Below are 56,394 nucleotides of genomic sequence, written 5' to 3' on the forward strand. Positions count from 1 at the left end.
GCGCGGCCTCGCCGACGACGGGCGGACCGTCATCGTGGTCACCCACAGTGTCCTCAGCCTCGACGTCTGCGACCGGCTGCTCGTCCTCGCTCCCGGCGGCAAGGTCGCCTACTACGGGCCGCCCGACGAGACCCTCGCCTTCTTCGGCTACGAACAGTGGCCCGAGGCGTTCGAGGCCTTCGAGCGGGATCGCGAACGTGACTGGGCCGGCGACTACCTGGCGTCGCTCCAGCACCGGCAGTACATCGTCAACTCCACCGCCCAGCCGCACATGGGCCAGGCCGCTCCGACACCGGGCACGGTCGCCCGCCCGCCCAAGGCGCAGAGCTGGGGCTCCCAGCTGGGCACGCTCGTGCGCCGGTACGCGGCGGCGCTCAGCGCCGACCGGACGTTCCTCGCCATCATGATCGCCCTGCCGTTCGTCATGGGCGCCATGGCCAGGGCCCTGGCCGGCAGCAAGCTGACGCAGGAGACGGCGATGAACGCGCTGCTCATCCTCTGCGTCGGCGGAGTCCTCACCGGCGCGGCCAACGCCGTACGCGAACTGGTCAAGGAACGGGTGATCTACCAGCGAGAACGGGCCGTCGGCCTGTCCAGATCGGCGTACCTGATGTCCAAGGTCGTCGTCCTCGGCACGATCACCGTCCTCCAGGCCGTCGTCCTGACCCTGGTGGCACTGCTCGGCGTCGACCTGAACGCGCCCGGCGGCGAGGGCGTGCTCATGTCCCCCCTCGTCGAGATCACGGTCGCCGTCGCCCTGCTCTCCTTCACCGCGATGATGCTCGGCCTCCTCGTCTCCGCGATGGTGCGCAAGGAGGAGGTCACGATGCCCCTGCTCGTGCTCCTCGCCATCGTCCAGGTCGTGTTCTGCGGCGCGCTGCTGAAGCTCGACGGCGTCCCGGGCATCGAGCAGCTGTCCTGGCTGGTGCCGTCCCGGTGGGCGCTCGGTGCCATGGCGGGCACCATCGGCCTGGCCCGCCTCGTCCCGGGCGACCTGACCGCCGACCCGCTGTTCAAGCACTCGGTGGGCGTGTGGCTGCTCAACATGGGCATGCTCGTCGTCCTCTCGGCCCTCTTCGGCTATCTGGTCGCCCGGCTGCTGAGGCGGCACGAACCCGAAGTCATGCGGAAGTAGCCCGCAGGAAGCAGGCGCGATGACGACGACCGAGGACTTCCGCCCCACCCACGTGGTCCCGCAGGACGGCCTGCCGGCCTGGGAGGCCCCGGACCCGACCAGGCCCACCGTGCCGCTCGACGCCCTCCTGCCGGTCCGTCTCGTCGAGCGGCGCGGTGACTGGGGGCACGTCCTGTGCGCCAACGGCTGGTCGGCGTGGGTCGACGGCCGCCTGCTGCTCGCCGTACCGCAGGAACCGCCCGCCGCCGGACAGCCCCTGGCCCGTACCGCAGACCCGCGCCCCCTGCTCGCCCGCGTCGAGGAGACGGTCGGCCGCTACCGGCAGACGGTCGAGGAACTGGCGGCCGGACGCCTCGACGGGGAGGAGTTCCACGGCCGTACGCTGGGCATGAAGGTCGGGATCGTCGTCGACGGCGAGGCCGTGTGGCTGTACGAGGCCGAGCACGAGCGGTGGGTGTACTGCGACGGCAACCGGCTGAGCACGTACGCGACTCCGAAGCCGGTCGAGGACGGACCGGCGCCCCATGGCGAGGCCGCACCCGAGCCGCCCGCCGCGGCCCGCCCCGAGCCGCCCGCGTCGGTTGACCCCGAGCCCACTCAGGTCGTGCCGGGCATCGGGCCGGAACCGACGAAGGCCGTGGGCGACACGGGTCCGGAACCGACACGGGTCGTGGGCAACACGGATCCGGAACCGACGCAGGTCGTGGGGGATGCAGGTCCGGAGCCGCCCGAGCCCGGGGAAGACCGCGGCCACGCGCCCACCCGGTTCGTCACGGGCGACGGTGACGGCTGATGCCGCACGACACGAGCCTGTACTCGGGGCGGCCCTCCGACCTGATCGGCAAGCAGATCGCCGGCTACCGGATCGAGCGCGAGGTCGGCCGCGGCGGCATGGCCGTCGTCTACCGCGCCAAGGACCTGCGCCTGGACCGCACGGTCGCCCTGAAACTGCTCGCCCCGGAACTGGCCCGCAACGACACCTTCCGCAAACGCTTCACGCACGAGTCACGGGTGGCCGCCGCGATCGACCACCCGCACATCGTGCCGGTCTTCGAGGCGGGCGAGACCGACGGCGTCCTCTACATCGCCATGCGGTACGTCGCCGGTCGCGACCTGCGCCATCTCCTGGACCGCGAGGGCCCGTTGGCGATCGCGGACGCCACCCGTATCGCCATCCAGGTGGCGTCCGCGCTCGACGCCGCCCACGACCACGGCCTGGTCCACCGGGACGTCAAACCGGGCAACATCCTGGTCGCGGCGGGCACGGACAGCGACCATCCCGAGCACGTCTACCTCACCGACTTCGGCCTCACCAAGAAGTCGCTGTCCCTGACCGGGTTCACGAGCGTCGGCCAGTTCGTCGGCACGCTCGACTATGTGGCACCCGAGCAGATCTCCGGACGTCCTGTCGACGGCCGCTGTGACGTCTACAGCCTCGCCTGCGTGGTCCACGAGACCCTGACGGGCCGTCCGCCCTTCCAACGGGACGACGACATGGCGCTGTTGTGGGCCCACCAGTACGACCAGCCGCCCACGCTGACCTCGCAGCGGCCCGAACTCGCCGAGGCGGTCGACGAGGTCCTGGCGAAGGCCCTCGCCAAGAGTCCCGACGACCGGTACGAGTCGTGCCTTGCCTTTGTCACCGCGTTGCGTGCGGCTGCGACGGGCGTGGTGGCCGCCGGACATGCGCCCACGCAGGTGGATATGCGTGCCCAGGACGGGCCTCGGCGTCCGGGGCCGCCGCCTGAGCCGCCGGGGTGGGCTCGGCCCGTGTTTCCCGGGTCGGCGGGGTGAGGGCCTGCCTGGACCGGGGGGCGTGCGGGTTGTGGTGGGCTGGTCGCGCAGTTCGCCGCGCCCCTGACGGGGCACCGATGTCAGACCTTGCTGAACAGCAAGTGAGCCTGCGGGAACTGGCGTTCCGCCTCCGGCGGGGCTGTCTGCCGTAGGCGGGCCGTCTCGGTGAAGCCCGTCTTGCTCAGCAGGTCGGCGACGCGGTCGGGGGACCAGTGGTAGGCGAGCGCCACCTTGTGGTCGAAGGACTCCGCGAGCTCCGAGGGGTCGTCGTGGGCCTGGAAGGCGAGCAGCAGGTGACCGCCGGGCGCGAGGACCCGGTGGAACTCGGCGAACACCCGCGGCAGTTGCTCCGGTGGGGTGTGGATGATCGAGTAGCGGGCCAGAACACCACCGAGGCTGTCGTCCGCCAGGTCCAGGGCGGTCATCGAACCCACCTCGAACCGCAGCTCCGGATGAGCCGCCCGGGCGATCGCGATCATCTCCGGCGAGAGGTCGACGCCGGACGCGTCCAGGCCGAACGAGTGGAGCAACCCGGTCACATGGCCCGGCCCGCAGCCGAGATCGGCGACCGGACCACCCTCGTTCGCCCGTACGAGGTCGGCGAACGCGATGAGCATGGCCCGGTCCAGCGGATGGTCCTCCAGACCGTTGGCGAAGTGTTCGGCATAGAGGGCGGCCATGGAGTCGTAGGCCGTTCGGGTGGTGCGCAGGAAGTCTGGTTCGATCATGGGTGCGTACCGTAGTACGCCCCACTGACATCAGGCCTTCGGGTTCTCCACCTCGCCGCGGTGGCGTACGCGCGAGGCGAGCAGTGCGCCCGCGAAGCCCGTGACCAGGCCCCAGAGGAGGGCGAAGCCGATCGCTCCCCACAGCTGGGGCCGCAGGAAGAGTTCACCGGACAGGCCGCCGCCGACGTCGCCGATGCCGAGCAGCGACAAGCCGTAGTGCGCGTCGATCCGGCCGACGAGGCAGACCGTGAGCACCGTGAGGGCGAGCGCCACCGCCATGTGCACGGCGTGCTGCCAGGCCCGTGTCCGGGCCGGTGAGCGTTTGGCCATCAGGAACGCGACGGCCAGCAGCAGCACGGCGTCGACGACCACGAGCCACCACACCCTGCCGTCCTGTTCGGAGAGCGTGCGCAGGTTGAGGGTCGAGATGTCGGGCGTCCGCAGCACGCTGTCCAGCACCTGCGGCATCGGCAGCCCGAACGGCCCCTCCACACGCCCCTCCCAGGAGGCGCCGAGACCGATCGTGAAGACCAGCCAGACGAGGTTCGGCAGCCCGAGAAGGACCACGGCGAGCGTCTCCGGCGCACGACCGCGCGTCACCGCCACCACCAGCGCGACCACCACGCCCAGGGCGACGAAGGCGAGGAGCAGCACCACCATGGCGTACGCGGCCGGCCGTACCGACTCCTGAAATCGCAGCAGCCGGGGAGGGAGCGGGGCCCTGGGCGAGACGAGCAGCGCGATCACGAGGACGCCCGCCAGCCACAGCAGGCCGAAGGCCAGCGTCACGGGCACGTCGGCCTTGAAGCCGACCCGGGGCGACGAGGCCCCGAAGATGTCACCGATGTCGGAGAGCGTGCCCTCGCCGAGCGAGATCGCGAAGGTCTGACGGGCCGACAGCGCCAGACCTGTCAGCGCGAGGAGCCACAGGACGGCGATCCTGGCGGCCCAGCCGGCCAGTTCGGGGGCGCCCGCGACGGCCCGGTGCCGCAGTGGCCGGAGGAACCCGGCGGCGACGACCAGTACGCCGGCGAGGGTGACCGACAGGGGAGTGACCGACATCCCCGCCTTGGTCTCGGCGATCGCTCCGGCGTCTCCGGTGAGTTCGATCGAGCCGCCGACCGCCACCACCACGGTGGCAGCGACGACCCGGGGGAACGCGCCGTCCGGCAGGTCGGCGGCGCCGGCCGCCCACAGGCCGAGCGCGGCGACCACGATCATGGCGATCAGCCCGGCCAGGACCGTCACCAGGGCGTGGATCCAGCCGTGGCGGGCCACTGCCTGGTCGGGCGCTGTCTGGAGGCTCACCCTGCCCACGCTAAGCAGGCCTTCGGCAGTGCGCCCGCCGAGAGGGCCGACCGCGTCGGCTTGCGGGGGGTACGGGACAGGAGCACACAATGGGCTTGTTGTGGAAGAAAGTGAAAGAAAGCGACGCAAAACGTAAGAAGCGTCGCGGGATCCCTACGCCGGGAAGAAGAGCTCGTGAGCGTCGAACCGCCGTCGTCCGGCCGCCCCACAGGACCGCCCTCCGGCCCCTTGTCGGGGCCGACCCAGCCGAGCCCCACGCCGCCACCTCCGGGAGACCAGGGCCCCTCGGGGCCGTCGGGTCCTTCGGGCGGCGGATCGGGTGGCGGATCGGGTGGTGGTCCTTCCGGGCCGTCGGGTCCCTCAGGTCCGTCGGGTCCGCCCGGTGACGGTCCAGGCGGTCCAGGTGATTCGGGAGGCCCGTCCGGTCCGGGCGGGCCGGGTCAGGGCCCCGGAAAGGGGTCCGACCGGGCCTGGTGGCAGTCGGCCCCGCGCGTCGCCGTCATCGCCGCCACGATCGTCGTAGCCGTCACGCTGGTCGTCGTCTTCACCCGTTCGGACGGTGGCACCTCGGGTGCGGGCGGCGGCGAGGTCTTCCTCCAGGCCGCGGGCAAGTCGGGCCCCGACCCGTTCACCGAGTCGACCGCGGAGAAGAGCTCCGCCCCGCCCGTGACACCGTCGCCGACGGAGACTGCCGAGTCCGGCAACGTCACGCGCGGCGTGGAGGGTTCGGCGCCCGGCCTCTACGGCGGTACGCAAAAGGTGGCCAGCTGCGACGTCGAGAAGCAGATCTCCGCACTCCAGAAGACCCCGGCCAAGAACAAGGCGTTCGCCTCGGTCCTGGGCCTCCAGCCGTCCGGCGTGCCCGCGTATCTGCGCTCGCTCACGCCCGTACAGCTGCGGATGGACACCCGCGTCACCAACCACGGCTACCGCGACGGCAAGGCCACCAGCTACCAGGCGGTCCTGCAGACCGGCACCGCCGTCCTCGTCGACGACCGCGGTGTGCCCAGGGTGCGGTGCGCCTGCGGCAACCCGCTGACGCCGCCGGTCGCGCTGAAGTCCACGCCGAAGCAGACCGGCGACTCCTGGCCGTCGTACCGGGCGTCGAACGTCGTGGTCGTCGCGCCCGCGACCCAGGTCATCAACATCTTCGTGATCTACGACCCGGACAGCGGCGACTGGTTCAAGCGGCACAAGGGCGACACCGGGGACAAGGACCAGAAGACGGATCCGCCGACGGACCGGCCCTCTCCGTCCGACAGTTCGCTGTCGCCGAGTTCCGCCTCGCCGTGCGTGTCCGTGCCTCCCGGTGAGACCGCGCCTCCGGGCGGCTCGGCGAGCCCCTGCCCGGAGACGTCCTCGGCGACACCCTCGTCACCGTCCCCGGAGACCGAGTCGCCCTCGTCCGAGCCCCCGTCGGCGGAGACCTCCGACTCGGAGTCGGCCGACACCACGACGGAGTCGGCCGCCAGCAACAGCGCCCCGGAGTCGGCCGCGACCGCCCCGGGGCTCTGAGCGCCGGTCCGCTCCGGCGGCCTACTCGTCGATCGCCGCGCCGAAGGCCGCGCCCAGGTAGGGGGCGCCGAGGGTTTCGGCGCCGTACGTCCACGAGCCCGTGGCCGTGATACCGCCCGCGCCGGCCGAGAGCACCCAGACGAACCCGTCGCCGGCGTTCTCGCCGGGCGCCGAGGCCAGCAGTCCGAAGCGGCCGTCCCTGTTGGGGTCGGTGAGACGGACCTGGCCGCCCCACTTGTCGCCCTTCTCGGGGACGCCGGGCACGTCTGCGGAGTCCTGGTCCCAGGACTTGGCGCCCGTCGCGGTCAGTCCGGCGGACGCGCCGCGCAGCACCCACACCGCGCCCGCGTCGGCGACCGTGCCGATGTCCTCGCCGGAGGCGCCGATCGCCACGTCCGCGTACCCGTCGCCGTCCGTGTCCGCGACCGAGAGGTCCGTGCCCCAGCCGTCGCCGCGCTCGGCGGTGCCGGGGACGCCGGGGGAGTCCTGCGTCCACCACTGGACCTCGTCCGCGGGGCCGTTCTCGCCGCCGTAGCGCACGCCGACCAGCCCGCCGGTGAGGGTCTCGCCGCCGTCGTCGGGGGAGTTCGGCTCGCCGGTCACCAGGTCGTCGTAGCCGTCGTTGTTGATGTCCCCGGACGCAGTGACCGGGCCGCCGCGCAGATCCCGCTCGTACTTCAGCCCGTCGGCGTTTCCGGACAGGTACGTGGACCAGCCGTGACCGGGCTCCTCTCCGCCGATCGTCACCCCCGAGACCACCAGGTCGGCGTAGCCGTTGTTGTCGTAGTCGCCCGTGGTCAGCGACTTGGGCAGGATGTGGCGCTGCTCGGCCCGTGCGGAGAGCCGGGTCGACGACTGCTCCTTGAGCGAGCTGGGTGCCGCGGAGTCGTAGGCGAACAGCTCCAGGTCGTCGTGGTCGAGTACGGCGAGCAGGTCGCCCGGCGTCTCGTCCGTGAAGTGCGCCGCGGCGAGCCCGACGCCGAACTGCTCGCCCGCGGTGGGCTCCTGAGTCTCCAGCCAGTCGCTGGCGGCGCCGGTGAGCCCCGCCTTCGAGCCCCACAGGATCGCCACGCCACCCGCGTCGGCGACGGTCCCGAGGTCCTCGCCGGGGATGCCGACGACGGCGTCGTCGTACCCGTCACCGTCCAGGTCACCGGTCGCGACCGCCTTGCCGAACGCGTCCCCCGCCTCGGCGGCGCCCGCGACACCGCCCGTGGACTGGCTGAACCGCGCCACATCGCTCGTCCCGATGCCCCTCGACGAGCCGTACTGCACGGTCACGAGACCGGCACCCTTCTTGCCACTGACGGTCGCCCCGGGCGCACCCACCAGCACGTCCTCGTACCCGTCACCGTTGAAGTCGCTGTTCCGGTCATCGGCGCGCGTACCACCCGGCGTTCCGGCGTACGCGGACGGGGCGGCGGCGATCCCCAGACCGGCCACGAGAAGAAATGACGCCGCGGCCAGAGCGGCGGAACGGTTCTTGCGCATGATTCGGCTCCTGACGAAAAGGACGACCGGGCAGCGCGGGGGTGTCCGGAAAGGGCCCGTTCCTTGTCCGGCGCACTGTTTGACACCGGATGGGGCGCAAGGGTTGTACGGGAGTTTCCACGGGCGACGGCAAGGCGGCCCCTGGTGTTCAACATCCGCGGGGCGAGCGGAAATGAAGGGGCGGTGATGGTGTACGTGATGGCGTCTGTCAGGAGCCCCCACCCCGCCGCACCAGGATCAGCTCGTGCAGGTACCGCTTCGTGACGCTGCCTCCGTGGCGGGTGTCGATCAGCTCACGGATGCCGTCCAACAGGCCCTTGCGGGCGGCCGGTTCGAGCGCGCGGTGGTTCGAGTACGTGAGCAGGAGGTCGATGTACGTCTGGGCGGTGTACGTGATCTCCTGCGGGAACCGGAGTGACTCGACCTGGCCGAACGCCTCCAAGTCCGTTGTGTCCGTGGCTGTTTCGGCGTCGGTCGACTGCCGCAGGCCGGGCGGTGTGGCCGGATCCCAGCGCTCGTAGCAGTCCTGGACCTCGACGAAGAAGTCGCGGCTGCCGCCCGCCGTGTGGTGCGTGGTGACGAGAGCGAGGGTTCCGTCCGGGCGAAGTGCGTCCGCCACCTTGGTGAGGCGCGTCGCGGGGTCGAGCCAGTGGAACGACGTCGCGGCCACCATCAGGTCGAACGGCTCCCGGGGCAGCGGCCATTGCTCGAACTCTGCCACCTCGACGCGCGCCCGCGGGAAGGCCCGCAGGTTGCGCCGCGCCACCGCCGCCATCGACGGGCCCAGTTCCACGGCGGTGATGCGACAGCCCAACTCGGCGATCGGGACCGTCAATTGGCCGGTACCGGGGCCGAATTCCAGGACCCGGCTGTTCGCGTCGAGGCCCACGCGGGCGTCAAACGCCCTGACCAGGGCTGGTGGATAGGAGGGCCGCGCCCGGTCGTACAGCTCGGCGTCCTCGTCGAAGATGCCACGCAGTGAACGGGTCATGCGGCGCCGCCGCCGACCCGAACGCTCCGGTCGCCGCCGTCACTTCGGTTCTGCCGCAGCTCACGGAAGAACGCCCGGACATCCCCGACGAGCAGATCCGGCTCCTCCATCGCCGCGAAGTGCCCGCCCCGGTCGAACTCCGTCCACCGCACGATGTTCTCCGTACGGTCCGCGACGTGCCGCAGCGGGATGAAGTTGTCCCATGGGAAGACGGCGAGCGCGGTGGGTGCCGTCGACGGCTGCACGGGCTCGCCCCAGCCGGCCGCGTGCGCCCGCTCGTAGTAGATCCGCGCGGACGAACCCGCCGTCCCCGTCAGCCAGTACAGCATCACGTTCGTGAGCAGCTGGTCCCGGTCCACGGCGTCCTCGGGACGGTCGTGCGAGTCCGTCCACTCCTCGAACTTCTCGACGATCCAGGCGAGTTGGCCGACGGGCGAGTCGGTGAGCCCGTAGGAGAGGGTCTGCGGGCGGGTCATCTGAACGGTGGCGTACCCCAGTCGCTCGCGGGTCCACTCCTCGTTGCGCCGCCACGAGGCGAGCGTCCTCTCACGCTCCGGCGGGCTCAGCGCGGCCAGTTCCTCGGGGATCGGCTCGGCGCTCGCGTGGGCGCCCGGCAGGAGGTTCAGATGGACGCCGATCATCCGGTCGGGGAAGGCGCGGCCGAGCTCACGGGAGATCCCCGCTCCCCAGTCGCCGCCCTGCGCCCCGAAGCGCGGGTAGCCGAGCCGGTCCATCAGCTCGGCGAACGCGGCGCCGACCCGCCTGAGCTCCCAGCCCGTGTCCCGCGTGGGCCCCGACAGACCGAACCCGGGAATGCTCGGCAGCACCACGTGGAACGCGTCGGCCGGGTCACCGCCGTGGGCACGCGGATCGGTCAGCGGCCCGACCACATCGAGGAACTCCACGATCGAGCCCGGCCAGCCGTGGGTGATGATCAGCGGCGTCGCGTCCGGTTCGGGTGAGCGGATGTGCGCGAAGTGGACATTCGCGCCGTCGATCGTCGTCGTGAACTGGGGCCACTCGTTCAGCCGGGCCTCGGCCGCCCGCCAGTCGTACGTGTGCCGCCAGTACCGCACGAGCTCCTTCAGATAGTCGCGCGGGACGCCGTACTCCCAGCCCACGCCCGGCAGTTCGTCCGGCCAGCGGGTGAGGTCGAGGCGTGCGTTCAGATCGTCGAGGTCGGACTGGGGGATGCCGAGGACGAAAGGGCGGATCGTGTCGTCGTGCGGGGAGGTCATGGCGGGCCATGCTAGTTCGGCACCGGCATCCGGTCGCGCGAATAAAAGCCGTGGTCACCGGGTGGTCGGGCGGTCATGAGGGGAGACCGTCGGGTTCGCCGAGCGGGCCGGCCTCCAGGTCCTACCCGTGCCGCCGCCACCCCGGATTTCACCTGCCAGAGCCGCCTGCGCCTTCGGGTGGCCCCGGCGGCGGCCTCGAACGCCCCGTGTCTTCCGAGGGACCCGTTGATCATGCCTTCCCGGACGGCCACCCTCGCCACGGCAGAGGCCGACCGTCCGGCCGGTGCCGCCGCCCCGGCCGCCACTCCGGCCGACCAGCCGACCAGCCAGTCTGGCCAGCCGGCCAGCCAGTCTGGCCAGCCGGCCGCCGCCCCGGCCGCCCCAGCCCTCGTCGTGACGCCCGGGCTTCAAGCCCCCGCCGTCACCCGCCCAGCCCGCTTTCCGGGCCACCGATGAGTTTTCGCACGAGGATCCGTCTACAGAAGAGACAGCGTTCACCGCTCCAGGAGGTACCCATGACCACCGACGGATTCACCACGTGCCTTTGGTTCGACGGCCAGGCCGAGGAGGCCGCGAACTTCTACGTCTCGGTCTTCAAGAACTCCCGCATCGGCACGATCCTCCGCTACAGCGAGGTGGGGCACGGCGAGCCCGGAACCGTACTGACCGTCGAGTTCGAGGCCAACGGCCAGAAGTTCTATGCCCTCAACGGCGGCCCGCAGTTCAAGTTCACCGAGGCCATCTCCTTCGAGGTCCGCTGTGACGACCAGGCGGAGGTGGACTTCTACTGGAACGCGCTCACCGAGGGCGGCGGCGAGGAGGGCCCCTGCGGCTGGCTGAAGGACAGGTTCGGCGTGTCCTGGCAGGTCACCCCCACCAGGCTGGTCGAGATGATCAGCGACCCGGACCAGCAGAAGGCGGATCGGGCCATGCAGGCCATGCTCAAGATGCACAAGATCGACGTCGCCGAGCTGGAGAAGGCCTACGCGGGCGAGTGAGGCGGCCGGCCACTTCCTGCCCCACCGGCCCAGGTGCGGAGACCCACTCCACCGGCCCAGGTGAGGCCATACGACCCACCGGCCCGGTGGGGTCCCGCGTCCCACCGGGCCCGGGTGAGTCTTCGTGACCCACCGGCTCAGGCGAGCTGGCCGCTGTGCAGCGCGGTGTACGCACCTCCGCGCTCCAGCAACTCCTCGTGCGACCCGATCTCCCGTACGGCACCGTCCCCCATCACCACGATCCGGTCCGCACCCCGGATCGTGGACAGCCGGTGCGCCACCACGAAGGTGGTGCGCCCACGCATGAGCCGGGCCAGGGCCTGCTGGACGAGCGCCTCCGACCGTGTGTCCAGCGCGGACGTCGCCTCGTCCAGGATGAGTACCCGCGGATTGCGGATGAGGGCCCGCGCGATGGCCAGCCGCTGGCGCTGTCCGCCCGAGAGCCGCGCCCCGTGCTCGCCCACCACGGTGTCGAGCCCGCGTGGCAGCCGGTCGACGAACTCCAGCGCGTTGGCGTCCCGCAGTGCCGCACGCACGGTCGCCTCGTCGGCGTCCGCGTCGTCCATGCCGTACGCGACGTTCTCCCGCACGGTCCCGTCGAACAGGATCGACTCCTGCGGCACGACGGACACGAAGCGCCGGTACGTCCGCAGGTCCAGCGTGTTCATGTCGGCCCCGTCCAGCAGCACCCGGCCCGAGGTCGGCCGGATGAACCCGATGACGAGACTGAGCACCGTGGACTTCCCGGCCCCCGAGGCACCGACGAGCGCGATGGTCTCGCCCGGCGCGACGGAGAGGCCGAAGTCCCGTACGGCAGGGCGGCCGGCGTCCTCGTACGCATAGCCCACGCCCTCGAACTCCACGGCACCGCGCAGCGAGTCGAGTCGCTCCTTGCCCTCGTTGTCCTCCAGCTCGGGTGCCTGGAGCACCTCGCCGACGGACCGTACGGACTCCAGGCCCTTGGTGATGACCGGAGCGAGGCCCGCCAGGGTGGTCGTGGAGTTGGTCAGCGTGGTGAGGAACGCGCTGAGCATGACGACGTCACCGGCCGAGACACCCCAGACGCCGTAGTACGAGACCAGCGCCGCCGCGGTCAGGAAGAGCACCCCGATCACGTTCAGGAACACCCAGGCCAGCGAGGCGAAGCGCCCGTTGAGCAGGTCCAGGCGCAACCCGGAGTTGAGCACCTTCCGCAGCGTGCCGTCCATGCGCCGCAGGGCCTTGCCCTCCAGACCGTGGGCGCGCGTGACAGGGATCAGCCGGGTCATCTCGGTCACCCGGGAGGACAGATGCTCGACCTCGTGGCGGAAGTCCTCGTTGTGCGTGCGCAGCCGGGTCCGCAGCCGCGCGACGAGCAGCGCGGCCACGGGGACCACGAGGAGGAAGACGGGCACGAACTCGGGGGTGCGGATCGCGATGATGACGAGCCCGCCCGCGAGCACGGTGACGGCACCGAGCCCGGTCTCGGCGGTCTGCTGCACCATCTGCTCGACCGTCTCCACGTCCCGCACGACCTTGACCTGCAGGACGCCCGCGCTGACGCGTGAGTGGTAGCCGATGGAGAGCTGCTGCATGCGCGTGCACAGGGAGGACCTGAGGGCCGTGCCCATGCGGCGCACGCTGCCGTACAGCAGGCGCACGTACAGCAGATGCAGGGGCATGTTGATCAGCAGGATGAAGAGGATGAATCCGGCGCTCAGCCACAGCCGGCCGACCGGTCCGTGCTGGACGACCGTGTCGATGATGGACGCGGTGACCAGCGGCAGCAGCCAGATCGGGCTGTGTTTGACCGTGAAGACGGCGAACGCGGCGGCGACCTTCCAGCGGTCGGCGCGGAACAGGTAGACGAGGGTGCGGACGGGGTGCTCGCCGCGGTAGCGGTGGTCGAGCGGTTTCTCCCACGAGGCCATGGTGGCCTTCCCTCCCCAGGGAGTGGCGGATGTGGCAAGCGCTTTCTTCCCTTGCCCCGATCGCCTACACCCGGCGGGTCCGATCTTCCCCGGGCCGCGTAACGGCTCGGTTTCCCCGGTTAATTTCCGGGTTCCGAGGGTTGGCGCGGAGCCGTTGGCTGGTTATCGTTCACGCACTTCACTCAATCGTTCCACTGAACGAATAGCGAGAAGGACGGTCGGTCCATGCCCGACATCCACCACCCAGGACGGCGCTCCGTCCTCGCCGCGGCCACGGCGGGCGCCGCGTCGCTCGGTGCGTCCTGGCTGCTCACGGGCTGTACGGGGGCCTCGGCGGCTCCCGCGCTGCCCACGGACGCGAAGGGGGGCACCCCCGACCGCGGCGGCACCCTCCGCATCGCCCGGCCGCCCGCCTCCGACGCCGAGACCCTCGACCCGGCGAGCGCCCTGTCCGCGTACGAGTACCTGGGCGCCCTCTACAACCGCCTGGTCCGTGTCGGCGCCAACGGCGACCTGGTCCCCGACCTCGCCGAGTCCTGGGAACCGGACGCCAAGGCCCGCACCTGGACCTTCCGCCTCCGCGCGGGCGTCACCTTCCACGACGGCCGGAAACTCACCTCCGCCGACGCCGCGTACACACTGCGCCACATCCTCGCCAAGGAGACCGCGTCCCCGCAGGCGGCCGTCCTCGCCCCGCTCATCGACCCCGGGAAGCTGCGCACGCCCGACGCCCGCACACTCGTCGTGCCGCTCAAGACCCCCAACGCGGAGTTCCCGAGCCTCCTCACGCACTACAACTGCTACGTCATCCCCGACGGCAGTGCCCGCGGCATCGGCCGCACGGGCGTCGGCACCGGCCCCTTCAAACTGGAGTCGTTCACCCCCGCCGGCCCGGGGCGGATCACCGCGTACGAGGACCACTGGGCGGGCCGCCCGGTCCTGGACGCCATCGACTTCTACTCCGTCGCCGACATGTCGGCCCGCTCGAACGCCCTGCTCGCCGGGCAGGTCGACCTCCTCTCGCAGACCAACCTGGACTTCGCCACCGCCCGTGTCGTCGCCGCCTCCGACCGCGCCACGATCGCCCGCGTCGAGAACGCCCAGTGGTACGTGCTGCCGATGCTGACGACGGAGAAGCCCTTCACCGACGTGCGTGTCCGGCAGGCGATGAAGCTCGCCTACGACCCCGAGCACGTCGTGAAGGTCGCGCTGCAGGGCGCGGGCACGGCCGGCTGGGACAACCCCGTGCCGCCGAGCGACCCCGCCCACATCACCGCGCACCCCAAGCACGACCCGGAACAGGCCCGGCACCTGCTGAAGAAGGCAGGCCACGAGGGCCTCACCGTCGACCTCTACACGTCCTCGTACGACCCGGTCTTCACGCCCATGGCCCTCGCCTACCAGGACTCGGCCAAGCGGGCCGGGATCCGGATCCGGGTGAAGACGGCCTCGGCGGACTCGTACTACACGCAGATCTGGATGAAGAAGCCGCTCATGGCCACCTACTGGTACACCGGCAGACCCGTCGACCAGCTCTTCACCCAGGTCTTCCGCGGCGGTTCCTCGTACAACGAGACCGCATGGTCGGACAAGAACTTCGACGCGCTGCTCGACCGGGCCCGGCAGGAGACCGACGACGAGAGGCGGCGCGAACTGTACGGCGAGGCGCAGACCTTCGTCATGGAGAAGGGCGGGGCGATGACCCCGATGTTCGCCGACCGGCTCGTCGGCATCTCGCGCAAGGTACGCGGATACGCCGAGCACGGCTTCGAGTTCGACTACCTCGGCATCGGTCTGAAGGGGGCCTGAGCATGTTCTCCTTCATAGCCCGCAGAGCGGGCGCCGCGATCGGCACGCTGTTCCTCTCCTCCGTCCTCGTCTTCCTCGCCGTACAGGCCCTGCCCGGCGATGTCGCCACCCAGGTCCTCGGCAAGGACGCGACCCCGGACGCAGTCTCCGCCCTCCGCGAGAAACTGAAACTCGACCAGCCCGCCTGGGAGCGGTACGTCGACTGGATCGGCGGCGCGCTGCACGGGGACTTCGGCCTCTCCCTCGTGTCCGGCAAGGCGGTCGGCGGCGAAGTCGGCATGTACCTCGGCAACTCCGCGCTCATCGCCCTGGTGACCGTCCTCTTCGCCGTCACCGGCTCGATCGTCCTCGGCATCCTCGCCGGCCTCTACCGCGACCGCTGGCCCGACCATCTGATCTCCACGGTCAGCCTGATCGGGATGAGCGTCCCCGAATTCGTCGTCGCCACCGTCCTGGTGCTCTGCTTCTCGGTCGCCCTGCCGTGGTTCCCGGCGGTCGTCCTGTACGGCCCCGAGGCGAGCGTCGGCCAACTCATGCCCGCCGTATGGCTTCCCGCCCTCGCGCTCGCCGTCGTCATGGCCGCGTACATCGTCCGGATGGCCCGCACGTCCGTCATCGACGTCATGGCCGGCGAGTTCGTCACCACGGCCCGCCTCAAGGGCCTGTCGACCTGGCGGGTCGTCACCCGGCACGCGCTGCCCAGCGCCCTGCTCCCGACGCTGCACGTCATCGCCCTGAACGTCGCCTGGCTGGCGGGTGGGGTCGCGGTCGTCGAGAACGTCTTCAACTACCCGGGCATCGGAAAGCTGATGCTCGCCTCCGTGCAGAACCGCGACCTGCCCGTCATCCAGGCCATCGCACTGATCAGCGCGGTCGTGTACGTGGTCTGCAACCTCGCCGCCGACCTCGGCGCCATGGCCCTCAACCCCAAGCTCCGTACGCGCGGGAGGACCCGATGACCACCCTCGACACCCCGGCGGCAGTGCCCGCCGTCCCCGTCGCACCAGCGTCCGCGGCGGCCCGGGCCTGGCGCACGGTGCGCTCCTCGCGGGCGGCCACCATCGGCCTCGCGATCGTCGCCGTCCACGTCCTGATCGCGCTCCTCGCACCGCTCCTCACGTCCTACGATCCCATCGCCAACAACGCCGACCAGGCGCTGCTCGGGCCGAGTTGGGAGCACTGGGCGGGCACCGACCAGTACGGCCGTGACGTCCTGGCACGCGTCCTGTACGGCGGCCGGTACGCCATCGGAGTCTCCGTCGCCGCGACGCTCGTGACGCTGCTGATCGGCACGGTCGTGGGATGCGCCGCGGCCCTGCGCGGCGGCTGGTTCGACGACGTGCTGGGCCGGGTCCTCGACGCGGTACTGTCCGTGCCGTCGGTCCTGGCACTGCTGGTCATCGTCACCGCACTCGGCACCGGCCCCTCGGTCATCGTCCTCGCGATCGCCGTCGTGTACGTCCCCCAGGTCGTACGCGTCGTGCGGGGCGCGGCGCTGGCGGTCGTGCCCGCCGACTACGTGACCGCGGCGCGGGCCAGGGGCGAGTCCACCTGGGCGATCCTCCGGCGCGAGATCCTGCCGAACATCACCGACGTGGTCTGTGTCGAGTTCGCCATGCGGGCCTCGTGGGTCGTGCTGCTGATCTCCTCGCTGTCCTTCCTCGGCTTCGGCGCCGATCCGCCCACTCCGGACTGGGGCCTGATGGTCGCCGAGAACCGCACGGCCATCACCGTCGTCCCGATGGCGAGCCTCGCACCGATCATCGCCCTGGCCACACTCGTGGTGGGGCTCAACCTCGCGGCCGACGGCCTCTCCAAGGCGTGGGGCGTCGACCGGATCAGGGAGGGGTCCTGATGACCGCGATCGTCTCTGTCACCGAATTGTCGGTGGCCTATCGCTCGGGTGGCTCCGGCGGACGCGATGTGCCCGTCGTGCGCGAAGTGTCCCTGGACGTGCTGCCCGGGCAGACCCACGCGTTGGTCGGCGAGTCGGGCAGCGGCAAGTCGACGGTCGCGGCGACGCTCCTTGGACACCTGCGGCACGGTTCGCGTGTGACGGGCGGTTCGGTGAGGGTCGGTGGAGCCGACGTATTCGCCCTGCCCGCACGGGAGTTGAGGCGCCTGCGGGGCGGGACCGTCGCCATGGTCGCGCAGAACGCGGGCCACGCCCTCACCCCCTCCATGCGGATCGGACGGCAGATCGCGGAGGCGGGCGGGGACGTCCCCGTCGTGGACCTCCTCGAACAGGTCCGGCTGCCCCGCCCCGCCGAACTCGCCCGCCGCTACCCGCACGAACTCTCCGGCGGCCAGCAGCAGCGCGTCGCCATCGCCATGGCCATCGCCGCCCGCCCGAAGGTCCTCGTCCTCGACGAGCCGACGACCGGGCTCGACGTCATCACCCAGCGCGGGGTCCTCGACCTCATCGGAGCGCTCCGCGACGAACTCGGCCTCGCCGCTGTGCTGGTGAGCCACGACCTCGGCGTCGTGGCGCACATGGCCGACGAGGTGACCGTGCTGCGGTCCGGCCGGGTCGTGGAGGCCGCGGCTACCGGCCGGCTGTTCGCGGCGCCCCAGGACCCGTACACCAGACGCCTGTTGGCGAGTGTGCCGCGGCTCGACGACGAGGGGCTCGCGCTGGTGGGGGCGGCGGGGGAGCGGGAGGTGCGGCCGAGGGCCGTCGTGTCCGGCGACGCTCCCGTCGCCGTCTCCGCTCGGGACGTCACGATCGACTACGGGTCCGCGCGTGCCGTGGACGGTGTCTCCTTCGATGTCCGGCGTGGCGAAGTCCTCGCCCTGGTGGGGGAGTCGGGCAGCGGGAAGTCCACGCTCGCCTGGGCTCTCGCCGGATTGCGGACTCCGTCCGGCGGCACGATGACTCATGCGGGCGGCGACCGTCCGTCGGGCGACACCAAGTCCGGTGACCTCAGGTCCGGTGACCGTGAGTCGGGCGATCTCGCCAGGCCCGCCGGGAAGCGGCCGTTGTCGCTGCGGCGGCGGGTTCAACTCGTGTTCCAGAACGCCGACACATCGCTCAATCCGCGTCGTTCGGTGGGCGATGCCGTGCGGCGGCCGTTGCGGTTCTTCGGCACGGTGGGTTCGCGGGCCGAGGCCGTCGATCGGGCTCGGCAGCTCATCTCCGACGTGCGTCTCGAACCTGCTCTCGCCGAGCGGCTGCCCGCGCAGCTCTCCGGCGGGCAGCGGCAGCGGATCGGGATCGCGCGGGCGCTTGCGGGCGAGCCTGATGTGCTGATCGCGGACGAGATCACGACGGCGTTGGACGTGTCGGTTCAGGCCGATGTGCTGCGGCTGCTCGATGATCTGCGGCGGGAGCGGGAGTTGGCCTGTCTGTTCATCAGCCATGACCTGGCGGTCGTGCGGGGGCTCGCCGATCGGGTTGTCGTGTTGCGGCATGGGGTTGTGGTGGAGGAGGGGCCTACGGATGCGGTGTTCTCCGCGCCCGGGCATCCCTATACGCGGCAGTTGATGGCTGCCGTGCTTGAGCCTTTGCCGGGAGTGGGGCCTGTCGTCGACGGGGGCGAAAACACACCACCCACCAACCGCCGCAAGCCATACACCCAAGGAGCCCCGTGAAATACCGCGAGCACTTCGACCGGCAGGTCGCGTGTGAGGACGTCTGGATCCCCACCCGGGACGGGCGAACGCACCTGCACGCCCGCATCTGGCGCCCGACCGACGCCGAGACAGACCCCGTGCCCGCCCTCCTCGAATACCTCCCGTACCGCAAGACCGACTGGACGGCCCCCCGAGACGCCCAACGCCACCCCTGGTACGCCGGCCACGGCTACGCGTCCGTACGCGTGGACATCCGAGGCCACGGCGACAGCGAGGGAACCCCCGGCGACGAGTACGACGCACAGGAACTCGCGGACGGCGTGGACGTCGTCAACTGGCTTGCGGAGCAGCCCTGGTGCACGGGCAAGGTCGGCATGTTCGGGATCTCGTGGGGCGGTTTCAACTCGCTCCAGATCGCCGCCCTCGCCCCCGAACCGCTGAAGGCGATCGTCACGGTCTGCTCGACGGACGACCGGTACGACAACGACGTGCACTACACGGGCGGCGCCGTCCTCGGTATCGACATGCTGGCCTGGGCGGGCACGATGCTGGCGTTCGCGGCCCGCCCGCCGGACCCGACGAGCGTCGGCGAGGACCGCTGGCTGCCGATGTGGCGCGAGCGCCTCGAAGCGCTCGACCCGTTCCTGCACACCTGGCTGGCGCACCAGCAACGTGACGACTACTGGCGGCACGGCAGCGTCTGCGAGGACTACACGGCGATCGACGCGGCGGTCCTGGCCGTCGGCGGCTGGAACGACCCCTACCGCGACACCGTGCTGCGGCTCGTGGAGCACCTGCCGGACGACCGCGTACGGGGGATCGTCGGGCCCTGGTCGCATCAGTACCCGGACCGCGGCCTGCCGCCCGGCCCGGCCATCGGGTTCCTCCAGGAGACCCTGCGCTGGTGGGACCAGCACCTCAAGGGCGAGGACACCGGCGTCATGCGCGAGCCCAAACTCCGTGCCTGGCTGAACGACCCGGTCCCGCCCGCCACTTCGTACGACGTGATGCCCGGACGCTGGGTGGGTGACGACAACTGGCCCTCCCAGTCGGTCAGTTGGGACGAGCGGCCCCTCGGGAGGACCGCCGCCGCTCCCGTCCTCGTACGCTCGCCGCAGCACACCGGTCTCGACGCAGGCCGCTTCTTCCCCTTCGGCAACGCGAGCGATCTGCCGCCCGATCAGCGGGAGGAGGACGGCCGTTCGGTCTGCTTCGACTCCGCGCCGCTGGACGGGAGGGTGGAGATCCTGGGGCGTCCGCGCGTCCGGCTCCGGCTCGACAGTGCGGTACCGCGCGCCCATGTCGTCGCCCGCGTCTGCGATGTCGCACCCGACGGGTCGTCCACCCTCGTCACCCGAGGAGTCCTCAACCTGCTGAGCAGGCACGGGCGCGATCGGGCCGTGGAGTGGACCCCGGGCACGTACGAGACCGTGGAGTTCGAGCTCAACGGCATCGGGTACGCCTTCCCGCCCGGCCACCGCATCCGGGTCGCCGTATCGGACACGTACTGGCCCTGGGTGTGGCCGCACGGCGAGCGCGGCCGATTGACCGTGCTGCCCGCCGACAGCGCCCTGCTCCTGCCCGTACGGGACCCCGCGTCGGACGAGCACGAGGATGAGCACGAGGGCCGGGGGCCCATCCGGTTCGAAGAGCCCGAGCAGGCCCCGCCGCTGCCCGTCACCTACGAGCGGCCCGCCGAGGCGACACCGGAGCGGCTGGTCACGTACGACGTCGCGAAGGGGGAGTGGACGCTGGAGGTCGACCCCAACTACGGCGGATCGCGGGTCTACCCGGACGGGCTGCGCTACGAGGAGAGCGCACGTGAGACGTACCGGATACGGGCCGACGATCCGCTGTCGGCGGTGGCCGTCTCCGAGTGGACGATCCGGCTGCGGCGCGGCGACGACTGGGACGCTGAGATCATGACGCGTACGGAGCTGCGGGCCACGGCCACGGAGTTCATCATGGACAGTCGCATGGAAACACGGGCGGACGGAGAGACAGTGGTCAAGCGCGCATGGCACCGCACCACCCCGAGGACGTCGGCGTGAAGGCCGCGAAGACGCCCCGCCGTGCCGTCGCCGCCGCCGACCGCACCCGCCAGCCCACCGAGGTCCGCCGCAGGCTCATCGTGGAGGCGGCCGTCCCGCTCATCGCGGAGCGCGGGTACGCCTCGGTGGGAGTGCGGGACGTCGCCGCCGCGGCCGGAGTGTCGGTGGGGACGGTCACGTACCACTTCGGCAGTGTGCAGGAGATCCTCTCCGAGGCGATGGTGCTGCACATCGAGCGCTACTACGCGGCGCTGAACGAGGCCGCCGAGGAGGCGGCCGGCAGCGGTGAGGCGCTGCGGCTGCTGATCGACGCGCTGTTCACGGAGGACACCGACCGGCACTGGCGCATGTGGTTCGACTACTGGAGCGCGGGCGACCGCGACCAGGACCCCGAGCAGGCCTTCGCGAGCGGCCAGGCCAAGCGCTACGAGGACTGGCACAGCCAGATCCGCGCCCTGGTCGAACGGGGCGTCGCCGACGGGGAGTTCACCTGCGAGGACCCGACCGGCTTCACCGTCCGCTTCGCCGCCCTCTCCGACGGACTCGCCCTCCAGCGGCTGCGGCAGTCGCCCGCGCTGAGTACGGAGGACGCGCGTCGGCATCTGTACCGGCTGGTCGAGTCCGAGCTGCGGACGGACGGCCCGTAGGAGCTTCGTGGGTCTCCGACTCTGGTTCGCGGCAGGAGGGGCGGCCGCAGGTCAGGCGGTGTCCCTGCGGCCGGGCGGGAACTCGTTCCCGTCGCGGTCGGACACCGTCGCGAACCAGGACGTGGCCCAGACAGCCAGACAGTCGGCCTCGTGGACGGTCGTGAACGGCTGGTCGTTCCATGTCCCGTACGAGGTGACGCACACGGTCTCCCCGGGCATCAGCCAGTAGTCCTGCCCGAACGGCTCCAGCCACAGCTGAAGTTGTTCCGTGCCGCTGTTCTGCACCAGCATCGGCACCGGGGCGGCCGGGAACAGCCCGGTCGCGGCGTCGTCCTCGTCACAGCGGGGCGCGGTACGCCTCGAAGACGCTGAGCCTGGAAGTGATCGTGTGCGATGCCGTGGTGAGGGCCACCAGCATCCGGGCGATGTTGCTGCCCGCCGTGGGAGCGATCACCGACAGGGCACCCACAAACGGATGGTCGGTGCCCCGCACGGGTACCGCGACGGCGAGATAGCCCTGGCGGTGCTCCTCGATCTCCGTCGCGTAGCCCTGCTCCCTGATGCGGGCCAGTTCGTCGGGGAGTTGTGCCGCGGTCAGGGTGCGGGGTGTGCGGCGGAGCATCAGCGGCACGACCGCGGGCAGCGGGTACTGGTCCGGGAGCATGGCGAGGGTCAGCTTTCCGGCGGCCGTGCTGTGCAGGTGCATGTGCCGCCCGGTCAGGCTGGACCTGGCCCGGTTGCGGTGCCCGCCGACGTTCTCGATGCACAGCAGTTCCGACGCGTTCGGCACGGACAGCGTGATGGCGTTGTCGAGGTTCTGCGCGAGGTTCTCGATGACGGGCCGGGCCGCCTCACGCAGGGTCCGCTGACGGGGCGCGCGCAGGCCGATCTCGTACAGCTGAAGGCCGAGCCGGTAGTGGGAGCCGTCGCGTTCAAGGAGTTCGCCGGCGACCAGTTCCTGGCAGAGGCGGTGGACGGTGGCCTTCGCGACCCCGGTGCGGGCGGTCAGTTCGGTGAGGCTGAGCGAGAAGTCGTCCTCCCGGAAGGCACCCAGGATGAGCCCGACCTTGCCGAGGACCGTTTTGGGAGGCTCTCCGTCCCCTCCGGCCACGTCCTCGCGTTCACGGTGGGAGCTTGCGGTTGTCATGGTTTGTCCTCCTCACCTCGGTGGCGCGTTCCCCGGAGGGGGTGTCCACCAGAACGAGGAAATGAAATATAGGTGTTTCTCAATTTCGTGGCGATGTACTCGCTGTGACGTTTTCGACGGTGGGGTGAGGCGCCTGGGGGTGCCGGAGCGGGACGACGCCCACGCAGCGGCCGTCCCGGTCCAGGAGTCGCCCCATGTGCTTGACCGTGCGCAGCACCACCGAGCGGTCGCTGATCGTGAGACGGGGCAACCGCCGCGAGAGGTGCGCCTCGAAGGCGTGCACGTCGTGGAGGTCGCGCAGCCACACGTCGATCACCAGGTTGTGCGGGCCGGTCGTGATGGCGCACGAGCGGACCTCGCGTACCCCGGACAGCACCTGGCTGGTCTCCTCCACGTACTGGCCGGGGACCGAGGCGAAGTACACGGCGGACAGCGGCCATCCCGACAAGGGCCGGGCCAGATCGCAGCGCAGGCTCAGCCGGGCGGCGAGCAGCGACTGCAGCCTGCGGCGCACCGTGGTGAGGCTCGTGTCCGTCGCCGCCGACAGGTCGGCCAGCGACATGCGCCCGTCCGTGCCCAGCAGCTCCAGCAGACGTGTGTCCAGGTCGTCCCACCGGCTCTCGGCCGCGGGCGCGGGCAGAGCGGATGGTGGCACGGCCGCCTCGACCCGTGCGGTCTGGGCCTCGTCCAGGCTGCGCAGCCGCCAGCGGCTCCCCTCGGTGGGGACCCCCGTCGACACGTGCGTACGCGTCGCCCGTACCCCCGGTGTCCGCTGGAACAGCTGCGTGGACAGGCGCCCCAACTCGTCCAGACTGCGGGCCTGCACGGCGGTCACCAGATCCCGGCCGCCCGCCGTGAGCTTGATGTTCGCCACGGCCGGGTCCTGGGCGAAGGCCATCGCCACGTCCTCGGCGAGGCCCGGCTCGGTGTCCACCTCCACCACGCCGGTCACCACGATCCGTGTGTTGGACAGCCGCGGATAGGCGGTCACCCAGGCCAGGCCCGCCTCCTCCAGCCGGTGCCAGCGCCGCGCGGCCGTGACCGGGTTGACCCCCAGCACCTCGCCGACGAGCGTCCACGGGGCCCTCGGGTGGATCTGCAGGACGTGCACGACGCCCCGGTCCAGTTCGTCGAGCTCCATGGAGGCCCCCGCCGTGGCCCTCGCCGAAGCATCCGCCGAGGCTTCCGGCGCGGCCGAATCCTGCACGCCCTTGGGCGGCGCATCTCTGCGCACGCCGAGGGAATCCGGCGAGAAATCTGCACCGTCACTCCAGGTTTTTCTTTGCATTCCACACTCCCTTCGCCTGCATCACCTACGGAGGAGTGACCCCGCTCTATGACCCCCGCCACGCCCCCGGAGACCACGCGGACCGCCCTGCGGATCCACAACGCCCGGCTCATCGACGGCACCGGCTCGTCCCCGGTGGACGACGCCGTCGTCACCATCGATGCCCAGGGCACCATCACCTACGCCGGACCGGCCGCGACCGAACCCCCGGCCGCCACCGACTCGTCGGTGCGTGTCGTGGACGCCGGTGGACGCACCGTACTGCCCGGCTTCTTCGACTGCCACGTCCACCTCGCCTACGCGCAGGGCTCGCCGCCCAGCCGCCGCGCGGAGCTCGACCCGGTCCTGGTCACCCTGGACACGGCCGCGCGGCTGCGCCAGACCCTCGACGCCGGAATCACCACCGCCCGCGATCTGGGCGGTCTGTCGGCGGGCTACCGCACGGCCGTCGAGACCGGACGGACGGTGGGCCCGCGCCTGCACACGGCCGTCCGCATCATCAGTCACACCGGCGGTCACGCCGACGTGCGCATGCCCGACGGCACCGATCTGAGCGCCGGGATGTCCGAGATCGCCGACAGCACCGACGCGGCCAGGCTCGCGGTGCGCCGGGTCCTGCGCGACGGCGCCGACCTGGTGAAGGTCTGCGCCACGGGCGGCATGGGCAGCCCCTACGACGACCCCGACGACGAAGGCCTGCTGGAGGAGGAGATCCGCGCGGTCGTGGACGAGGCCGGGCGGCACGGCGGCAAGCCGGTCGCGGCCCACGCCCAGGGCAACGCGGGCATCCTCACCGCGATCCGCGGCGGGGTCACCAGCATCGAGCACGGCTACGGTCTGGACGACCGGGCGCTGGACATGGCGGGCGAACGCGGCGTCTTCGTCGTACCGACGCTGTCCACCGTGTACGCGGGCATCAACAAGGACACGATGCCGGACTACCACTACCAGAAGAAGGTCCGCTGGTCCGGCACCACGAAGGAGAACATCGCGCGGGCCATCGAGTACGGTGCCCGCATCGCGCTGGGCACCGACGCGGCGGTCGGCCCGCACGGCGTGAACCTGATGGAACTCAGCTATCTGGTGGACCTCGGTATGGACCCCATGGCCGCCATCGTCGCCGGCACCCGCACCTCCGCCGAGCTCCTCGGCCTTGCCGACTGGCTCGGCACTCTCACCGCCGGCCACACCGCGGACCTGGTCCTCTGCGACGGCGATCCGCTCCAGGACATCGGCGTCCTCGGCGACCCGGCGAACATCGTGTGCGTCGTCCAGGACGGCGTCGTCCGCAAGGACCTCCTGAACCTCCCGGCCGCGGCCCCGGCCACCGACACCCTCACCACCGGAAGGCGGCCCTGATGTCCTCACAGACCGACCTCCCCGCACCACCGACCAAATCCCCGGACACCGGGAGAGCCACCCCTCTCGACCGGGTGCTCTCGCTCATCGAGCGGGCCGGGAACGCCCTGCCCAACCCGGTCGTGCTGTTCTCCGTGCTGTTCCTGCTCCTCGCCGGCGCCTCCACCGCGCTCGACCTGGGCGGCGTGTCCGTCAAGGTCCCCGGCAGCGACGAGACCAAGCACATCACCGGCCTCCTCACCGGCGACGGCGTGAAATGGCTGGTCGAGAACCTCGTCGTCAACTTCGCCACCTTCCCCCCGATCGGCGCCGTCCTGGTGCTGATCATGGTGGTGGGGCTCTGCGAGAAGACCGGCCTGCTGGAAACCCTGATGCGGGCGACCCTCGCCAGGGTGCCCCGCGCGGTGCTGCCGTACGCGGTGGCGCTCATCGCGAGCCAGGCGCACATGATGAGCGACGTCGCCTGCATCGTGCTGCCCCCGCTGGCCGCGCTGGTCTTCAAGAGCGCCGGACGCCACCCCGTCGCAGGCCTCATCGGCGGCTTCGCCTGTGTGACCGCCGGCTACGCGGCCGGGTTCACCGTCGGCTCCCTCGACGCCCTGTACGTCGGCATCACCCAGCAGGCCGCCGCGGTGCTGCCGGCCGGTGACGGCCTCGACATCCATCTGCTCATCAACTACTTCTTCACGGCCGCGAGCAGCCTCGTACTGGCCGCGGTGGGCGGATTCCTCATCAGCCGCGTCCTCGAACCCCGGCTCGGCGCCTACGAGCCCGCCGGCGAGGAGTCCGAGGACCGCGACCTCACGCTCACGCCGGTCCAGCGCCGGGCGCTGTTGCGCACCGCGCTGGTCGTCATCGTCTACCTGGCCGGCGTGCTCTCCCTGTGGCTGCCGGAAGGCGCGCCGCTGCGCGGCGAGGGCGGGGCCTTCGTGCCCTCGCCGCTGCTCTCCGGCATCGTCCCCGTCCTGTTCGGCGCCTTCCTGCTGGCCGGACTGACGTACGGCTTCAGCGTGAAGCAGCTGACCAAGGCCGAGGACGTGACCAACGCCGTCACCGAGTCGGTGAAGACCATGTCCGGCTACCTCGTGATGATGTTCGTCGCCGCCCAGGTCATCGCCCTCTTCACCTGGTCGAACGTCGGTGTGCTGCTGGCGGTGAAGGGCGCCGCGCTCTTCGACTCGATGGGCGTGACCGGCTTCTGGGCGATCCTGGTGTTCGTTCTGCTGGTCTCCTGTCTCAACCTGTTCATCCTCTCCGGCTCGGCCCTGTGGTCCCTGGTCGGCCCGGTCTTCGTCCCCGCGTTCATGCTGATGGGGATGAGCCCGGCGCTCACCCAGGCCGCCTTCCGGATCGGTGACTCGGCGACCGGCGTGATCACCCCGATGAACCCCTACGTGTTCCTGATCCTGGCGATGCTCCGCCAGTACGAGCCCGACGCCAAGCTCGGCACGCTCATCTCCCGGCTCGCCATCTTCGTGGTGCCGTTCATGCTGGTGTGGCTGGCGATCCTGGGCGTCTTCTACGGCTTCGACCTGCCGCTCGGACCCGGCGCCGACATCGGTCTGAAGTGACCCCCGAACACAACAGGCCGACTCCACCGGTGAGATCCGGTGGAGTCGGCCATGTGCCGTCGGCTCGCGCGGCGCGGCGCAGAAGGACGATGACGGCACAGAAGGTTCTCGTACGCCGTCCCGCCCCGCGCCGCCTTGCCTCAGCCGCGAGCCGTCCATTCCAGCACGACCTTCGCGAACTCCTCGGGCAACTGCTCGGGTACGGGGACATGGCCGCCGGAGAGAACCCGGGTCTCGCACCCGAGGGCCGCGGCGAACTTCGCCAGGCCGGGCAGCGAATAGTGGTCCCCCGGGGCGCAGACGGCGAGCGTACGGGCCGTGATGTCCGGCAGCCGCCGGTCCATGCCGTACCGCCGGACCGCTTCGTGTCCCTCCTCCACCCGGTCGAGCACGGTCAGAGCGTCGACCATGAACCGGTTCAGGGCGGCCTCCTGGCCTTCCTCGTAGAAGCCGCGGCGCCGGTTCCACAGCTCCAGCAGGTGTGAGCCGTCCGGCTTGGGGACGACGTGGTCGACGGGCTTGCGCTCGGCCGCCGTACGACGCTTCTCGTCGTCGATGAAGGGCGTGGCCGAGAGCAGCACACTGGCGACCCGGTCCTGGTAGCGGGCCGCGAGCTCCACCGCGACGACTCCGCCCGTGTGGTGCCCGACCAGATGGAAGCGCTCCAGACCCAGGGCTTCGACGAGTGCTCCGGCGGCGTCGGCGAAAAGCTCGATGGAGTGCGGTCCCGCCGGTTTCGCGGAGGCGCCGAAGCCCAGGGTGTCCATGGCGATGGCCCGGTGCGCCGTGCCGACCAGGGGCAGCACATCGAGGTACTCGGTCCAGGAGCGCGGGGTCTGGTGGAGCAGCAGGACGGGCTCGCCGGTGCCGCACTCCACATAGTGCAACTGCCCGAAGGGGCTCGGTACGTAGCCTCGTCGCAGGGGGTCCGTCATCTGGGGTGCGCCTTTCCGTGATTGGAGGGGGAGAGGGCCGGCAGTACGGACTCGCCGATGGCCTCGATGAGTTCGGTGGGCGGGTGGTAAGAGCCGACGTGCTGGAGCAGGACGCCGGTGACCCCGTCGGCGTGCAGGGCCTGGAGGCGTTCCGCGATCCGGGCCGGGGTGCCGAAGAGGCAGAACTCCTCGGCGAAGCGGAGCGCGTTCTCGTCGCTGATCCAGGCCGAGCAGATCTCGACGGCCCTGGGCCAGTCCTCGGCGTGCACCAGGTCCGGGTAGATCCCCTCGACGTGTGCCGGCACGTCGACGTCGATCCCCGCCAGGGCGAGGAACGACGCGCCGCCGTTCTGGGCGATCGACGCGCAGATCGGCTTGAGGAGTTGTGCCTCGGCTGCGATGTCGTCCGTGACCGCGCAGAACGCCGACACGGTCAGCGGTATCCCGTCGGCCGCGCGGCCCGCAGTCTCGGCGCCTTCCCGGACCCGGGCGGTGGCGGTCGCGAGAGTGGTCGGCGAGATGCCGCTGAGGAGGATCACACCGTCGGCGATCTCACCGGCGAGCCGCAGGTTCCTGGGTCCGCTCGCGGCGAGGTGGAGCGGTACGCCGGGCCCGGGGTCGCGCAGCCGCGAGCGGACCTTGCCCTCGAACTCCCACTCCTCGCCGTCCAGCAGGGCGCGCAGCAGGCCGAGGCCCTCGCGCATCTCCGCCGAGGTGGTCTGCCGAAGGCCGACTGGACCGACCGAGCTGTTGCCCACGCCGAGACCGAGCTTGAACCTGCCGGGCGCGAGTTCGGCCACGCTGCGGGCGGCCGACGCGACGACGGCCGGGTGCCTCGTCGCCAGGTTGGTGACCGCGGTGCCGAGGCCGATGCGCTCGGTGCCCAGGGCTGCGGCGGTCAGGGTGGTGAACACGTCGCGCCACAGCAGCTGGGAGTCGGGGAACCAGGCGTCGTCGAAGCGGAGGGATTCCGCGCGGCGGACTGTTTCGACCACGTGGTCGGCTCGGTCGCACGGGGGGATGCGGATGCCTATGCGCAGCGGGGGTCGGTTGGCGCTCGTTGCGTTCTGCGGTGGCGTCGGCTGCGCCGAGGGCTCCGCCGGAAGGGTTGTTCGATGACTGCGGGTCGGCTGTTGCTGGGCGCGCGGTTCCCCGCGCCCCTTACGGGGCGCACCTCCAGCGGTCATTTCTGCAGCCCCCTTGCCGTCAGGTCCAGAGCCACGTCCGTGATCATGTCCTCCTGGCCGCCTACCATTCGGCGGCGGCCGACCTCCACGAGGATGGCTCGGGTGTCCAGGCCGTGGCGGGTGGCCGCGGTCTCGGCGTGGCGCAGGAAGCTGGAGTAGACGCCCGCGTAGCCGAGGCTGAGGGTCTCGCGGTCGACGCGTACCGGCCTGTCCTGGAGCGGGCGGACGAGATCGTCGGCCGCGTCCATGAGCGGGAAGAGGTCGCAGCCGTGCTCCCAGCCCATCAGGTCGGCCACCGCGACGAACGCCTCCAGGGGGCAGTTGCCGGCCCCGGCACCCTGTCCGGCGAGCGAGGCGTCGACGCGCGTGACGCCGTTCTCCACGGCCACCACGCTGTTGGCGACGCCGAGGCCGAGGTTGTGGTGGGCGTGGATGCCCAGCTCGGTGTCGGGCGAGAGGACGTCGCGGTAGGCGCGGAAGCGGTCGCGGACGCCGTCCATGGTGAGACGGCCGCCGGAGTCGGTGACGTACACGCAGTGCGCGCCGTACGACTCCATCAGCTTGGCCTGGCCGGCCAGTTCGGCCGGTTCGGCCATGTGGGACATCATCAGGAACCCGGCGACGTCCATGCCCAGCTCGCGCGCGGCGGCGATGTGCTGGGCGGAGATGTCGGCCTCGGTGCAGTGGGTGGCGACCCGAACCGAGCGGATGCCCAGGGAATGGGCCTGTTTGAGGTCGTGGACGGTGCCGATGCCGGGCAGCAGGAGGGTGGTCGGGATCGCCCGGTGTACGGCGCCGACGACCGCCTCGATCCACTCCCAGTCGGTGTGCGCGCCCACTCCGTAGGTGATGCTGGAGCCCGCGAGTCCGTCGCCGTGGGAGACCTCGATGGCCGTGACTCCGGCCGCGTCGAGGGCTGCGGCGATGGTGCGGGCCTGGTCGACGGTGTAGCGGTGGCGGATGGCGTGCATGCCGTCCCGCAGGGTCACGTCCTGCACATACAGGGCGGTCACTTGGTTGCCTCCGCACTCTGGTGGGCGGCCAGGCGTTCCGCGGTGCGCAGCGCGGCCGAGGTCATGATGTCGAGATTGCCCGCGTAGGCGGGCAGGTAGTGGGCGGCGCCCTCGACCTCCAGGAACACCGACACCTTCAGAGGTGTGGCGCCGGCGGGCACGAGCGTGCGCAGCGGGTCGTCGGTGCCGACCTGCTCGAACTGGACCTTCTGCTTCAGGCGATAGCCCGGCACGTATGCCTGTACGCGGCCGACCATCTCCTCGACCGACGCGGTCACCGCCTGCTCGTCGCATGCGGAGACCAGGCAGTGCACGGTGTCCCGCATGATCAGCGGCGGTTCGGCCGGGTTGAGGACGATGATCGCCTTGCCGCGGGCCGCGCCGCCGACCTTCTCGATCGCGGAGGCGGTGGTCTCGGTGAACTCGTCGATGTTGGCTCGGGTGCCCGGACCGGCCGACCTGGCGGCTATGGAGGAGACGATCTCCGCGTAGTGGACGGGGGTCACGGCCGAGACGGCGGCGACGATCGGGATCGTGGCCTGTCCGCCGCAGGTGACCATGTTGACGTTCGTGCTGTCGAGATGGGCGTCGGCGTTGACCGGCGGCACCACGTACGGGCCGAGCGCGGCCGGCGTGAGGTCGACGACCGTGCGGCCGAGACCCCGCAGCACCTGGTCGTGGCGGCGGTGGGCGCCCGCCGAGGTGGCGTCGAAGACGATACGGACGTCGGCGAACTCGTCGAGAGCGACCAGGCCGTCGACACCCTCGTGCGTGGTGGCGACCTTCAGCCGGCGGGCGCGGGCAAGGCCGTCCGACTCCGGGTCGATGCCCGCCATCGCCGCGATCTCCAACTCCTCGGACAACCGCAGCACCTTGATCATGAGGTCGGTGCCGATGTTCCCGGAGCCGATGACGGCCACCTTCGTACGGGTGCTCATGACCTGTCTCCCTCCGTCGTGAACTCCGCCGCGAACTCCACTGTCACCCGGCCGAGTCGGCTGATGCGTGCCTCGAACCGGTCACCCGGGGCGGCGACCGCCATCGGACCGAGGGCTCCGGTGAGCACGACGTCCCCGGCCCGCAGCGGATCGCCCATGGCGGCCAGGGTGGAGGCGAGCCAGGCCGCCGCGTTGAGCGGGCTGCCCAGACAGTCGGCGCCGGTGCCTTCGGAGACCATCTCGCCGCCCCGGGTCATCGTCATCCGCACGCCCCGCAGATCAAGTCCGTTGAGCGGTACGGGAGTTCCCCCGAGGACGAACAGGCCGCTGGAGGCGTTGTCCGCGACCGTGTCCACGAGGCTGATGTCCCAGCCGGTGATCCGGCTGTCCACGATCTCCAGCGCGGGAAGTGCGAAGTCCGTCGCCCGCAGCACGTCGACCACCGTGCAGTCCCGGTGTGGGAGATCGGCCTTGAGGACGAGGGCCACCTCCGCCTCGACCTTCGGCTGGATGAGCCGCCCGGCCGGGACCGAGTCATGCTCCGCCACGGCCATGTCGGCGAACAGCGTCCCGAAGTCCGGTTGATCCACGCCGAGTTGGGCCTGCACGGCGGGCGAGGTCAGGCCGATCTTGCGGCCGACGATCCGGCGTCCGGCCGCCACACCGCGCTCGACGTTCACACGCTGCACGGCATAGGCGGCCTCCACGCCGGTGACGTACGTGCGTACCGGAGAGCAGGCCGTGTTCGTGCGTGCGGCCTCCCGCAGCTCGTCGGCCGCCTTGACCACCTCCGCGGCGCTCATCGTGCGCCGCCCGCGGTGGAGGCGACGAACAGCGTGTCGACGCCCACGGGACCGAGGCCGGTCGCCCCGCCGGGCGTACCCAGCGGAGCCGCACGCCCCGGCAGCGGCTCCTCGAAGAAGCGGCGGTTGTCGGCGCGGAAATCGGGGTCGGCGAGGCGGTCGACCGCGATGGCCTGTTCCGGGCAGGCCGTCTCGCAGGCGCCGCAGTCGATGCACTCCACCGGGTTGATGTAGAGCTTGCGCTCGCCCTCGTAGATGCAGTCGACCGGGCACTCCTCCATGCAGGACCGGTCCATGATGTCGACACAGGCCGACCCGATGACGTACGCCATGTCAGTTCTCCTTGTCCGTGGAGTGCCCGGGGAACAGGGCCGCCTCCGGATCGATGACGGTGGCCGCGTTGTTGACCGCGGTGGCGACCTCGCCGAAGCCCACGGCGATCAGGCGCACCTTGCCCGGGTAGTCGGTGATGTCACCGGCGGCGAACACGCGGGGCAGGTTGGTGGCCATCCGGGTGTCCACGGCGATCCGCCGCGCCCGGAGTTCCAGCCCCCAGTCCTTGAGCGGGCCGAGGTCGGCGATGAAGCCGAGAGCGGCGACGACGGTGTGTGCCGGCAGGAGCCGGGTGGCCTTCGTGGTGCGGTGCCGGACCTCGATCCGCTCGACCCGGGACGCCCCGTGCAGGACGCTCACCTCGGAGTCGGTGATGATCTCGATACCCAGGGCCTTCACCTTCTCCACCGTCGCCCGATGGGCCCGGAAGCGCTCCGTGCGGTGGACGAGCCGGACCGACCGGGCGATCGGGGCCAGCGTCGCCGCCCAGTCGAAGGCGCTGTCGCCGCCGCCGACGACCACGACGTCCTGGTCGGTGTGCTCGACCGGGTCCGGCACGAAGTAGACCTGGCCGCGGCCGAGATAGCCCTCGCCGGCGGGGAGCTGCCTGGGGGTGAAGGTCCCGACTCCGCCGGTGATCACAACTGCCCCGGCCCGCACGGCAGTTCCCTGGTCGCTGTGCACGACCGGCCGGCCGTCGGGCGCGTGGGTGATGTGGAGTGCCCGGTGTCCCAGAAGGTAGCGGGGACCGTACGGCTCTGCCTGGGCGACCAGGCTGTCGACCAGGTCGCGACCGCGCACCGCAGGGAAGCCCGCGATGTCGAAGATGGGTTTCTCGGGGTACATCGCGCTGATCTGGCCGCCGCGCTGGGGCAGGACGTCCATGACCGCGACACTGAGGCCGCGGAAGCCCGCGCAGTAGGCGCCGTACAGGCCCGACGGGCCGGCGCCGATGATCAGGATGTCGGTCTCGATCACCGACGACTCGTCCGGGGCGACCGGCTCATCAGTAGGAACGCTCATGGTCCAGGAGCGTATGGACGGGCCGACCACTGCCCAATGGAACCGGTCCGCCTGACGGGACGCACCGCTAAGCCTGACGGCCCGGCGGTGGGAGCGTGGCGCGAACACGACGCTTCCACTGTTCCAGGAGGACGAATCTCATGGATGCACTCAACGTCAGAAGGGGGCGCCTGCCGGCCGTCCTCATGACCCTTGTCCTGTCCTCCGCGTGCACGGCGGGCGCGGTGGACTCGGCGGGCGGGAAGGCGGCGGGCAAGCCCACGGTGCGTGTCGCCCTGGGAGTCGACGCCTCGTACGCCCCGTTCTATCTGGCCGAGGAACAAGGTCTGTTCGAGAAGGCGGGCCTCAACGTCGAGCTCGTGAAGACCGAAGGCGGTCCGGCGGCGACCGAGGCCGTGACGGCCGGCACCGCCCAGATCGCGGCCAACGCCGACTCCACCGCCCTCTCGCTCATGGTCGGCAGCCCCGGCCTGCGGGCGCTGGGCGTCTTCCAGTCCTCCGACCGCTATCTCAAGGTCGTCCTGCGGGACGGCATCAAATCGCCGAAACAGATAAAAACCATGGCGTCGATCGCGGGGCTCGGCCTCTACGCGACCCACTCGTACCTGCGCCACAACGGCATCGACCCGAAGTCCGTGAAGATCCTGCAGAGTTCACCGCCGGAGATCCCCGGACTGCTGGAGCAGGGCTCGATCGACGCGTACGTCCTGTTCGAGCCGTGGGCGGCGCGCGGCGACGCGGCGGGCGGACACATCGCCGGGCGCATCGGCGACTTCGGGGTGAAGTACGTGCAGTGGCTGATCGCCGACCAGAAGTGGCTCAAGGGCAACGAGGAGGTCGCCGGCAAGATCTTCAAGGTGGTGGCCGACGCGGACAAGCTCGTCACCGACGACCCCGACGCCGCGGCCAAGGCCTCCAACCAGCAGGTCAAACTGCCCGTGGCGGACACGAAGAAGGTGCTGCCCGAGATCACCTTCGCCGCTCGCGGCATCGACGACGCCGATGTCACCGAGGCCCGCAAGATCGTCGACTTCCTGCTGGCTCAGAAGCTGATCAAGAAGTCGCCGGACCTCGACACGGCTCTGCTCAAGGGCTGGTACGAGCAGCACGGCAAGTGAGGTCGACGTGCCCTGTGACGCAGGGAGCGCCGTCGTCCCGGAGCACGGAGACGTCGAGCGTCACCCGCACCCCTGAGTCGCAGGGCGCGACCGTACGCACGGTGGCGCTCCAGATGAGTGGTTCGCCGGCCACGGCGGTCGCGACGTTGCGCCAGCTCACCGACTCCAGACACGCGTCGGACCCGGCCCACTCCAGCGCGTACCGGGTCAGCGTCTGGCCGTGCAGCGTCGACTGTACGACCACGTCGGAGAAGCCCTCCGTCGCGGCGAACTCGGCGTCGTAGTGGATGAGGTGGGAGTTCCACGACACGGCACTGAACCGGAACAGCTGCACCCTGCTGTGCGTGTACCGGCGCGGTGGGCAGACATCTCCGACGGCGGCAGGGGTGTTCACGCGGAGGTTCCCTTCGGGAGGGCGTCCAGGACGACGATCGTCTCGTCCACGGCGGTCAGTTCGGTCCCGTCCGGCGAGATGAAGCGGGTGGAGAGGCCGAGGAGCACGAAGTCGCCTGACCGGCCGTGCTTCCGCTCGGCCGAGGTGACCGCACGCGACGCAGTGACCCGGGTGCCCGCGAGCGGGGCCCGGGTCAGGCGCACCGCCTGTCCGCCGTGCACCTGGCGGACCGGGAGGCCCTGAGTGCAGGGTGATTCCCTGAAGGCCAGGCCGTCCGGCTGCAGTTCCTCCTCGGCGGGCCCGTCCTCCCAGCTCATGGTCGCCGCGAGGAACAGCGGCGGAGCCTCGACCGGTTCCCCGGCCGCCTCCCGGGCCCGCGCCCGCCGCAGGTAGTCGACGTCGTCGACCACCGCCGCGTACCGGCAGAACTCCTTGACGGCCATCGTGCCGCAGTCCTCGTCCTCCCACCGGCCGATGAGGCCACGGGCCCGGGACAGCACGTCGTCCAGCGCGCTCACAGGGCGGCCCGCAGCGACCGCCCGATGCCCAGGCCCGCGGCGCGCAGCGCGCTCGCGTGTGCGGCGGCGTCCACCCGGTAGGTGGGAGCGGTGATGGACAGTGCGCCCGCCGGCGTCTCCTGCAGACCGAAGACCGGCACGGCCATGCTCATGTAGCCGAGCCGGATCTCCTCCGCCTCGGTGGCGATGCCCTGCTCCCGGATCCGCTCCAGCTGACCCCGCAGCAGGCCGGGTGAGGTGATCGTGCGGCGCGTGAACGGCTTCAGCCCGTTCCTGACCACCTCACCGAACAGGCTCGCGCGGGAGAAGGCGAGGATCGCCTTGCCGGTGGCGGTGCAGTACAGCGGGAGCCGGCCCGCCACCCGGGACTCCTCGCTCAGCCCCCGGTGCGGCAGGATCTTCTCCAGATAGACCACGTCGAGCCCGTCGTGGATCGCGAAGTGGATGGTCTCCTGCGTGGCCAGCAGAAGATCCTCCATGTACGGCTGGGCGACCTCGCGCAGGATCCGCTGCCGGTGCACCCGCTGCCCGATCTCGAACAGCCGCAGCCCGAGCCGGTAGTTGCAGCCCGCCCTCTCCAACAGCCCCCAGACGACCAGCTCCTGGCAGAGCCGGTGCACGGTTGCCTTCGCCACGCCCGTACGGCGCACCAGATCGGCGAGGGAGAGGGAACTGTCGTCGACGGTGAACGCCTCAAGGATGGGCCGGACCTTGCCGAGGACGGAGTTCATCGGGTCGGGAAAGGGAGAGGCAGGTGCGTCCGTGGACGCGGCGGGCGATACGGCGTGATCGATGGGGACGACGGTCATGGCAGGCACCTCACGACGACTCGGAGAGAAACGTCAGGCTCAGCGGGTTGTAGAGATCGGCCTTCTCGTGCTGCGGCCAGTGCCCGCACTCGTTGAAGACCTCAAGGCGGGACCCGGGAATCGCGGCGGCGATCGCCTCGGCCTCCGGGACGTCGCCGAGCGGGTTCTTGTTGCCCCAGACCACCAGCGTCGGGGCCTTGATACGCGCCATCCGGTCGGGGCGCAGCAGATTGCGCTCGCGGGCCTCCAGCTCCTGCAGCGCCAGCAGGTTGTGCAGGTTCTTCCGGAAGTCGGGGTGGTGGTAGATCTCGTAGCGCACCTGGGTCAGTTCCTCGCCCAGCTCCTCGTCCCAGTCGGCCCACAGCAGGCGCAGCCGCTCCCGGGTGTAGGAGATCTCCTCGTTGACGGTGGCGGCCCGGGTGGAGGTCTTCAGCCGCTCCATCACCGCCGGGTTGACCTTCGTACCGCCCATGCACAGCAGTTGGAGGGATGCGACCCGGTCCGGGTACTCGCTCGCCGCCCAGGACCCGACCCAGCCGCCCAGCGACTCGCCGACCAGGTGCGCGCGTTCGGCGCCCACCGCGTCCAGGTAGGCCATCAAGTGGTCGACGTACGCGGGGATTTCACCTGGGCGGTCCGGCTTGCCGGTGTAGCCGTGGCCGAGCATGTCGATGGCGTGGCAGCGGTAGCCGGCCGAGGCGTGAGCCGGGATGTTGCGGACGAACGCCTCCAGATGGCCGGTCGTACCGTGCAGGAACACCACGTGCTCGCCGTCCTCGGGGCCGGCCTGCAGGGCGCGCGTGGTGACATCGCCGGTCTCGACGTACGCATGGCGGTAGTCGATGCCCGACAGTTCGGTCCAGATACTCATGACTGCCCTTCCTTGGGGTGTGCGGGGTCGAGGACGGCGACGGCCATCCCGGTGAGCCACTCGGGCATCGGCTCGTACGCCAGCCGACGGCCGGGGACGTGGTCGAGGACGGCCGACATCAGCAGCCAAGTGCGCAGTTCCTGCGCCCCGTTGCCCGCGACCTTCTCCAGCTCCTCGGTGGAGTACGCGGTGATGTTCCGTATCTCGCCGTGCGAAACGAGGGACAGGAACTCTTCGTCGAACTCCGGGTTGAGCGAGGCCTCGGCGGCCCGGATGATCTCGCGGCGCCTGACGTCGTAGTCCTGCCAGTTCTCCCGGCCGTTCAGCCAGGCGCCGACCATGAACTCCTCGTCGTCGCCGTGCGGTTCACGCCAGTCCGGCCAGGGCAGCCGGTGTGAGAGCCCGCCCGAACCGACCACCGCGACCCGGCGGTCCTCCGGGAAGGCCAGGACGGCTTCCCGGATCGCGCGGCCCAGTTCCTCGCAGCGCGTGAGCGTGGGCAGGGGAGGGGCGAAGACGTTCACGACGATGGGTACGAGTTCCACGTCCAGGCCCTCCAGGAGGTACTGGATGGCGTGCGACTGGCCGTGGTCGATCTGCAGCCGGGCAGAGAAGGCGGGATCGAAACCGCCCTGCTCCACAAGGGAGTTGGCGATGTGCCGGGCCAGCGGGATATCGACCGGCTGCGGACCTTTGGGGGTGCCGGACTCGCCGCTGGCGACGCACTCGCCGACGCCGATGGTGAAGGCGGGGATCAGGTCGAGCCAGAAACCCCGGAAGTGGTTGGAGCCGACGAGGATCACGGTGTCGGGGCGGGCCGCGACGAGCGCCTCGCGCGCCTCGGCGAGCGCGTCACGGAACCGCTCGGCACGGTCCTTGAGGAAGGTCTCCTCCCAGTGGGTGTTCATCAGCGTGCTGTGCGACGCGCCCACACCCAGGACGATCTCGCTCATGCGGGTTCTCCTTCCAACTCCAGTTCCAGCTCCGCGCGGGACCGGGTGACGGTGTCGACGGCCGTACGGATCAGATGGCGTGTCAGCCTCTCCATGGCCCGTACGGAGACGGAGTTCATGCCGCGCGCGAAGTCGATGTCGAACGGGGCATCCGTGACCTTCGGCATGCCGACCCGCACGGTGGGGATGCCGCGTCCGCGCAGGATGTTGGCGTCCGTGGCGCCGCTGTTGCCCCGTACGACCTCGTGCTGACGCCCTTCGAATGCCTCCCACGCGGCCGTCGCGCTGCGGCGGATCCAGCTGTCCGGATCGGTTCGGGTGCCGGGGACGGCCAGGACCATCTCGGCCGTGACGTCGAGCCCGGGCGTCCTGGCGCGGATGGCGTCCAGGGCGGCGGCGAACTCCCGCTTGGCCCGCATGGGCGTGGTGTCGGGGCCGATGCGCAGGTCCACCATGAGCGTGCAGGACGCGGGGGTCACCGCCGCCATGCGCGGCCAGCCGCCGCGTACGGAAGCGACGATGCCCTGCGGTGCGACCGTTCCTCCGGTGTGGCGCCCGGCGTACTCGACGAACCACTCCTCCAGTTGCCGGGTGACCTCACCGGCGCGGGTGATCGCGTTGTCGTACGGGAGCCGGTGGCGCGAGCCGACATAGGTGTGCGTGCCGCGGACGGTGACCTCGAACCACACGAGGCCGACCTCTTCCCAGGAGACCGTCCAGCCGGGCTTGGCGATGACCGCGTAGTCGGTCCACACGCCCTGTTCCAGGAGGAACGAACAGCCCACTCCCTGACCGGTGTTGAGCCTCGGCGTGCCCGGCCGCGCGTTGGTGGGCATGCCGCCCGCGCCGAACGCCGCCACCAGGTCGCCCGTGAGCGGGATGCCGGCCAGCGTGATCGCCTCGGCGGCCATCATCACGCAGGCGGCGTGCCCCTTCGGGTTGGAGGCTCCCAGGCCGACGACCAGGTCGTCGTACACGGTGGCCCGCGGGCGCATGTCGTCCCGCAGTTCCGGGCCGATCCAGGGCAGGTCCTCGCTCTCCTCGCCCACGGTCAGGGTGTCGACCGGCGCGTACAGCATGAGATCGGGGCCCGTGCCGTCGCCTTCGAGGCGGGCCCAGGCGTTGGCCTGCCGGTCGTCGAGGGGCTGGACCGAGGCCCGGCAGCCGACGGCCGTGAGGGTGGCGGCGATGTGTTCGGCGAGCGGGGCCTCGTCCCCCGTGGGGCTGGGGATGTCGACGAGTCCGATGATGAGGTCGCGCAGCCGGTCGCCGGTGACGTGCCGCCAGGCGTCCTCGACCCAGCCGCGCCGCCGGTCGTCGAGGCCCCCCAGCCCGTCGGCGGTCAACGGCCGCTCCGTACCGGCGAGTTCGGCGGGGCTCACTGGTTGATCCTGTGGACCTGGGTCATGGTGGTGCGCTCGAAGCGTTTCTTCGCGAGCGGAAGCCCGATCGCGATCCCGGCCCCGATCAGCAGCGTCAGCAGCGTGCGGCCCATGGTCAGGCCTCCTTCTCGTGGGTTCCGGCGCCGGCCAGCTTCTTGCCGTACTCCTCCTCGCTGAGGTTCCGCCAGGCGGTCAGCGAGATGTCGGGCCGGTAGAGCTTCTCCGGGGGCGCGTCGGTGATGTCGACCATCCAGGCGTCCTGGCCGGAGAACTGGCCGTGGAACAGCCAGCGGATCGCGCCCAGGTACTTGCCGTAGAAGCGCAGGGTGTCCCAGCCCTCGGTGAAGTTGACCATCACGCCGACGTAGCGGTGGTTGTCCTCGTCGACCGGGACGTAGAACTCGTAGTGGATGAAGTTCGGGTAGGCGATGCGCAGCACGCCCGGCATGGACAGGGACGCGAAGCCGGGGAACTCCTGGGCCTCGATCGTCGGGTTGATCTTGTCGGCCTTGCCGGTGTTGCCGATGTTGAAGGTTTCCTTCGGCGGCTGGAACTTCCACCAGCGTTTGTTGGTCCAGTGGCCCACCCCGGGGAAGTCGGCCTCCCAGTGGACGTCGTCCTGCACCCGGAAGATCCAGCGGCCCTTCGGCACGATCCGGGTGATGTTCCAGGTCGGCATGGGCTTGAACAGGCGCCAGAGTGCCGTGCGGTGAAGGTATTTGGCGTGTCCTTCGTCGAAGCCGTTCTCGCAGGCGAAGCGCCAGTTGCCGCCGCGCGGGTCGATCCGGCCGCCCATCACGAAGGCGTTGGAGACGAGTTCCTCCGGCAGCTGCGAGTCGATCGGGTGCGGTTCCTCGTCGGCGAGGGGGATGTAGACCCACACCATGCCGAGCCGCTCCTCGACCGCGTACGTGCGCACCGAGACCTTGCCGGTCAGCCGGCAGCCGGGTCCGTCGGTGATGACCGCGGCCAGCTTCCCGGTCGGCAGGTCGAAGGTCCAGCCGTGGTACGGGCAGCTCACCGTGCCGGGGAACTGCTGGTCGCCCTCGGAGAGCGGAACCCCGCGGTGCGGGCAGCGGTTGTGCAGCGCGTACGCCGTGCCGCCGTCCCGTATGAGGGTGATCTTCTCGCCGCAGATGGTGAACGGGAGCGGTTTGTCCGTGATCTGGCTGGACCAGGTGACCGGATACCAGTAGCCGCGGAAACCCGCTCCGGCCGCGTCGTAGTGGGGCCACGACTTCCAGTCCTGCCGGCCGGGCTCTGCCGGTCTGCGGCGGCTCCGGACAGGGGGTGGTGCGTCGGGCGAGTCCTCGACCGTCATCGTGCGTGTCCTCCTGCTGCCGGGTGAACGGTGATTGCGAGCATGCGCGGACCGGCCGATCCGCCCAAGGGACCTGTCCCGCTGAGCAGACCGCGCTGTGTGGATCCCGGGAGAACACCTGGTGGCGGATGGGGCGGCGCCGGTCGTCCGGACGGTTTCGCTCGCGTGTCCCGCTCAGCGGACCCCTGTCGATGCGTGCGCGGTGCGGCGCGTTCTACGGTGCGGCAATCCCGGGCCGCACCCCGACCAACTGCCGGAACCGGCGGTCTCTCCCCAACCACCGAGGTGCTCATGGAGAAACGCTCCAGCGCAGGACACCCCTTCGTAGATCCCGCCGCAGCCTCCATTCCCGCCGGGACCGTTCGGCGCGGGTGGTCCACCCAGCACACGAAGGGGTCGTGATGACCAAGGCCATCGAGACCGACCGCCGGGAGACCGGTTCCGCGCCGGGGCGCGGGGCGGCGGTGTCCGTCGACGGCGTGGGCATCCGCTTCGGCTCCTTCCAGGCCGTATCGAACATCTCCCTGGACATCGCCGCCGGGGAGTTCCTCTGTCTGCTCGGTCCGAGCGGCTGCGGCAAGTCGACCCTGCTGTCCGCGATGGCTGGCTTCGAGGCCGTGTCCGAGGGCGACCTCCGCGTCGGCGGCGCCCCGATCACCGGACCCCATCCCGGGCTTGGCATGGTGTTCCAGAGCAGCGAGGCGCTGTTCGACTGGATGACGGTGCGCCAGAACGTGGCGTTCGGCCCGCGGATGCGCGGTGCGACGCGCGCGGCGCAGACGAAGCTGGCCGACGAGTACCTCGGCCTGGTGGGGCTGCGGCACTGCGCGGACCGGTTTCCCGGCCGGCTGAGCGGAGGCATGCGCCAGCGGGTGCAGATCGCCCGGGTACTGGCCAACGAACCGGGCGTCGTGTTGATGGACGAACCGTTCGGGGCGCTCGACGCGCAGACCCGGCAGGTGATGCAGGAGGAGACGGACCGCATCTGGCGCGCCTCGGGCTGCACCGTCGTCTTCGTCACCCACGACATCGACGAGGCGATCCTGCTGGCCGACCGGATCGCCGTCATGACCGCGGGCCCGGCGGCCTCGGTCAAGTCCGTGTACCCCGTGGACCTGCCCAGGCCCCGCGACGAGGCCGACCCGGCCGCCACCGAACTGCGCCGCGCACTGCGGGCGGACATCGGCGAGGAGGTCCGCAAGGCCCTCCGCGACCAGGGCCTCGACCCGGGGCTGGACCAAGACGTCGACCTGAAGGGGAACCTCCGATGACCGTCGCCGCGGCAGGCGCCGCCACCCCGCAGACCCGGCGACGCCCCGTCGGGACGACCGCGAGGAACCTGCGGTCGCTCGGCGTGTACACGCTGTCCGTCCTCGTCGGAATCGGCATCTGGCAACTGCTGGCGATGTCCTACGGCTCCACGCTGGTCGCCTCTCCCCGGGAGACGCTCGCCGCCGCCGAGGAGCTGGCGCGCGACGGCACACTCGCCAACTCGGTCATCGCCTCCGGCCGCCGGATTCTGATCGGCTGGGGACTCGGCGTACTCGTGGGCGTACCGGTCGGACTGCTCGTCGGGCAGATCAAGATCGTGCGGCAGTTCCTGGAGCCGTACATCGAGTTCTTCCGGTTCATCCCGCCGGTCGCCTTCGTGACCCTGGCCGTGGTGTGGCTGGGCATCGGCGAGTCGTCGAAGGTCGTCCTGATCTTCTACACGGCCGTCTTCATCGTCACCCTGAACACGAGCGCCGGTGTGATGGCGGTCAGTGAGTCGAAGCTGCGCGCCGCGGCGAGTCTGGGCGCGAGCCGCCGCCAGATCCTGCGGGGGATCGTGCTGCCGTCGACCGTGCCGCACATCGTCACCGGGGCCCGGCTCGCGATGGGCAACAGCTTCCTGACCATCGTCTCCGCCGAGATCGTCGCCGCCCAGGTCGGGCTCGGGTCGCTGATCTGGACCTCCCGCAACTACGGGCGGATCGACTGGGTCTTCGTCGGAATCATCACCCTGGGAATCCTCGGGTTCGTCTTCGACCGGGTACTGCGGATCATCGCCTCCCGGGTCCTGCGCAGGTACGGAGTGAAACTGTGAACGAAGTCGTCGGCGGCCGGACGTCACGTGCCCTGGTCCTGGAGCGGTTCGGCTCGCTGCCGCGGCTGTTGGAACGGCCGGTGCCGGAGCCACGGCCCGGCCACACCCTCGTACGGATGCGGGCGGCCCAGATAGGCCACCTCGACCTCAACATCGTCGACGGCAGGTTCGGCGTCCTGCCGGAACTCCCGGCCGTGCCCGGCACCACCGGATGCGGGATCGTCCTCGCCTCGGACACGCACCCCGAGGGCAGCCTGGTCAGGCTCGGCGGCAAGGGGCTCGGCATGCGGCGGGACGGCTGCTGGGCGGAGCACGCGCTCGTACCGGACGCCGCCGTGGAACTGGTCCCGCAGGACCTGGACCCGGCCCTGGCGTGCAGCTACTTCTCACCGGCCGGCACGGCCTGGGCCGCCGTGCACACGGTCGCGGCGGTACAGCCGGGGGAGCGGGTCATGGTGACCGGCGCGGCGGGTGCCGTCGGCGCGCTGACCGTGCAGGTCGCGGCACGGGCCGGGGCCGAGGTGGTCGGCGTGGTCGGCCGACCGGCCAAGCTCGGCCACGTTCCCGCCCCCGCCAAGGCGGTTCTGGCGGCCGACCTGTCCGCGGAGTCGATCGGCGGCCCGGTCGACGTGCTCGTCGACACCGTGGGCGGGCCGGTCCTGCGGGACGCCCTCCCGCTGGTCCGGCCACGCGGACGTGCCGCGCTCGTCGGCTACACCGCGGGCCGCGAATTCGGCGTGGACCTCGCGGACTTCCTCCTGGCCGATGTGTCGCTGCTGCCGGTCAACCTGATGACGCGGGGCAAGGAGGTCGCCGCGGACGCCGAGCGACTGCTGGCGGAACTGCGCGAGGGCACGCTGACCCTGGCGATCGAGCGCCACGGGCTCGACGAACTGGCGGAGGCCGCCGAGCGGCTGCGTACGGGAGAGGCCGTCGGCAAGGTCGTCCTCGATCTCGGGTGAAGCGCCGGCCCGCTCAGCAGACCGATCCACTTGGGCGGAACCAGCCGCCACCACACCATCGGAGCATGCAACACATGGATCTTATGGACATCCAGACGCCCCCGGAGGGCAGCTACGCGGAAGCGGACGGCGTCAAGTACCACTACGTCGAGCTGGGGGAGAGCGGCGGCAGCCCCACCGTCTTCCTGCACGGCGGCGGCCCCGGGTGCACCGGCTGGTCCGACTTCGGGCAGGTGGCACCGCTGTTCGCCGCCGACCGCCGGTGCCTCCTGGTCGACATCCTGCAGTACGGGAAGTCCGCGAAGCCCGTCATCGAGGGCCCCATGTGGGACTACCACGCGGCCAAGACCGTGGCCCTTCTCGACACCCTCGGCGTGGAGCGCGCCGACTTCGTGTGCAACTCGTGGGGCGGCACGATCGCGCTCAACCTGGCTGCCAAGTACCCCGAGCGCGTACGGTCGTTGGTGATCACCGGCAGCATGCCTGTCTTCCACGGCCCGCTCGCCCCACTCCCGGAGGGCGGCCGTCGCGGACGCAACGCCCGCGACGTGTACTACGGGGGCACCGGCCCCACGTGGGAGAAGATGCGCGAGCTGATCGCGCGCCTGGAGTGGTACGACGCCGACGCCGTCCCCGACGGCACGGTGACGCTCCGCTTCGAGCAGAGCCTGGACCCCGAGGAGACCGCGCTGGCCGGCGCCTCCGACAACCCGCGCGGCGACTGGCAGGACCTCACCGCCGAACTCGGCCTCATCGCCGCGCCGACGCTCTTCCTGTGGGGCATGTACGACGCGTTCCTGACCCCGGACTACCCGCTGATGCTGGCCCGCATGATCCCCAAGGGCAGTCTGCACATCATGAGCGAGGCCTCCCACCACCCGCAGGAGGAACGGCCGTACGACTACCACAGCGTGGTCACGGGCTTCCTGAACCAGAACCACAACTGACGCTCAACCGACTCTCCGTGGAGGAAACGTGAGCGAGCTGGCTCCGCGTGTCGTCGAACTGTCCAGCCCGTTCGCCCGGTTCGCGGGCAGGCTGCTCGTTGGGCTCGGGCACGAGGTGGTGCTGGTCGAGCCCCCGGAAGGAGACGAGACCCGCCGCGAGCATGGCGGTGACGCGTTCGTCCACTGGCACGCCGGCAAGCGCTCGGTGACCGTCGACCTCGCCGCACCCGACGGAACCGCGCAACTGCGCCGACTGCTGCGGGGCGCCGACATCCTGCTCGACGGCACCGAACACGGCGCGGAGGCCGCCGCCGAGGGACTCGACCAGCTCGTGCACGTACGCGTCACCCCGTTCGGGCTGGTCGGCCCGCGCAGCGACTGGCAGGGCACCGACCTGGTGGTGGCCGCGCTCGGCGGGATGCTCGCGCAGGTCGGCGACCCCGACGGCCCACCGCTGCGGCTCCCGGAGAACCAGGCCGAGCAACTCGCGGGCGTCAACGCGGCGATCGCCGCCCTGCTCGGCCTGCGCGCCCGGCGCCGCGGGCCGGGGCAGCTCATCGACGTCTCCGCGCAGGCGTGCGTGGCGGCGGCCCTGGAGGCCGGAGCCCTCGCCTACCTGCACGAGGACCGGGTCCCGCCGCGCCCGGGCAGCGTGCATCCGCTGGTGCCGCACGGGCTGTTCCGCGCGGCCGACGGCCACCTCGGCGGAGGGCTCGGCGGCAGCCCCCGTATGTGGGACGTGCTGCTCGACTGGCTGCGCGAGGAGAAGGCGGACGCCGACCTCGCCGAGCCGTGCTGGCAGGACCCGGTCGAACGCAAGAAGCACCAGGATCATGTCTTCAAGGTCGTCCAGGACTTCGTGGGCACCCGGCCGAAGGCCGAGTTCGCCCGGCAGGCCCAGGCCAGGAAGCTGCCCTGGGCGGCCGTCGACCTGCCCCACGAACTCCCGGACAACCCGCAGCTCGCCGCCCGCGACTTCTTCACCCGGGTCTCGACACCCGAGGGCGAGCGGACCGACCTCGGCTTCCCCTTCGCGTTTCCCGAGGGCCGCCGCAGGACGGAGCTCGTCGTACCGGGCCCGGGCGACGACCAGGGCCTGCTCGACGATCCGCCCTACGCGGCGCGTACGGTACCGGAATCGGCACCGTCACCGGTATCAGCATCAGTGCCGGCACCGGAACCGGCGGCCGACGAACCCGTACGGCCCGCCCTGGACGGCGTCCGCGTCCTGGACCTGACCTGGGTGCTCGCGGGCCCGTACTGCACCAAGATCCTGGCCGACCACGGCGCCGAAGTGATCAAAGTCGAGTCCGCGGGCCGACCCGACCCCACGCGGTTCGCACCCTTCATGCACCTGTCCCGAGGCCCTCACACGGACCCGAACACCAACGGTTACTTCAACGAGGTCAACCGGAACAAGCAGAGCCTCGCCCTGGACACCCGCACCGAGGAGGGTGTCGCCGTACTCCGCGACCTCATCGCCCACTGCGACGTCCTCGTCGAGAACTTCAGCTCCACGGTCATGACCAAACTCGGCCTGGGTTACGAGTCGCTGCGCACCATCAACCCGGACATCGTGTACGTCAGCATGTCGGGCATGGGACACACCGGCCCGCGCAACGGCTGGGTGTCGTACGCGGACACCGTGTCGGCGAGTTCGGGGCTGACAGGGTTGACCGGCTGGGGTCCGGACGACGTGGTCGGGGTGATCTACGGCCACGGAGACATCGTGGCGGGCCTCCAGGCGGCGCTCGCCACGATCGCCGCGCTGGAACACCGTGCCGAGACCGGGCGCGGCCAGCACATCGACCTGTCCCAACTGGAGGCGATCGCGGCCCACATGGGCACGAGCCTCCTGTGCGGGACGGAGGTTGCTCCGGCCGGAAACACCCACCCGGCGTGGAGCCCGCAGGGCGTGTACCGATCCCTGGGCGCCGACCGCTGGCTGGCCGTCAGCGTGCGCGACGACACCGAGTGGACGGCCCTCTGCGAGGTCATCGGCCGTCCCGAACTCACCACCGACGAGCGGACCCGTACCGCCGAGGCCCGCAGGCGTGAGTCCGCGCTCGTCGACGGCGCGCTCGGCACCTGGGCCCGCACGATGTCCGCCGACGCCGCGGCCGAACTGCTCCAGGCGCGCGGAGTCCCCGCGGGAGCCGTGCAGGACGGCCGTGAACTCGTGGAACACGACCCGCAGTTGCGTGCCCGCGGCTTCTACGTGCGCAAGGTGCATCCGGTCGCGGGAGCCTTCCTCCACGAGGGCGTTCCGATCACCCTCACCCGTACACGCGGCGGCATCCGCGAACCCGCGCCCGTGCTCGGCGCCGACACCGACGCGGTACTGCGCGACGTGGCGGGACTGGGCCCGGAACGGATCCAACACCTGCGCGCGGATGGTGTGTTGAAGTGATCGGGCAGCCGCGTGGCGAGGTGAATGGGCAACCGAGAGGCGAGCCCGTTGGACAGCTGAGCGGTGAGGCGAGCGGACACCCCGATGCCGCGGTGAACGCCATGACCCTGCCGGGACTCCTGGCCGCAGCCGCCGAGGAGTTCGGTGACCGGGTCTTCCTGCGCGTGGGGGACGTGACACGGACGTACCGGCAGTCCCGGAGGGCGGCGGCCGAGACGGCGGGCGCCCTCGCGGCGCGCGGCTGTCGGCCGGGTGACCGCGTCGCCGTCATGGCCTGCAACCGGATCGAGTTCGTCGACCTGATCCTCGGCTGTGCCTGGCTCGGCGCGGTCCTGATACCGCTGAACACCGGCCTGCGCGGCCAGGGACTGAGGCACATCCTGCGCGAGGCGGAGCCGTCCTTCCTGCTCGCGGAGCCCGAGTCGGCGGACCGGGCCGTGGAGGCCGGCTTCCGCGGCACGCGGTGGATCGTGGGCGAGGACGACGTCCCGGCACCGGGTGAGTCCGCCGCGGTCCCATCGACCCCCGTCCGCCCGGACGACACCGCCTTCGTGCTGTTCACCTCGGGAACCACCGGCACCCCGCGCGGCGTGCGCTGCCCCCACGCCCAGACCGTCTGGTGGGGCCGCAACGTCGCAGACTCGCTGCGCCTCACCTCCGACGACGTGCTCCACACCTGCCTCCCGCTGTTCCACACCAACGCCCTCAACACGCTCGCGCACGCCATGACCGTGGGCGCCACCTGCGTCATCGGCGAGCGGTTCTCCGCCACGCGGTACTGGGACCAGGTGGCGGAGGCCGGTGCCACCGCCGTGTATCTGCTCGGCGCGATGGCGCCCATGCTGCTGGCCCAGCCGCCCGACCCGCACGACCGGGCACACCGCGCCTGGCGCGGCCTCTCACCGGCCACTCCCGCCTCCGCGTGGCAGCCGTTCCGCGAGCGCTTCGGCGTCACCCTCGTCGACGGTTTCGGTTCCACGGAGACGAACCTCGTCATCGGATCGACCCCGGAAACCCAACGCCCCGGCCACATCGGCACGTTGCGCGACGGCTTCTCCGCCCGTGTGGTCGACGAACACCTCGCTCCCGTCCCGGACGGCACAGCCGGAGAGCTGGTCGTCCGCAGCCACCGGCAATTCGCCTTCTCCACCGGCTACTTGGGAGGCCCCGAACGGCATCCCGCCTCCTGGCGACGTACGGGCGATCGCGTGGTCCGCGAATCCGACGGCTCGTACCGCTTCGTCGACCGGGTCAAGGACGTGATCCGGCGGCGTGGCGAGAACATCTCCTCGTACGAGGTGGAGTCGGCGGTCCGTTCACATCCCGCGGTCGCCGATGCCGCGGCCTTCCCGGTGGCCTCCGAACTGGCGGAGGACGAGGTGATGGTGGCGGTGCTCCCGAGACCGGGGAGCGTCCTGGACCCCCGCGACCTGGTACGCCACTGCGAGCGTGAACTGCCTGCCTTCGCCGTGCCCCGGTTCATCGAGACCGTCATGGAGCTGCCGCTCACCGAGACCGGCAAGGTCCGCAAGACCGTACTGCGTGAACGGGGCGTCACCGCCGACACCTGGGACCGGACCGCAGGGGTCAGTCCAGCTGTGCGGCCACGGCCCGGGTGATCGCCCGGGTGATGCGCAGGATGCCGGGGGAGCGGACCGGGCAGGGCTTGGGTGTCGAGGTGGTGGGGACCAGACAGAAGTGCAGGTAGTCGTCGTCGATGTGCAGGGCGGTCCGGCCGCTGCTGGGCTGGGTGCAGTACGCCGTGTGCTCGCGTTCGTACGCGGTGCACGGCAGGTACTGGCTCCAGGTGTAGCGGGCCGAGGCCGGGCTGACCGCCTTCCCGGCGTCCGCGAGCATGTCCCCGGAGGCGGCGGCCTGCCGCTCGTAGATCGTGTTGACGCGGCGGACCCGGTCGGGCGTCATGGGGTCCGGGCCCTGGAGCACCCAGACGACCTTCGGCCGGTCCCCGCCCGCCGCGCCCGCGATCTGGTCGGTCAGCCGCCGTGCGTCGGCGGTGTAGCGCGCGAAGTACTTGTCCCGTGCCGTGTCGTAGGCGATGCCGTCCATGCACGGCGTGTAGTCCCACGCGTTGCCCCAGAACTGCAGCACCACGAAGTCCGGCCGCAGCGTACGCACCAGTGCGGCGGCCTTGTCCTTCGACGGCACGAGCGAGTCCTCACCCGTGCCCTCCAGGTAGTCGCAGAGGGTGGTGCCCGAGTAGGGGGCGCTGGTGTAGCGCGCCTTCAACTCGTCGCGCATCAGGCCGCCTAGGACCTTCTGGTTCTCCATGGCGAGGGAGTCGCCGAGGTAGAGGACGGTGGGGCGGGCGTGCTGTGCGGGTGCCTTGGTCCCGGTGCCGGCTCCGGTGTTGGGCTCGGCCTCGGTGTCGGTCTCCGCTTCGGGGGTGGCGGCCGGCCGCTGATGAGTGGTCGAGGAGGCCTTGGGTGCCGAAGGGACGGGCGGCGGCGCGGACTCGGGGCCGGACGAGGGGTCCCCGCACGCGCCGAGCAGCAGTAACCCGGCCAGAACCCCGACCACCCACGGCTTGCGCATACGGCAACTCCCGCCCCGGCCACCGAAAACGGCCCCCAGACAAGCACAGCGGGACCCAAGGGGGAAGGGCCGTTCAGGCCTCGGCCCACCCGGACACGGGGTGCACCCGACCGCGACAATGTAGCTCTGCTTAAAGCAGTGTGGAGAACTCTTCACTTGTGCTGCGCTGTTGAGATCGGGCACGGTTGTGGATCATGCAGCCCAACTCCCCCTGGCGAACGGCCGACTTCAGGACGCTGTTCAGCGCTACCGCGCTCAGTCAGCTCGGCACGAACGTCAGCTATGTCGCCGTCCCACTGATCGCCGTGGCCGAACTCGACGCGAGCCCCGGCCAGGTCGGCGCCCTGGCCACGTTGAGCACACTCGCCTTCCTGCTCATCGGCCTGCCCGCCGGAGCCTGGGTGGACCGGATGCGTCACCGCAGGGTGCTGATCGCAGCCGATCTGGCGCGGGCCGTGCTGTTCGCGTCCGTCCCGGTGGCCTGGTGGCTGGACGCGCTCACGCTGGGCCAGTTGTACGCGGTGGTGCTGCTGAACGGCTGCGCCACCGTCTTCTTCGACGTCGGCTCGCAGAGCACCCTGCCCGGACTCGTCGGCCGCGACGCCCTCGTGCAGGCCAACGCCGCCATGATGAGCCTGATGGCCGTGAGCAACGTGGCCGGCCGGAGCGCGGGCGGCGCGCTGGTCCAGTTCCTCACGGCGCCAGTGGCCGTTCTCTGCACGGCGGCGAGCCATCTGGCCTCCGCACTCCAGCTCACCCGGGTCCGCCCCGATCAGGTGCCGCCCGCGCAGGTCCGGACGGTCGGACTGCGCAAGCAGATCGGCGAGGGGGTCCGCCACGTCCTCGGCAACGTGGAACTGCGCGCCCTCGCGCTCACCGCGGCCCTCACCAACCTGGGCTCGCAGATCATCAACACCATGCTGCCCGTGCTCTTCGTGCGCGAACTGGGCCTGCCCGCAAGCGCGTTGGGCCTGTACTGGGCGGCGGGCGGCGTCGGTCTCCTGCTCGGTGCCCGCTGCGCCCGCCCCCTGGCCGGGCGCCTCGGATACGGCCGCACCCTCGGCGTCCTGGGCCTGTGCCTCGCGCCCGCCGGACTGCTCGTCCCGCTCATCGATCGCGGACCCTGGCTGTGGCTCGCGGGCGCCGGGGGAGTGCTCGTCCTGTTCAAGACGGGCGTGGACAACGTGCTCGGAGTGAGCCTGCGCCAGCGGATGACCGCGGACGCGCTCCTCGGCCGAATGAACGCGACGTTCAGGTTCGTCCTCACCGGTGCCCTCGCCGTCGGTGCGGCCGTGGCGGGGCTGATCGGTGAACTGGCCGGTGTGCGCGCCACGTTGTGGGTCGGCGCCGGCCTGCTCGCCACGGCCTTCCTGCCGGTGTTCCTCTCGCCGGTCCGCGGACGCCGCGAACTGCCCCACGAACAGCCCCTCTTGGCGGTACCTGTCACAAAGAGCTGACCGCACGCTCCAGGGCAGCCGCCACCCGGTCCGTATCGGCCTCTGTCGTACGCCAGTTGCTGAACGCGGCCCGCAGCGCGTGCGTCCCCTCGTAGAAGGTCGGCGTCATGAACGCCTCGCCGGATTCGGCGACGGCCCGGCCCAGCGCGTGCACCCGCTCCCGGGTGGGGTCGCCGTCGAGGGTGAAGCAGACGACGTTCAGGCGGACCGGTGCGAGCAGCCGCAGGCCCGGTGCGTCCGTGATCCGGGCGCCGAGGCGCCGGGCGAGCGCGATGTTCCGTTCGACGATCTCCCGGTGCCCTTCGCGGCCGTACGCGGCGAGGGAGAACCAGGCCGGGAGCGCGCGCAGCCGGCGTGAGTTCTCGGGTGTGAGGTGGACGAAGTCGGGCTCGCCTGTGGGCAGTCCGAGATACGGCGACGCGTTGTGGAAGACCCGCACCTGGAGGTCCCGGTGGCGGGTGAACTGCACGGCCGCGTCGTAGGGGACGTTGAGCCACTTGTGCAGGTCGACGCAGGCCGAGTCGGCGGCGTCGAGGCCGTCGGTGAGATGTGCGTGCTCGGGGGACAGCGCGGCGAAACCGCCGAAGGCGGCGTCCACGTGCAGCCAGAAGTCGTACCGCTCCTTGAGCGCCGCGATCGCCCGCAGGTCGTCGAAGTCGACGGTGTTCACGGTCCCCGCATTGGCCACGACGACGGCCGGGCGCCCGTCCAGCTCGTCGAGCGCCTCGGCCAGCCGCGCCACGTCGACGGCTTCCCGGCCACCGGGCAGCACCGGCACCGTACGCAGCCGGTCGCGGCCGATGCCCAGGACGGACAGGGCCTTGGGGATGCTGGAGTGCGGGCTGCCGGACAGCACGTCGACCGGCCCGAGGGCGGCGGCGCCCGCCTCGGACACGGAAACGCCCAGACGCTCGCCCAGCCACTCCCGCGCGAGGGCCAGGGCGACGGTGTTCGAGACGGTCGCACCTGTCACGAACGCGCCGGTGTGCGCCTCGCCCAGCCCGAACAGTTCCCGCAGCCAGCCCAGCGTCTCGTGCTCCAGCGCGGTCGCCGACGAGTCGCCCGAGCCGGTGGCGTTCTGGTCGTACGCGCTGGTCAGCCAGTCCCCGGTGAGCGCGGCCGGGGTCGCGCCACCGGTCACGAAACCGAGATAGCGCGGGCCCGCGGAGGCGGAGAACCCCGGCGCCCACCGCTCGGCGAACCGCGCGAGAGCCCCCTCGGCACCCGCGCCCCCGGCCGGCAGCGGCTCGGCGTCCGGAGCCTTGCCCAGGTGGGCCACGGGCCGTGCTTCGAGCCCGGACACCGCACGGGCGGCGAAATCACGGGCGGACTGGAGGAGTTCGGGGAGCCGGGAGAGATCGTCGGCGAGTACGCGGTCCATGAGCGGCAGCGTAGGCAGGCCGCCGCACGAAAAGCCCGGTCCAGTCGCGGGAAACTGGCTCTTTGCCCGGCCTCACCGCGAACGCCGCGGCGCTCCCCGCTGCCGGGCGCCCCGGTCGGGCGGGGCCAGCACCTTCTCCGCCGCGGCGATGAACTGTCTGCGCGCGTCGATGAAGTCACTGTCCGCCTGACCGTTCCGCACGAGGCGGTCGTCGAGATCCAGCCGCATGCGCCAGACGTCCGCGTGCCGGACGGCCGCCGCGTGGACGGTGTCGGCCAGCTCGCCCATCGGCGCGGGTCCGGTGATGGCGACGTTCGTGGCCGCCCGGCTCAGCGCGCCCAGTGCGGCCACGGTCGGTTCCCACAGCCCCCGATGCTCGTCCTCGCTCCGCCATTCCAGAGCCACGCGGGCCTCGATGACCGCGTTGATGCTCTGCCGGAACGCCTCACACTCGTCGAGCACGGCCGCGAAGGCGGTACGCCGCTCGTCACGCAGACGGTGCCGGACCTGGATGGTCTCCTGCACCTGTGCCTGCCGACGCGAGGACCTGGCGTGGAGAAGCGGTCCGGTCAGTCCGGCGGCCAAGGTTCCCCCGATGCCGAGGGCGGTCGCCCAGATGACCGTGTTGGCTTGGTCCATGGCGCACATCATGCCGTCGCCGCACTCGTCAATGGCTGAACTTGACCGATTGATACGGCAGTTGAGCGGCCACAGGGTCCGCCATCACCCGTTGCCGCGGAAGCCGGGACGCGGAAAGACCCTGGCGGCGACCCCTGCGGACGCCGGCCGGCCGGAGCCGCCACGGCCTGGATGTGGCGCCCACCACAAGACCCGCTGGATGTACTCCACGTCGTGGAATGTCATCGTTTCGTCTCAGCCCGGCCGCCCCCACAACCCATGCCGCCCCGCGTGGGTCTAGCTGGCAGAGATTGACCGGAACGAACGAGAAAGGCCTGATCATGGGGGACATACGCAGACGGGCAGCCGTCGTACTGGGGGTCACCGGACTGATGGCGCCGCTGGCCGTCGCGCTGGGCGCGGGTCCGGCCCAGGCGGCGAGCTGCACCACGCAGACCGGCCCGTACCAGAAGAAGGTCGAGAAGTTCCTCGGCCGTCCGGTGGACGGCAGGCAGTCGGCCGCCGACTGCAAGGCGATCAAGGCCTTCCAGACCAAGCACGGCATCACCCCGAACATCGGCTACGCCGGATCCGTCACCTGGGGCGTGATGGACCTGATGAACAAGCAGAAGGCCGTCGGGAAGAAACCGAACAAGGACGGCAAATGCCCCGTCAACAAGGGCCGCATCGCCTGTGTGAACCTCACGCTCCAGCTCAGCTGGATCCAGGACGGCAACACCCTCGTGTACGGCCCGGTGCCGGTCCGCACCGGCCGCAACGGGTACGAGACCCGCACCGGTCTGAAGAAGATCTACTGGCGGAACATCGACCACGTCTCGACGATCTACGACGTGCCCATGCCTTACAGCCAGTTCTTCGACGGCGGCCAGGCCTTCCACTCGGTCGGCGTGAGCATGTGGAACCCGCCCGGTTCGCACGGCTGCGTCAACATGACGAAGACGGACGCCAAGAAGTACTGGTCGCTCCTGAAGAAGAACGACGACGTCTACGTGTACGGCCGCAAGCCGGGCACCTGACCGGGCCGGACGGTCCGGCCGTTCCTGAGAACGACCGGACCGCGCAGAAACGTCACGCCTCCGGGGCGTCCCCGAAGTCCGGGATCTCCAGCCTCGCCCCGCCCTGCCGCGCCGAGTCGTGCGCGACGATGCCCGGCAGGGTGTAGCGGGCTGCCACCCACGCGTTCACCGACGGCAGTGTGCGCGTGTTCACCGCGGTGACGAAGTCGTCCACCAGGAAGTGGTGGCTCCCCTCGTGCCCGTTGTGCAGGTTGTCGAACTCCCGGGGCAGCCGCGCCCGGTCGTGCACCGGCGCCGAGCCGGAGGTGAAGGCGGCCCGCAGATCCGGTGCGATGTGCTGGAGGGACGGGTCGTCCGCAGACATGGTGGGCTTGGGCTCAAGGAGCTCACTGATGTCCTTGACCCCCTTCTTGTCCTGCCAGAAGGCCACCGTCGCCAGCTGCTCCATGCTGGCGTCCGTCCCGAAGAACCGGAAACGCGACTCCCGGATGTGCGAGGGATAGCCCACCCGCCGGAACTCGTTCGTACGGAACGAGCCGCCGCCCGCGACCTCGAACAGCGCGGTCGCGTTCGAGAAGTCGTTGCCGAACTGGCTGACGTCCTCGTCGAAGACCCCGTCCCCGCGATCGTCCTTGACCCCGATCGCGGACACGCTCACCGCGTGCGTCTGCCAGGCGCCCAGGACCCCGCCCACCGAGTGCGTGGGGTAGAGCAGCGGGGGATAGCTGGCGGTCTCCTTCCAGTTCTCGCCGCCGCTGTACTGATAGGCCTCGTAGAACCCGAGGTCCATGTCGTGCACATAGTCGCCCTCGGCGTAGAAGAGCCGTCCGAACGCGCCGTCGGCGATCTGGTTGCGGGCGTGCACGGTCGCCGGGTTGTACTGGCTGGTCTCACCCATCATGTACGTCAGTCCGGTGGCCCGTACCGCGTCGATGATCGCCGCGATCTCCTCGCGGGTGATCGCCATGGGCACCGCCGAGTAGACGTGCTTGCCGGCGTTGAGCCCCTGGAGCACCAGCGGGCCGTGGGTCCAGCGCTGGGTGAAGATCGCGACGGCGTCGATCGCCTCCGACTCCAGCATCGCCTCGTACGAGGGGAAGGTTCCCGTCAGGCCTTCGGCGGCGGCCAGTTGCTCCGCTCGCTCGGGCAGGAGATCCGTGACGTGGACCTCGCCGACGCCCGGGTGGGCAAGAAACAGCTTCGCGAACTGGCCGGAGAACTGGCCGGCGCCGACGATGCCGAGGGAGAACGTCATGGAGTGTGTGCCTTTCACTGTCCGAGGATTCACTGTCCGAGGATGAAGTTGACCTGGTCGTTGGTCTTGGTCAGATCGCCGACCGGGGCGTCGTTGGCGTAGACGTCCTGCATCGCGGGGCGCACCAGGGAGTACACGTCCGCCGCGTAGTCGGTGATCGGGAAGGAGAAGGTGGTGGAGTCCTTCTTGTCGGTGACCGGTTCCGTGAAGGCGGACACGTCGATGTCCTTCTTCTTGTACGCGGCCACGGCGGCCTGGGTTCCCTCCGGGGTCGCGGGGAAGACGATGCCGTAACTGCCCACGGTCTTCTGGCACTCGTTGGAGGCCAGGTACTGGACCCACTTCTTCGCGCCCGCCTTGTTGGGGGCGTTCTTGGTGATGGAGTCGGCGAGGCCGTTCATCATGGTGGCCCGCTTGCCGGTCGGGCCGGTCGGTGTGGGGGCGGTGCCGACGTCGAGGCCCTTGGTGTCGTAGTAGGTGGAGATCATCCAGGCGCCGTCGAAGGAGGTTGCCGCCCGGCCGGAGGCGACCTGGGCGTTGGCCGGGTTGGCGCCGTCGGTGTAGTCGGTGAAGGGCGCGAGGTAGCCCTTCTTCGCCAGGCCGAAGTACCAGTCGACCACGGTCTGGAAGGTCTTGCTGTCGTACTGGTACTTGGAGCCCCAGCGTGCCTTGTCCGTGTAGTTCCAGCCCGCCGAGCCGGTGAACGGGCTCCAGGTGGTCTGCCCGTCGCTGTCGCCCGCGCCGCCGGTGGCGAGCCCGTAGACCTTGACGTTGTTCTTGTCGAAGCCCGGTTCGTCGCCGCGCTTGCCCTTCGTGTCGACGGTCAGGTGCGCGATGGTCTTCTCGAAGGTGCCGCCGTCCTTCGGGTTCCAGGCGAGGCCGTTGAGCTCCGACGCGGAGAGCCCGGCGTCCTTGACCATCTTCTTGTTGTACATGAGGGCGACGGTGTCCCAGTCCTTCGGGGCGCCGTAGCGGTGGCCGTCCTGGCCGGTCCAGTTAGCGGCGAGACCCGGCTGGTAGGCGGAGTTGTCGATGCCCAGGTCGTCCAGTGGCTCCAGCACGTTCAGGTCGGCGAACTGCCCGAACTTCTGGATGTGGTCGGTGAACACGTCCGGCTCGGTGCCCGCGATGAAGCTCGCGGTGAGCTTGGTCCAGTAGTCGGCCCAGCCCATCTGGGTGATCTTCACCTTCAGGCCCGGGTTCTGTTTCTGGAAGCCCTTGGCGCACGCCTGGTAGGCGGGCATCTGGTTGGCGTCCCACAGCCAGTACGTCACCGTGTTGGAGCCCGATCCGGCGGCCCCGCCCTGCGCGCAGCCCGTCACCAGGGACAGCGCGAGCACCCCGGTCAGTGCCACGACCGTACGTGTACGAATTCGCATGTCCGTCCCCTTACTTGATGCCGGTGAAGCTGATGGTGCTGACGATGCGGCGTGCGAAGAAGCCGAAGAGCACGAGCATCGGCAGCGCGGCGATGAGCGTGGCCGCCATCAGGCCGGACCAGTCGTAACCGCTCTGCGGGGTCTGCGCCCGGAAGATG

51 protein-coding genes (1 of these 51 only partly in view) are annotated in these 56,394 nt (G+C 70.8%); 22 read left to right on the forward strand and 29 right to left on the reverse strand.

What is annotated here, in order from left to right; all coding sequences use genetic code 11:
* From AOK17_RS06425 to AOK17_RS06435, 3 genes are all read left to right on the forward strand, one after another.
* Positions 1-1,135: ABC transporter permease (locus AOK17_RS06425; RefSeq protein ID WP_157881275.1), on the forward strand; the 1,135-nt coding region annotated here is incomplete at its 5' end.
* A gap of 19 nt (positions 1,136-1,154) precedes the next feature.
* Positions 1,155-1,928 carry a hypothetical protein gene (locus AOK17_RS06430; protein ID WP_055611336.1) on the forward strand — a complete coding sequence of 258 codons (774 nt, stop codon included), beginning with the start codon at positions 1,155-1,157 and terminating at the stop codon, positions 1,926-1,928.
* Positions 1,928-2,929 (forward strand): serine/threonine-protein kinase, encoded by a 1,002-nt coding sequence (locus tag AOK17_RS06435; RefSeq protein WP_055611337.1) that lies wholly within the window; start codon positions 1,928-1,930, stop codon positions 2,927-2,929. The genes AOK17_RS06430 and AOK17_RS06435 overlap by 1 nt, the downstream gene beginning before the upstream one ends.
* A gap of 80 nt (positions 2,930-3,009) precedes the next feature.
* On the opposite strand, the gene AOK17_RS06440 is transcribed toward AOK17_RS06435, so the two are convergent.
* The gene (locus AOK17_RS06440; RefSeq protein ID WP_055611338.1) at positions 3,010-3,657 is read right to left on the reverse strand and encodes a class I SAM-dependent methyltransferase; all 648 of its coding nucleotides are present in this window, start codon (positions 3,655-3,657) and stop codon (positions 3,010-3,012) included.
* 30 nt (positions 3,658-3,687) lie between these two features.
* Positions 3,688-4,965: a streptophobe family protein gene (locus tag AOK17_RS06445; protein ID WP_055611406.1), complete on the reverse strand. Its 1,278-nt coding sequence runs from the start codon at positions 4,963-4,965 to the stop codon at positions 3,688-3,690.
* A 174-nt stretch (positions 4,966-5,139) separates the two neighbouring features.
* On the opposite strand from AOK17_RS06445, the gene AOK17_RS06450 reads away from it, so the two are divergent.
* Positions 5,140-6,480 carry a DUF6777 domain-containing protein gene (locus AOK17_RS06450; RefSeq protein ID WP_079052829.1) on the forward strand — a complete coding sequence of 447 codons (1,341 nt, stop codon included), beginning with the start codon at positions 5,140-5,142 and terminating at the stop codon, positions 6,478-6,480.
* Positions 6,481-6,501: 21 nt separating this feature from the next.
* Here AOK17_RS06450 and AOK17_RS06455 read toward each other — a convergent pair whose 3' ends face one another.
* The 3 genes from AOK17_RS06455 to AOK17_RS06465 form a co-directional block, all read right to left on the reverse strand.
* The gene (locus tag AOK17_RS06455) at positions 6,502-7,971 is read right to left on the reverse strand and encodes an FG-GAP-like repeat-containing protein (RefSeq protein ID WP_055611339.1); all 1,470 of its coding nucleotides are present in this window, start codon (positions 7,969-7,971) and stop codon (positions 6,502-6,504) included.
* Between the two features lie 208 nt (positions 7,972-8,179).
* The gene (locus AOK17_RS06460) at positions 8,180-8,962 is read right to left on the reverse strand and encodes a class I SAM-dependent methyltransferase (RefSeq protein WP_055611340.1); all 783 of its coding nucleotides are present in this window, start codon (positions 8,960-8,962) and stop codon (positions 8,180-8,182) included.
* The gene (locus AOK17_RS06465) at positions 8,959-10,200 is read right to left on the reverse strand and encodes an epoxide hydrolase family protein (RefSeq protein WP_055611341.1); all 1,242 of its coding nucleotides are present in this window, start codon (positions 10,198-10,200) and stop codon (positions 8,959-8,961) included. The genes AOK17_RS06460 and AOK17_RS06465 overlap by 4 nt, the downstream gene beginning before the upstream one ends.
* A 515-nt stretch (positions 10,201-10,715) precedes the next feature.
* Here AOK17_RS06465 and AOK17_RS06470 point away from each other — a divergent pair.
* Complete coding sequence (locus tag AOK17_RS06470) at positions 10,716-11,198, forward strand: VOC family protein (RefSeq protein ID WP_055611342.1); 483 nt, start codon at positions 10,716-10,718, stop codon at positions 11,196-11,198.
* A gap of 137 nt (positions 11,199-11,335) precedes the next feature.
* Here the strand turns inward: AOK17_RS06470 and AOK17_RS06475 are convergent, their stop codons facing one another.
* Positions 11,336-13,108 carry an ABC transporter ATP-binding protein gene (locus AOK17_RS06475; protein ID WP_055611343.1) on the reverse strand — a complete coding sequence of 591 codons (1,773 nt, stop codon included), beginning with the start codon at positions 13,106-13,108 and terminating at the stop codon, positions 11,336-11,338.
* Positions 13,109-13,333: 225 nt separating this feature from the next.
* Here AOK17_RS06475 and AOK17_RS06480 point away from each other — a divergent pair, with 225 nt between their 5' ends.
* Genes AOK17_RS06480 through AOK17_RS06505 form a run of 6 tightly spaced genes read left to right on the forward strand, consistent with a single transcriptional unit; the run spans position 13,334 to position 21,188 of the window.
* A complete protein-coding gene (locus AOK17_RS06480; RefSeq protein ID WP_055611344.1) occupies positions 13,334-14,917 on the forward strand; it encodes an ABC transporter substrate-binding protein in 1,584 nt (527 codons plus the stop codon).
* Between the two features lie 2 nt (positions 14,918-14,919).
* A complete protein-coding gene (locus AOK17_RS06485; RefSeq protein WP_055611345.1) occupies positions 14,920-15,876 on the forward strand; it encodes an ABC transporter permease in 957 nt (318 codons plus the stop codon).
* Complete coding sequence (locus AOK17_RS06490; RefSeq protein ID WP_055611346.1) at positions 15,873-16,772, forward strand: ABC transporter permease; 900 nt, start codon at positions 15,873-15,875, stop codon at positions 16,770-16,772. The genes AOK17_RS06485 and AOK17_RS06490 overlap by 4 nt, the downstream gene beginning before the upstream one ends.
* Complete coding sequence (locus AOK17_RS06495) at positions 16,772-18,508, forward strand: ATP-binding cassette domain-containing protein (protein WP_055611347.1); 1,737 nt, start codon at positions 16,772-16,774, stop codon at positions 18,506-18,508. Before AOK17_RS06490 ends, AOK17_RS06495 begins: the two co-directional genes overlap by 1 nt.
* Positions 18,505-20,541 carry a CocE/NonD family hydrolase gene (locus tag AOK17_RS06500; RefSeq protein ID WP_055611348.1) on the forward strand — a complete coding sequence of 679 codons (2,037 nt, stop codon included), beginning with the start codon at positions 18,505-18,507 and terminating at the stop codon, positions 20,539-20,541. The genes AOK17_RS06495 and AOK17_RS06500 overlap by 4 nt, the downstream gene beginning before the upstream one ends.
* Positions 20,508-21,188 carry a TetR/AcrR family transcriptional regulator gene (locus tag AOK17_RS06505; RefSeq protein WP_055611349.1) on the forward strand — a complete coding sequence of 227 codons (681 nt, stop codon included), beginning with the start codon at positions 20,508-20,510 and terminating at the stop codon, positions 21,186-21,188. Before AOK17_RS06500 ends, AOK17_RS06505 begins: the two co-directional genes overlap by 34 nt.
* Positions 21,189-21,239: 51 nt before the next feature.
* On the opposite strand, the gene AOK17_RS06510 is transcribed toward AOK17_RS06505, so the two are convergent.
* The 3 genes from AOK17_RS06510 to AOK17_RS06520 form a co-directional block, all read right to left on the reverse strand.
* Positions 21,240-21,479, reverse strand: coding sequence for a hypothetical protein (locus tag AOK17_RS06510; protein WP_157881276.1), 240 nt, complete (start codon positions 21,477-21,479; stop codon positions 21,240-21,242).
* A 46-nt stretch (positions 21,480-21,525) separates the two neighbouring features.
* Entirely contained in the window at positions 21,526-22,335 is an 810-nt protein-coding gene (locus AOK17_RS06515) for an IclR family transcriptional regulator (RefSeq protein WP_055611351.1), read from the reverse strand.
* Between the two features lie 79 nt (positions 22,336-22,414).
* On the reverse strand, positions 22,415-23,476 hold the full coding sequence (locus AOK17_RS06520; protein WP_055611352.1) for an Lrp/AsnC family transcriptional regulator: 1,062 nt from the start codon (positions 23,474-23,476) through the stop codon (positions 22,415-22,417).
* Between the two features lie 195 nt (positions 23,477-23,671).
* On the opposite strand from AOK17_RS06520, the gene AOK17_RS06525 reads away from it, so the two are divergent.
* Both AOK17_RS06525 and AOK17_RS06530 read left to right on the forward strand, forming a co-directional pair.
* Entirely contained in the window at positions 23,672-24,982 is a 1,311-nt protein-coding gene (locus AOK17_RS06525; RefSeq protein WP_055611353.1) for a metal-dependent hydrolase family protein, read from the forward strand.
* Complete coding sequence (locus tag AOK17_RS06530; protein ID WP_055611354.1) at positions 24,982-26,553, forward strand: AbgT family transporter; 1,572 nt, start codon at positions 24,982-24,984, stop codon at positions 26,551-26,553. Before AOK17_RS06525 ends, AOK17_RS06530 begins: the two co-directional genes overlap by 1 nt.
* 140 nt (positions 26,554-26,693) lie before the next feature.
* On the opposite strand, the gene AOK17_RS06535 is transcribed toward AOK17_RS06530, so the two are convergent.
* The 7 genes from AOK17_RS06535 to AOK17_RS06565 all read right to left on the reverse strand — a co-directional run bounded on the left by AOK17_RS06535 (position 26,694) and on the right by AOK17_RS06565 (position 32,785).
* On the reverse strand, positions 26,694-27,488 hold the full coding sequence (locus tag AOK17_RS06535; protein WP_055611355.1) for an alpha/beta fold hydrolase: 795 nt from the start codon (positions 27,486-27,488) through the stop codon (positions 26,694-26,696).
* Positions 27,485-28,528 (reverse strand): LLM class flavin-dependent oxidoreductase, encoded by a 1,044-nt coding sequence (locus AOK17_RS06540; RefSeq protein ID WP_055611408.1) that lies wholly within the window; start codon positions 28,526-28,528, stop codon positions 27,485-27,487. The genes AOK17_RS06535 and AOK17_RS06540 overlap by 4 nt, the downstream gene beginning before the upstream one ends.
* Before the next feature lie 143 nt (positions 28,529-28,671).
* Positions 28,672-29,688 carry a 4-hydroxy-2-oxovalerate aldolase gene (gene dmpG / locus AOK17_RS06545; RefSeq protein WP_055611356.1) on the reverse strand — a complete coding sequence of 339 codons (1,017 nt, stop codon included), beginning with the start codon at positions 29,686-29,688 and terminating at the stop codon, positions 28,672-28,674.
* Complete coding sequence (locus AOK17_RS06550) at positions 29,685-30,626, reverse strand: acetaldehyde dehydrogenase (acetylating) (protein WP_055611357.1); 942 nt, start codon at positions 30,624-30,626, stop codon at positions 29,685-29,687. Before AOK17_RS06550 ends, dmpG begins: the two co-directional genes overlap by 4 nt.
* Positions 30,623-31,429 (reverse strand): 2-keto-4-pentenoate hydratase, encoded by an 807-nt coding sequence (gene mhpD, locus AOK17_RS06555; RefSeq protein WP_079052832.1) that lies wholly within the window; start codon positions 31,427-31,429, stop codon positions 30,623-30,625. The genes AOK17_RS06550 and mhpD overlap by 4 nt, the downstream gene beginning before the upstream one ends.
* Entirely contained in the window at positions 31,426-31,761 is a 336-nt protein-coding gene (gene fdxA, locus AOK17_RS06560) for a ferredoxin (RefSeq protein WP_055611359.1), read from the reverse strand. The genes mhpD and fdxA overlap by 4 nt, the downstream gene beginning before the upstream one ends.
* 1 nt (position 31,762) lies before the next feature.
* Positions 31,763-32,785, reverse strand: a complete 1,023-nt coding sequence (locus tag AOK17_RS06565; RefSeq protein WP_206190690.1) for an NAD(P)/FAD-dependent oxidoreductase — start codon at positions 32,783-32,785, stop codon at positions 31,763-31,765.
* A 140-nt stretch (positions 32,786-32,925) separates the two neighbouring features.
* Here AOK17_RS06565 and AOK17_RS06570 point away from each other — a divergent pair, with 140 nt between their 5' ends.
* A complete protein-coding gene (locus AOK17_RS06570) occupies positions 32,926-33,903 on the forward strand; it encodes an ABC transporter substrate-binding protein (RefSeq protein ID WP_055611361.1) in 978 nt (325 codons plus the stop codon).
* Here the strand turns inward: AOK17_RS06570 and AOK17_RS06575 are convergent.
* The 7 genes from AOK17_RS06575 to AOK17_RS06605 form a co-directional block, all read right to left on the reverse strand.
* Entirely contained in the window at positions 33,872-34,297 is a 426-nt protein-coding gene (locus tag AOK17_RS06575; RefSeq protein WP_055611362.1) for a hotdog family protein, read from the reverse strand. The two genes, AOK17_RS06570 and AOK17_RS06575, sit on opposite strands and share 32 nt — an antisense overlap.
* On the reverse strand, positions 34,294-34,815 hold the full coding sequence (locus tag AOK17_RS06580) for an FAS1-like dehydratase domain-containing protein (RefSeq protein WP_055611363.1): 522 nt from the start codon (positions 34,813-34,815) through the stop codon (positions 34,294-34,296). Before AOK17_RS06580 ends, AOK17_RS06575 begins: the two co-directional genes overlap by 4 nt.
* Positions 34,812-35,624: an IclR family transcriptional regulator gene (locus AOK17_RS06585; RefSeq protein WP_055611364.1), complete on the reverse strand. Its 813-nt coding sequence runs from the start codon at positions 35,622-35,624 to the stop codon at positions 34,812-34,814. The genes AOK17_RS06580 and AOK17_RS06585 overlap by 4 nt, the downstream gene beginning before the upstream one ends.
* 10 nt (positions 35,625-35,634) lie before the next feature.
* The gene (locus tag AOK17_RS06590; protein ID WP_055611365.1) at positions 35,635-36,495 is read right to left on the reverse strand and encodes an alpha/beta fold hydrolase; all 861 of its coding nucleotides are present in this window, start codon (positions 36,493-36,495) and stop codon (positions 35,635-35,637) included.
* Positions 36,492-37,448 (reverse strand): DODA-type extradiol aromatic ring-opening family dioxygenase, encoded by a 957-nt coding sequence (locus AOK17_RS06595; protein WP_055611366.1) that lies wholly within the window; start codon positions 37,446-37,448, stop codon positions 36,492-36,494. The genes AOK17_RS06590 and AOK17_RS06595 overlap by 4 nt, the downstream gene beginning before the upstream one ends.
* On the reverse strand, positions 37,445-38,794 hold the full coding sequence (locus AOK17_RS06600) for a M20 family metallopeptidase (RefSeq protein WP_055611409.1): 1,350 nt from the start codon (positions 38,792-38,794) through the stop codon (positions 37,445-37,447). Before AOK17_RS06600 ends, AOK17_RS06595 begins: the two co-directional genes overlap by 4 nt.
* Before the next feature lie 151 nt (positions 38,795-38,945).
* Positions 38,946-40,151 (reverse strand): Rieske 2Fe-2S domain-containing protein, encoded by a 1,206-nt coding sequence (locus AOK17_RS06605; RefSeq protein ID WP_055611367.1) that lies wholly within the window; start codon positions 40,149-40,151, stop codon positions 38,946-38,948.
* Between the two features lie 401 nt (positions 40,152-40,552).
* Here AOK17_RS06605 and AOK17_RS06610 point away from each other — a divergent pair, with 401 nt between their 5' ends.
* The 6 genes from AOK17_RS06610 to AOK17_RS06635 all read left to right on the forward strand — a co-directional run bounded on the left by AOK17_RS06610 (position 40,553) and on the right by AOK17_RS06635 (position 48,175).
* Positions 40,553-41,422, forward strand: coding sequence for an ABC transporter ATP-binding protein (locus tag AOK17_RS06610; protein ID WP_055611368.1), 870 nt, complete (start codon positions 40,553-40,555; stop codon positions 41,420-41,422).
* A complete protein-coding gene (locus AOK17_RS06615; protein ID WP_055611369.1) occupies positions 41,419-42,237 on the forward strand; it encodes an ABC transporter permease in 819 nt (272 codons plus the stop codon). The genes AOK17_RS06610 and AOK17_RS06615 overlap by 4 nt, the downstream gene beginning before the upstream one ends.
* Positions 42,234-43,199, forward strand: coding sequence for a quinone oxidoreductase family protein (locus AOK17_RS06620; protein WP_055611370.1), 966 nt, complete (start codon positions 42,234-42,236; stop codon positions 43,197-43,199). The genes AOK17_RS06615 and AOK17_RS06620 overlap by 4 nt, the downstream gene beginning before the upstream one ends.
* A gap of 74 nt (positions 43,200-43,273) precedes the next feature.
* A complete protein-coding gene (locus tag AOK17_RS06625; RefSeq protein WP_206190693.1) occupies positions 43,274-44,146 on the forward strand; it encodes an alpha/beta fold hydrolase in 873 nt (290 codons plus the stop codon).
* A 28-nt stretch (positions 44,147-44,174) separates the two neighbouring features.
* On the forward strand, positions 44,175-46,556 hold the full coding sequence (locus AOK17_RS06630; protein WP_055611372.1) for a CaiB/BaiF CoA-transferase family protein: 2,382 nt from the start codon (positions 44,175-44,177) through the stop codon (positions 46,554-46,556).
* A gap of 101 nt (positions 46,557-46,657) precedes the next feature.
* Positions 46,658-48,175 carry an AMP-binding protein gene (locus AOK17_RS06635; protein WP_055611373.1) on the forward strand — a complete coding sequence of 506 codons (1,518 nt, stop codon included), beginning with the start codon at positions 46,658-46,660 and terminating at the stop codon, positions 48,173-48,175.
* Here the strand turns inward: AOK17_RS06635 and AOK17_RS06640 are convergent.
* Complete coding sequence (locus AOK17_RS06640) at positions 48,144-49,109, reverse strand: SGNH/GDSL hydrolase family protein (protein ID WP_055611374.1); 966 nt, start codon at positions 49,107-49,109, stop codon at positions 48,144-48,146. The two genes, AOK17_RS06635 and AOK17_RS06640, sit on opposite strands and share 32 nt — an antisense overlap.
* 194 nt (positions 49,110-49,303) lie before the next feature.
* Between AOK17_RS06640 and AOK17_RS06645 the strand changes: the two genes are divergently transcribed.
* Positions 49,304-50,566, forward strand: a complete 1,263-nt coding sequence (locus tag AOK17_RS06645; protein ID WP_055611410.1) for an MFS transporter — start codon at positions 49,304-49,306, stop codon at positions 50,564-50,566.
* Here the strand turns inward: AOK17_RS06645 and AOK17_RS06650 are convergent.
* Both AOK17_RS06650 and AOK17_RS06655 read right to left on the reverse strand, forming a co-directional pair.
* Complete coding sequence (locus AOK17_RS06650; RefSeq protein WP_055611375.1) at positions 50,553-51,947, reverse strand: pyridoxal phosphate-dependent decarboxylase family protein; 1,395 nt, start codon at positions 51,945-51,947, stop codon at positions 50,553-50,555. The two genes, AOK17_RS06645 and AOK17_RS06650, sit on opposite strands and share 14 nt — an antisense overlap.
* Positions 51,948-52,019: 72 nt before the next feature.
* A complete protein-coding gene (locus tag AOK17_RS06655; protein WP_055611376.1) occupies positions 52,020-52,586 on the reverse strand; it encodes a hypothetical protein in 567 nt (188 codons plus the stop codon).
* Between the two features lie 320 nt (positions 52,587-52,906).
* On the opposite strand from AOK17_RS06655, the gene AOK17_RS06660 reads away from it, so the two are divergent.
* Positions 52,907-53,602 (forward strand): L,D-transpeptidase family protein, encoded by a 696-nt coding sequence (locus AOK17_RS06660; RefSeq protein WP_055611377.1) that lies wholly within the window; start codon positions 52,907-52,909, stop codon positions 53,600-53,602.
* Between the two features lie 52 nt (positions 53,603-53,654).
* Here AOK17_RS06660 and AOK17_RS06665 read toward each other — a convergent pair whose 3' ends face one another.
* The 3 genes in view from AOK17_RS06665 to AOK17_RS06675 are tightly spaced (at most 29 nt apart) and all read right to left on the reverse strand, a layout consistent with a single transcriptional unit that may run on beyond the window.
* Complete coding sequence (locus AOK17_RS06665) at positions 53,655-54,857, reverse strand: Gfo/Idh/MocA family protein (protein WP_055611378.1); 1,203 nt, start codon at positions 54,855-54,857, stop codon at positions 53,655-53,657.
* A 29-nt stretch (positions 54,858-54,886) separates the two neighbouring features.
* A complete protein-coding gene (locus AOK17_RS06670) occupies positions 54,887-56,236 on the reverse strand; it encodes an ABC transporter substrate-binding protein (RefSeq protein ID WP_206190691.1) in 1,350 nt (449 codons plus the stop codon).
* Positions 56,237-56,246: 10 nt separating this feature from the next.
* A protein-coding gene (locus AOK17_RS06675; protein ID WP_055611411.1) for a carbohydrate ABC transporter permease crosses the window boundary here: on the reverse strand, positions 56,247-56,394 show its end. It continues 779 nt past the right edge of the window; only the last 148 of its 927 coding nucleotides appear in the window; the start codon falls outside the window, past its right edge — the gene reads right to left on this strand; it ends in the stop codon at positions 56,247-56,249.

It is taken from the genome of Streptomyces phaeochromogenes, from assembly GCF_001418655.1.
GTDB classification, from domain to species: Bacteria; Actinomycetota; Actinomycetes; order Streptomycetales; family Streptomycetaceae; genus Streptomyces; species Streptomyces phaeochromogenes.

Coding starts and splice junctions, on each gene's coding strand:
- AOK17_RS06430 (WP_055611336.1), top strand. CDS start 1,155: ATGACGACGACCGAGGACTTCCGCCCCACCCACGTGGTCCCGCAGGAC.
- AOK17_RS06435 (WP_055611337.1), top strand. CDS start 1,928: ATGCCGCACGACACGAGCCTGTACTCGGGGCGGCCCTCCGACCTGATC.
- AOK17_RS06440 (WP_055611338.1), bottom strand. CDS start 3,657: ATGATCGAACCAGACTTCCTGCGCACCACCCGAACGGCCTACGACTCC.
- AOK17_RS06455 (WP_055611339.1), bottom strand. CDS start 7,971: ATGCGCAAGAACCGTTCCGCCGCTCTGGCCGCGGCGTCATTTCTTCTC.
- AOK17_RS06460 (WP_055611340.1), bottom strand. CDS start 8,962: ATGACCCGTTCACTGCGTGGCATCTTCGACGAGGACGCCGAGCTGTAC.
- AOK17_RS06465 (WP_055611341.1), bottom strand. CDS start 10,200: ATGACCTCCCCGCACGACGACACGATCCGCCCTTTCGTCCTCGGCATC.
- AOK17_RS06470 (WP_055611342.1), top strand. CDS start 10,716: ATGACCACCGACGGATTCACCACGTGCCTTTGGTTCGACGGCCAGGCC.
- AOK17_RS06475 (WP_055611343.1), bottom strand. CDS start 13,108: ATGGCCTCGTGGGAGAAACCGCTCGACCACCGCTACCGCGGCGAGCAC.
- AOK17_RS06480 (WP_055611344.1), top strand. CDS start 13,334: ATGCCCGACATCCACCACCCAGGACGGCGCTCCGTCCTCGCCGCGGCC.
- AOK17_RS06485 (WP_055611345.1), top strand. CDS start 14,920: ATGTTCTCCTTCATAGCCCGCAGAGCGGGCGCCGCGATCGGCACGCTG.
- AOK17_RS06490 (WP_055611346.1), top strand. CDS start 15,873: ATGACCACCCTCGACACCCCGGCGGCAGTGCCCGCCGTCCCCGTCGCA.
- AOK17_RS06495 (WP_055611347.1), top strand. CDS start 16,772: ATGACCGCGATCGTCTCTGTCACCGAATTGTCGGTGGCCTATCGCTCG.
- AOK17_RS06505 (WP_055611349.1), top strand. CDS start 20,508: ATGGCACCGCACCACCCCGAGGACGTCGGCGTGAAGGCCGCGAAGACG.
- AOK17_RS06510 (WP_157881276.1), bottom strand. CDS start 21,479: ATGCTGGTGCAGAACAGCGGCACGGAACAACTTCAGCTGTGGCTGGAG.
- AOK17_RS06515 (WP_055611351.1), bottom strand. CDS start 22,335: ATGACAACCGCAAGCTCCCACCGTGAACGCGAGGACGTGGCCGGAGGG.
- AOK17_RS06520 (WP_055611352.1), bottom strand. CDS start 23,476: ATGGAGCTCGACGAACTGGACCGGGGCGTCGTGCACGTCCTGCAGATC.
- AOK17_RS06525 (WP_055611353.1), top strand. CDS start 23,672: ATGACCCCCGCCACGCCCCCGGAGACCACGCGGACCGCCCTGCGGATC.
- AOK17_RS06530 (WP_055611354.1), top strand. CDS start 24,982: ATGTCCTCACAGACCGACCTCCCCGCACCACCGACCAAATCCCCGGAC.
- AOK17_RS06535 (WP_055611355.1), bottom strand. CDS start 27,488: ATGACGGACCCCCTGCGACGAGGCTACGTACCGAGCCCCTTCGGGCAG.
- AOK17_RS06550 (WP_055611357.1), bottom strand. CDS start 30,626: ATGAGCACCCGTACGAAGGTGGCCGTCATCGGCTCCGGGAACATCGGC.
- mhpD (WP_079052832.1), bottom strand. CDS start 31,429: ATGAGCGCCGCGGAGGTGGTCAAGGCGGCCGACGAGCTGCGGGAGGCC.
- fdxA (WP_055611359.1), bottom strand. CDS start 31,761: ATGGCGTACGTCATCGGGTCGGCCTGTGTCGACATCATGGACCGGTCC.
- AOK17_RS06565 (WP_206190690.1), bottom strand. CDS start 32,785: ATGAGCGTTCCTACTGATGAGCCGGTCGCCCCGGACGAGTCGTCGGTG.
- AOK17_RS06570 (WP_055611361.1), top strand. CDS start 32,926: ATGGATGCACTCAACGTCAGAAGGGGGCGCCTGCCGGCCGTCCTCATG.
- AOK17_RS06585 (WP_055611364.1), bottom strand. CDS start 35,624: ATGACCGTCGTCCCCATCGATCACGCCGTATCGCCCGCCGCGTCCACG.
- AOK17_RS06590 (WP_055611365.1), bottom strand. CDS start 36,495: ATGAGTATCTGGACCGAACTGTCGGGCATCGACTACCGCCATGCGTAC.
- AOK17_RS06595 (WP_055611366.1), bottom strand. CDS start 37,448: ATGAGCGAGATCGTCCTGGGTGTGGGCGCGTCGCACAGCACGCTGATG.
- AOK17_RS06605 (WP_055611367.1), bottom strand. CDS start 40,151: ATGACGGTCGAGGACTCGCCCGACGCACCACCCCCTGTCCGGAGCCGC.
- AOK17_RS06610 (WP_055611368.1), top strand. CDS start 40,553: ATGACCAAGGCCATCGAGACCGACCGCCGGGAGACCGGTTCCGCGCCG.
- AOK17_RS06615 (WP_055611369.1), top strand. CDS start 41,419: ATGACCGTCGCCGCGGCAGGCGCCGCCACCCCGCAGACCCGGCGACGC.
- AOK17_RS06625 (WP_206190693.1), top strand. CDS start 43,274: ATGGATCTTATGGACATCCAGACGCCCCCGGAGGGCAGCTACGCGGAA.
- AOK17_RS06635 (WP_055611373.1), top strand. CDS start 46,658: ATGACCCTGCCGGGACTCCTGGCCGCAGCCGCCGAGGAGTTCGGTGAC.
- AOK17_RS06640 (WP_055611374.1), bottom strand. CDS start 49,109: ATGCGCAAGCCGTGGGTGGTCGGGGTTCTGGCCGGGTTACTGCTGCTC.
- AOK17_RS06645 (WP_055611410.1), top strand. CDS start 49,304: ATGCAGCCCAACTCCCCCTGGCGAACGGCCGACTTCAGGACGCTGTTC.
- AOK17_RS06650 (WP_055611375.1), bottom strand. CDS start 51,947: ATGGACCGCGTACTCGCCGACGATCTCTCCCGGCTCCCCGAACTCCTC.
- AOK17_RS06655 (WP_055611376.1), bottom strand. CDS start 52,586: ATGGACCAAGCCAACACGGTCATCTGGGCGACCGCCCTCGGCATCGGG.
- AOK17_RS06660 (WP_055611377.1), top strand. CDS start 52,907: ATGGGGGACATACGCAGACGGGCAGCCGTCGTACTGGGGGTCACCGGA.
- AOK17_RS06665 (WP_055611378.1), bottom strand. CDS start 54,857: ATGACGTTCTCCCTCGGCATCGTCGGCGCCGGCCAGTTCTCCGGCCAG.
- AOK17_RS06670 (WP_206190691.1), bottom strand. CDS start 56,236: ATGCGAATTCGTACACGTACGGTCGTGGCACTGACCGGGGTGCTCGCG.